The organism is Ochrobactrum sp. PL_is483, assembly GCF_055816855.1.
In genome coordinates this window covers 1-57,671 of the sequence record NZ_JBVPGS010000030.1, presented here as the reverse complement: position 1 = coordinate 57,671, position 57,671 = coordinate 1, and the positions used below count along the sequence as shown (strand labels likewise).

The following is a 57,671-nucleotide window of genomic DNA, read 5'->3' as shown; positions in this document are numbered from 1 at the left end:
AAGGCGAACGTCTTCGCGCCCGCAGGGCTGAGCTGATGAAGCGGCTTGAACAGCTTTCCGCCGACATAGCGCGCGAAGAAGAAATGATGCGCGAGAATGCCGATATTCTGGCGCGGCTCGATGAGGAGGAGCAGGAGCTGATCGCTTCTGCCGAAGAATCCGGCGAACGCGATCAGGAATTGCATGCGCTGTTCCAGGAAGCGGAAATGCGCTTGCAGGACAGCGAGAATGCACTGTCCCGCGTAACGGCTGAACGTGCGGAAGCTGCTGCTGAGCGTGCGCAGATCGAGCGGGCTTTGAAGGAAGCCCGTGACCGCCGCGACCGCTTGGCTGTCCAGATGGAAGCAATCGAGCGTGATATTGCCGCTGTCGCGGAGCAGATCGGCAGGCTGTTCGATCCAGCGGAAAAACGCATCGTGGTGGACCGTTGTGCGGAAGCCTTGGCCTCAGCCGAGGAAATGGTTGCCAGCGCGGAAGAGCTTGTTGCAAGCGCGCGCGAGGCGGAAACCGCCAGCCGCCTGCCTTTGAGCGAAGCGCGCACCGAACTGAACCGTATCGAAACGGAAGCGCAAACGCTGGCCCGCATTCTGAATGCCGGTGAAACGGGGCAATTCCCGCCAGTGGTGGAAGAATTGCGCGTCGAGAAGGGTTATGAAGTGGCGCTTGGCGCAGCGCTTGGCGAAGACCTCGATGCAGCCAGTGATGAGCGCGCGCCCGTCTATTGGGCTTACAACCCTGCCGCCAACGCCGATGCAGCCCTGCCGGAAGGCGTGACGCCGCTGGATCGGCTGGTGGAAGGGCCGCAGCAATTGCGTCGCAGGCTGGCGCAGGTCGGCGTCGTTTCGGACGGCGACGGCAAGCGCCTGCAAGCCTTGTTGCAGCCGGGCCAGCGGCTGGTGAGCAAGGCTGGTGCACTCTGGCGCTGGGACGGTTACACGGCGAGCGCCGATGCACCGACGCCAGCGGCCCAGCGGCTGGCCCAAAAAAACCGGCTGGCGGAGCTTGAACAGGAAGCCGTTGCCGCCCGCAAGCGTTCAGAGCAGGCCGAACAGGATGTGCAGCGCACCGAGGCTGGCGTTCGCGAGGCCATCGAGCAGGAGCGTGTCGCCCGCGATCAATGGCGCGCAAACCAGCGCAAGCTCGATGAAGCGCGCGAAGCTTTGGCCGCTGCCGAACGCGCGGCAGGTCAGCTTGCCACGCGCCGTGCTGGTCTTGAAGACAGCAAGGCGCATCTGGAGGAAAATCTCGAAGAAGCCCAGATTCGCGTAACGGAAGCGGAAGACCGGCTTGGCGAAATGCCGGATATCGAGGCGATTGGCGCTCGCCTTGCAGCATTGAACAGCGAAGTCATGTCGGATCGCACTGCTTTGGCAGAAGCGCGCGCCGCCTATGAGGGACTGCGTCGCGAAACCGACGCGCGCAAGCGGCGACTGGAAATGATTGCGCTGGAGCGCCGCAACTGGAAATCCCGCGCGGAAAATGCCGACCGCCATATAGCCGCGCTCAATGATCGTCGCGCGGAAACAGCGGATGAGGCCGAGGCGCTGGCTGAGGCGCCAGACGAGATCGAAAGCCGCCGCCGTGCGCTGCTGAATGAGCTGTCGCAAGCTGATGCCCTTCGCAAGCAGGCGGCTGACGTTCTGGCCGAGGCCGAGGCCGCGCAGGCTGAACTCGACAAGTCGGCGACCCTTGCCATCCAGCAACTGGCGGCAAGCCGCGAACAGCGGGCGCGCGCCGAAGAACGTCTTGCGGCGGCGGAAGAGCGGCGCAAGGATGCGGAAGCCCGTATCGCCGAAGCTTTGAACTGCCCGCCGCATGAGGCTATACGCCAGACAGGTTTGAAGCCGGATGAAGCCCTGCCGGACCCAGATCAGCTGGAGCGCCAGCTGGAGCGGTTGAAGATCGAACGCGAGCGGCTCGGCGCAGTCAACCTGCGCGCCGAGGAGGAGCAGCAGGAACTGTCCGGGCGTCTCGATACCATCGTCTCCGAGCGGGAAGACGTGATCGAGGCGATCAAGAAATTGCGTCAGGCAATCCAGAGCCTCAATCGTGAGGGACGCGAGCGTCTGCTGGCTGCATTCGACGTAGTGAATGTGCAGTTCCAGCGCCTGTTCACACATCTCTTCGGTGGCGGCACGGCGGAACTGCAACTGATCGAAAGTGACGATCCGCTGGAAGCCGGGCTGGAAATTCTCGCTCGTCCGCCGGGCAAGAAGCCGCAGACCATGACGCTGCTTTCCGGTGGCGAACAGGCTCTGACGGCTATGGCGCTCATTTTCGCGGTGTTCCTCACCAATCCGGCGCCGATCTGTGTGCTGGACGAAGTGGATGCGCCGCTTGATGACCATAATGTCGAGCGCTACTGCAATCTGATGGATGAAATGGCGGCTTCGACCGAAACACGCTTTGTGGTCATCACCCATAACCCAATCACCATGGCGCGCATGAACCGTCTGTTCGGTGTCACCATGGGCGAGCAGGGCGTAAGCCAGCTTGTGTCGGTAGATTTGCAGACAGCGGAACGCCTGCGTGAAGCAGGCTGATACATAACCTGTATGGAGGGCGGCATGAGCGGCGATCACGATCATGGAGACGTCAGCAACACGCCGCTTCCCAGGCTTTGGATCGCCTTCGCCCTGACCAGCTTTTACATGATCGCCGAGATCGTCGGCAGTTTCATCACCGGCAGCCTCGCGCTATTATCCGATGCCATGCATATGGCGACTGACAGCTTTGCGCTTCTTCTTGCCTTGATCGCCATTTATCTGGGCCGGCGGCCAGCTGATATTCTTCGCACCTATGGCTATGCCCGCTTTGAAATTCTTGCGGCGTCAGTCAATGCGCTGCTGTTGTTGGGTGTGGCTTTCTTTATTCTTTATGAAGCCTATGAGCGTCTCTGGCGTCCCGCAGAAGTACAGTCCGTCGGTATGATGATCGTTGCCGTGATCGGCCTTATCGTCAACCTGATTTCGATGCGTGTCTTGACGGGGCATAAGGATGAAAGCCTGAACGTCAAAGGCGCTTATCTTGAAGTCTGGGCGGATATGCTGGGTTCAGTCGGCGTGATTGTCGGGGCCGTGATCATTTATCTGACTGGATGGGAGTTGGTGGATTCACTGATCGCGATCGGCATCGGCTTCATGGTATTTCCACGCACATGGGTTTTGCTCAAGGAATGCATCAATATTCTGCTGGAAGGGGTTCCGGCCGGACTGGACCTAGATGATCTGCAGAAAGCCGTTCTGGCTGTGCCCGGCGTGGCGACGCTCCACGACCTGCATATCTGGTCGCTGACCAAGAACCAGAAATCCCTGACCGCGCATATCGTATTGACGCGCGGCGCAGACGGCGAAACCGTACGTCGCGCGGTGGAACATCTCTTGCAGGAACAATACGATCTTCATCACACCACTCTGCAGACAGAAGCGGTGGACCGCGTGGCCGTTGAAGAGGTGCATAAAATTATGACTACTCAGAGAATATAGTTGTTATAATTGATATAAATAAGATTTTAACATATTTTTGCGCGATTTATAACTATATATTTCACTAATAATTTGTAAATATACTACCAAAGCGACTATTTTCATGCATCAATGTAAATATTTGATGTCGAATGTGGTGCAAATTTGCACGTGATCACCGTTTGATAAGCCTGTTACAAAGATGCTTTTCGTCAGGTGACTTATCCTGGTTCAAAGCGCGAGTCAGTAACGTTGGCGATTGCCTATTTGCGAGTCAGTTTTATTAGTCGTGGTAAGGGACAAAGTGCGCTGATTGCTGCAGCCTATCGCCACCGGACAATTATGTATTTCGAACGTGAAGGAACAACGGTTGATTTTTCAAAGAAGGAAGGCCTCATCCACGAGGAGCTTATGTTGCCGGCAGCTTCTCCTGAATGGGTCCGTGCAATAGCTCAGGGCTCGGTTGGGCAAGCTTCGGAGAGCTTCTGGAACTTCGTCGAGGCTTCAGAGAGGCAGGTGCATGCGCAACTGGCGCGCGAGGCCATAATCGCTTTACCTAACCAGTTGCTTCCAAGTCAGAACATTGCACTCGTGCGAGAATTTATCGAAACGCATGTTTTGTCTAGAGGCATGGTGGCCGACTGGGTTTATCATGACGAGCCTGGCAATCCTCATATACACTTGATGATGAGTCTTCGGCCTCTCACGAACGAAGGTTTCGGTGCCAAAACGATAGTAATTTGCGATGAAACCGGGTCTCCAAAACGACGCGCTAACGGACAGCTGGTGCGGACGCAATGGGGTGGAAATAGAACTGATTTTTTACGGTTCCGTAATGGATGGTTTGAGTGCCTGAATCGGCATCTTGCTCTCGCTGGCTTTGACCTGCATATCGACGGACGGTCCTACTCAGAACAAAACCTTGACATCGTGAGTATGGTCCATGTCGGCCCTGCAGCGTCAGGTATTGTTCGAAAAGCCAAAGACGCGAGTAAAACCGACCATGTCCGTCGTGCTGAGTTAAACCAATACCGCAAAGACGAAAATCTGCAGCGAATCATCAGGCGGCCAAGTATCGTCCTTGATATCGTAAGTTCGGAAAGGAGTGTTTTCGAAAGAAAAGATTTGGAGAACATTATTCGCAGATATTCGAACGATAATGCCCTTTGTTCGCATCTTTCTGTGAAGATTCTAAAAAGTCCAGAAGTGCTAAGAATCGATGGGGCGCCGTTTCAACTCAACAAAAAAAATCAGGTTCTGGAAAAGTTCACCACGAAAAGATTGATCAGGATGGAAGCCCGAATGGCTATGACTTCGATCCGTCTTTCGAAGCTTAAAAGCCATCCAGTTCAGGCTAGCCGAATGGATGAGATCTGTGATCGTCACAGCTGGCTCAACAAGGAGCAACGAACAGCGATCCGTTATCTGGTCGACGGGCAGAGCATAGCTGTTGTCGTGGGAAGGGCTGGGACAGGAAAAACTTCCATGCTGAAAGTAGCCGCTGCGATATGGAGGGACGCAGGCTATACTGTGCTTGGGGGCGCTCTGGCTGGAAAAGCAGCCGAAGGGTTGCAAAACGGTGCGCATATACAAAGTCGCACGCTGGCATCGTGGCAACACCGTTGGGATGTCGGAAAAGACCGGATTGATTCTCGAACGGTGTTCATTGTTGACGAAGCGGGTTTGGTTGCGTCAAGGCAGATGGCTGCTTTCCTGCAAGTTGTTAAAGACGCCGGTGCCAAAATTGTGCTGGTTGGTGATGCAGCGCAGCTACAGCCTATTGAAGCGGGTGCTGCGTTCAGAGCAATCGCGGACAAGGTAGGCTACGTAGAGCTTGAGACAATTTTCCGTCAGCGAGAGGCCTGGATGCGTAAAGCGTCGGCTTGCCTGGCGACCAATAAAACCAAGTTGGCGTTGGACGAATACGATGTCCACGGGAAAATCCATTCCTGCAGAAACAAAGACGAGGCACTTGCACGGCTGATTGCAAATTGGGACGAAGCCAAGTCGAAAGGTGTAAATTCGCTTATCCTTGCGCATTTGCGACGTGACGTGCAGCAGCTCAACCTGCTTGCTCGGCAGAAACTCATAGACAGAGAACTAATCGGACGGGAATTTTCATTCGAGTCCATTAACGGTCCCAGAAAAATGGGAAAAGGCGAACAGCTGATTTTCTTGCGAAACGACAGCTCATTGGGCGTTAAAAACGGGACCGTTGGCCAGGTGGTATCTGCCGCTCGAAACGCAATTGTCGTTCGGATTGCAGAAGGCGGAAAGTATCGTGAAGTCAATGTAAATAGTGAAAATTATAATGAAATTGATTACGGATATGCAACGACAATACATAAATCGCAGGGTGTAACTGCTGATAGTGTTAATGTTCTTGTTTCTTCAACAATGGATCGGAATTTGACTTACGTTGCGATGACGCGCCACAGGAGCGATCTGAATATATACTATAGCAAAGACATATTCAAAAACAAAAATGCACTTGAAGCGGTGCTTTCGCGCAATAATACCAAGGAAACCACTCTCGATTATGATAACGGTCCCATCTACATGCAAGCATTGAGGTTTGCTCAATACCGAGGACTAAATCTGCTTAGGGTTGCGCGGACACTTTATTATGACCGTCTCTCCTGGATCGCCGACCAGGCGAAACGTTTGCGGGAAATGGGGTTACGTCTTCAAATATTTGCACGCTCCCTACCAGAGATCCAAAGAGAAGTGGCCATTACCGGCGAGGCTTTGGTGCCCGGTGTTTCAGAGTATACGAAATCGGTTTCCCAAGTCGTGGCGGCGCAATTGGCAGACCACCGTGCGCTTCAGCGTGATATCGAAATGATAAACTCGAGCCTAGGGAAGATCTTTAAGGATCCCGAGAGCGTCTTTAAGAAGCTGGAGGTTTCATCGTGGTGGGTCGAGGAAGACAGCTGTCGAGCAAAGCTCAAACTGCTGAGGGATAAACCGGAGACCTTAGGAACCCTTCGAGGCCAAGCCGGCCTTTTTGCTGGCAGGCGAGCAAGACAGGAAAGAGAAGCCGTGCTCGACGCTGCGGGATATCTTGCGACTCAGATAAGTCTGCATCTTGATTATCGGAAAAAGTTGAAGGCGTCGTTGGAGCGAGATGAAATCGAGCGGCGCCAACGGATGAGCGTGGAAATTCCATATCCGTGCGAGGCTGCCCGGAATTATCTTGTAAATGCAGGAAGATTGGGTGACGAACAGTATGCTCAACGTCATGAAGCTTACCGCGCTTTGGATCAAGGAGTGAAAGCGGAGCTCGAAGCTTTTGCAACGGCGATTGATCGCCGATTTGGAAATGGAGCATTTGTGGGGGCATGTGACAAGGTTTCAAGGGAACAAAAGGTCGTAAAGCTAATGGCGTATTGTACCGAAGAACAGCGTCAATACGTTAACAACGCATGGAGCCTGTTACGAGCTGCTCAAAAAATTGAATCCGATAAGCTGCGGGTTAAAATTACCGAAATGTACAGCATAAAAAAATCAATTTCGTTGTCAATTTAAAGGAGACAAGCGTTTGCCATGCACGATATAGGACTAGAAACAGCCGAACCTTTCAATAAAATTGTTTTCTATATTATTTTTCTTTTTTTATCTCTTCTTCTCTTCTCACAAGTTCGTTTTCTATTGCTTCTCGGATAAACGCCGAAATTTTATAATTGCCGACCAAGTCCGTAATGCGCTTCTTAGTTTCCAGAGAGATTCGAATTTTTGTCTCGTGCAAATTTAATGGTGGACGTCCCATGATGGCGGAAGTTCACTCCTTGTTAGATTTCTCAAATCGGTCAGTTAAATAAACATCCCCGTTTATTGACATCCTAAACATCCCCGTTTATTGTGCGCTGACATCGGCTGAATGACGTTTTGCCCACGCCACTCAGCCTGACCATAACCCAAGTGTATAGGACTCGGATCATGGCTGATTCTGAGAATAGCACAACTATGCCTCAGTTTACCCCAGAAAACCTGCTTAAATCTATCGAACCAGTTAGGGGGGCTGTTTTACGTGATGCCGCCGAGAGGTTAACTGCGTCAAACGCCGACCTCTGCGACAGAAGTGGCGTTGATCCTGTCGTCTCATATTGGCGACGGTGGAGCGTAACACACGCGAGAAGCAATGAACTGTGCCGTCTTCAGCAAGGATTAGAGACCAAACTTCTGAAGAAAATTAGCTCTTTGCCTCAAGCCGAGCAAGAACGTGTATCATCTCGCATTTTTCATTCCTTCGACCAAATCAGAGGTCATCGTGCTGGCTCGGAGGCGGCTGGCGTACAAGAATACGCAATAACAGAGCTGCAAAAAGCAAACAACAAACGGCGCGAGGTTAACGATGAATTGGACTACCGGAATGCCTACAGGGATCATCTACAAATTCTAGATATAGAGTTTGACCTTGCTGAGGCTCTCTTTAATGCTCCGGCTAAGACAATCGTAGGGATTGTTGCAAAGCTTCATTGTGTTCTCGAGATGCGAGATCCTCTCGGAGTTGAAGATGGCGAACCATGGCCGCTGTTAAGGTCTATTCTGTTCGATTTGCTCCGGGTCGAAGAAGATAGCAGCTTGTAATTGAGCGAGCTTTAGGTGGCCTAGCAGTTCTTCCGTTCAGATCGCTATCAGGTGCTAAATCTAAGACCGTTTCTGATTCGACGTGCTGCGAATCTTCATTGATCGCTCCAGATTGCCAATTCATTTCCGGCCGGATCTGTGAAATGAAAACGCCTGCCGCCGGGAAAGGAAAAGATGGGTTTCACAATGATTCCGCCCGCGTCAGTAACTGCCGCTAATGCGTCTTCCAGCCGCGTAGCATAGAGTACAGGCAGAGGCTTTGCCATTGCCTGTTGGTCGGCGTCAAAACCGCCGTCCAGTCCCTCCGAAAAGGCGGAGTAGGTTGGGCCATAATCAATGAAAGACCAACCGAAGGCGCGCGCATAGAAGTTCTTCGTCGCATCGAGCGAACCGTTTCCCGCTGGCATTTCCAGATAGTCGAGCTTACCTGTGATCCGCATTGTCAAACTCCATGTTCATCATTTGTTCTTAATTTGCTGTATCTGGTACACAGAGTCAATCAGTAGCGGGGTCGTTGGCCCACCTCTAATCGATTCTATTGTCGCGGCCTCTCTTTTTTGGTTGGCAGCAGTGTTGCTGATCGCATAAGCAACGAGGGCAGGTTCAGGGAGTGCTTGCAACTGTTGCGAGTCTTTCAAGAGCCATCCTGCATCAAGGGAGGCCATGATGGCGAAGTGGGTGTACACGTTCGGCGACGGCAAGGCAGAAGGCGCGGCAAGCGACCGTAATCTTCTCGGCGGCAAGGGAGCGAACCTGGCTGAAATGAGCAGCCTTGGTCTTCCAGTGCCTCCGGGCTTTACCATCACGACCGAAGTCTGCACCTATTATTACGATCATGAGCGTTCCTATCCGACCGAACTGAATGATCAGGTTCGGGCGGCTTTAAGCCATATCGCGAAAGTGACGGGGCGCAATTTCGGCGATGCCGAAAAGCCGCTTCTGGTGTCGGTGCGCTCCGGCGCCCGGGCTTCCATGCCGGGAATGATGGATACGGTGCTCAATCTCGGTCTCAACGATGAGACCGTGCAGGCCATTGCCCGCGAGGCGGGGGATGAGCGCTTTGCCTATGACAGCTATCGCCGCTTCATCCAGATGTATTCCGATGTCGTGCTGGGTGTCGACCATGGTTTCTTCGAAGAAATTCTCGAAGACAAGAAGGCCGATCTCGGCGTCGAGGTCGATACGGCGCTGACGGCGGAAGACTGGAAGGATGTCATCGGCTCCTACAAGGCTAGGGTCGAGGAAGAACTTGGCCAGCCTTTCCCGCAAGATCCGCGCGAACAGCTTTGGGGCGCGATCGGTGCTGTCTTCTCAAGCTGGATGAACGCGCGCGCCATCACCTATCGTCGCCTGCACAATATTCCGGCTGCATGGGGCACGGCGGTCAATGTGCAGGCCATGGTGTTCGGCAATATGGGCGAGACGTCAGCGACCGGCGTTGCCTTCACACGTAATCCGTCGACCGGCGAGAAGAAACTTTACGGCGAATTCCTCGTCAATGCGCAGGGTGAAGACGTCGTCGCCGGTATCCGCACGCCGCAGAACATCACCGAGGAAGCGCGTATCGCAGCCGGTTCCGACAAGCCGTCGCTTGAAAAGGTAATGCCGGAAGCCTTTGCTGAATTCCTCAAGGTTGCCGACCGGCTGGAACAGCATTATCGCGATATGCAGGATCTCGAATTCACCATTGAGCGCGGCAAGCTGTGGATGCTCCAGACCCGTTCGGGCAAGCGCACCGCAAAGGCAGCGCTGAAGATGGCCGTTGAAATGGCGGGCGAGGGCCTGATCACGCAGGAAGAAGCGGTTCTGCGCGTCGATCCCGCAGCGCTGGATCAGCTGCTGCACCCGACCATCGACCCACGCGCCGAGCGTCAGGTGATCGGTCAGGGGCTGCCCGCATCGCCGGGCGCTGCAACGGGCGAAATTGTCTTCTCTTCCGAAGATGCCGAACAGGCAAAATCGGAAGGCCGGAAGGTCATCCTCGTTCGCATTGAAACCAGCCCGGAAGATATTCACGGCATGCATGCGGCGGAAGGCATTCTGACGACACGCGGCGGCATGACCAGTCACGCGGCGGTCGTTGCCCGCGGCATGGGCAAGCCCTGTGTTTCCGGCGCGGGATCGCTTCGCGTCGATTATCGCAACGGTGTCATGCTTGCGGCTGGCCAAACCTTCAAGAAGGGCGATGTCGTCACCGTTGATGGCGGCACCGGGCAGGTTCTCAAAGGCGCGGTTGCCATGTTGCAGCCGGAGCTTTCCGGTGATTTCGGCAAGCTGATGGAATGGGCCGACCGTACCCGCCGGATGAAGGTTCGCGCCAATGCTGAAACGCCTGCCGATGCCCGCACGGCACGTTCGTTCGGTGCGGAAGGCATCGGCCTTTGCCGTACCGAACATATGTTCTTCGACGGAAGCCGCATCGTCGCCATGCGCGAGATGATCCTTTCTGACAATGAAGAAGGCCGACGCGCGGCGCTGGCAAAGCTTTTGCCCATGCAGCGTTCGGATTTTGTCGAGCTTTTCGAGATCATGAAGGGACTTCCCGTCACGATCCGCCTGCTTGATCCGCCATTGCATGAGTTCCTGCCGCATACGGATGAGGAAGTTGGAGAAGTTGCCCGGTCGATGGGTGTCGATGCGGCAAAGCTGCGTGAACGCGCAGATAGCCTGCATGAGTTCAACCCGATGCTGGGCCATCGCGGTTGCCGTCTGGCTGTATCCTATCCAGAAATCGCGGAAATGCAGGCACGGGCGATCTTTGAAGCTGCCGTCGAGGCTGGCAAGAAGACCGGCGAACATGTGGTGCCGGAAGTGATGGTGCCACTGGTCGGCCTCAAGGCCGAGCTGGATTTCGTCAAGGCGCGCATCGATGCTGTTGCCAAGGATGTCATGGCTGAGGCAGGCATCAAGATCGACTATATGGTCGGCACGATGATCGAACTGCCACGCGCCGCCTTGCGCGCTGCCGAAATTGCCGAAACCGCCGAGTTCTTCTCGTTTGGCACCAACGATTTGACGCAGACGACCTTCGGCATTTCGCGCGATGACGCATCGTCCTTCCTGACTTCGTATCAGCAGCGAGGCGTGATCGAACAGGACCCGTTCGTGTCGCTCGATCTCGAAGGTGTCGGTGAACTGGTGGAAATCGCCGCTGAACGCGGACGAAAGACCCGCGAAAAACTCAAGCTCGGCATTTGCGGCGAGCATGGCGGTGATCCGGCGTCGATCGCCTTCTGTGAGAAGACCGGTCTCGACTATGTTTCCTGTTCGCCGTTCCGCGTGCCGATTGCCCGTCTCGCAGCGGCACAGTCGGCTGTGCGCAAGGTTTGACAGTACGCCATAATTTGGCTTAGCTGCCGGGGTAGTTCGCCGGTGGTTAAGCCATTTTCAGAAAACGCAATCATGTTTCGTTGTATCGCCGCGGCTGGAGCCGCCATTCTCATCGCGACCAGCATGGCCAGCGCCTATGATATCTCGCCGCAGGAGCGGGCGGAAAACAAGGCCAGCCAAGACACGATCAGGATCGTCGAACCGCAATTGCGCATAGCACGCGGCGGCGCTGCATCGCCGCAGGTGGCGTTGACGCTCGATGCATGCATGGGCAAGACCGATCACCGGATACTCGACATGCTGGTGCAGAACCGTATTCCGGCGACCATCTTCGTGACGGGTCGATGGATAAAACAGAACCCCGCCGCCGTGGCGGTTCTGAAAGCCAATGCCGATCTGTTCGATGTTGAAAACCATGGCGCGATGCACATTCCGGCCATCACCAATGAGCCCAAAATGTACGGCATCAAGACGGCTGGTTCGCTTGAGGCGGTCCATTTGGAAATCGATGCGGGTGCTGCGGCGATCACCGATGCCGGAATCTCGAAGCCTGCCTGGTATCGCGATGCGACGGCCCGTTATTCGACCGATGCCATCAAGCTGGCGACAAGCATGGGTTACAAGATCGGCGGCTATTCACTGAATGGCGATCAGGGAGCATCGTTGCTTGCGCCGACCGTCGAGCGCCGCATTGCCGCCGCGCGTGACGGCGATGTCATCATCTCGCATATCAACCAGCCGACGCGCTCGGCGGGCGAGGGGGTGGTCAAAGGCGTTCTGGCCCTGAAAGCCAAGGGAATGAAATTCGTGCGCCTCAAGGAGGTTGAGACGACCATGACGCTCAACCCGGTCGCACCACACAATCTTCATGCGGGCGTTCCAAAGCCTGCCGCGTCGAAATAATCCCGTTTGACAGTTCAGACGCCGTTGGCCTTTTCCTTCGGGGAAAGGCTTTTCATGACCGCAGCGTAGTTGCGGCCAAGGCTTTCAAAAACTGCATTTTCGCCCGTCGGTGGCTCGACCGACAAAGTCGTGCCGTCGTTGCGTAAGGTGACGAATATGACCTGATCGTCCGGCTGTCCGGCAATGGCAATTGCACCGATGCGTTGTGCCTCGCTGGTGTCGAGAGCGGGCATGTTGAACAGAACTTCACCGCCGACCCGTTCAGCGGCCTTGGCAAGGGCGGAGTCGAAACCTTCGATCAGCACGTCAATGGCTCCGAGCGCGAACTCCAGTTCGACTGCCTCAAGCGTCATCGTGTCGTCTACGGTTGTGGCGTCCGATGACTGGTTGCCATTTTGAAGGGCGCGATCCATTCCGTCCTCTCCGACGATTGCAATATCTGCCCCCATATGCGCAATCATGCCTTCTGTTAGCGGTTGCTGCAATGCCTTTTTATTTGATTTACCTAGCTTTTTCTCACTTATTCTTAAAGCTGGTGATCTTTGCAGGCTAAGAACGCATCCCGAAAAGTGCGAAACAGCCTCCGGGTATGATGCGCGTTGAACAAACAATTAGAGCGCGGATCAGCCGTAATCTGATTGAACCGCACCCCGGGAGGGGCTGCCCCTAATGCGATTTGCATGAACTATCAAGCACGTCAAAGCTGTATTAGCTATTGCTTTTATAGATGGCTAAACATTGTAGGTGCCAGGTTTTGATCGGGGTCAATGCTCTTTCATCCCGAATCTTCGACGTTCTCCCCATCACAAGGGAATTGGTGTCGGAGGGCACATGAGACTGATATGGAAAGCGGCGGTCGGCGGCGCGGGTGCGCTAGCCGCAGCCTGGCTCTTTGCGCTTTCAACACCCCATTGGCTGACGGCGAGGCACGAAAGCACCGTCGATGTCTCCTACAAGGCTTTGATCGAAAAGGGCGAATATATTGCTCATGCGGGCGATTGCGCCGCCTGTCACACCGCGCCGGGCGGCAAGGCTTTTGCGGGCGGGCTCGGCATGCAGACGCCGCTTGGCACGATTTATTCCACAAACATCACACCGGATCGTGAGACCGGCATCGGTAGCTACAGCTATGCCGATTTCGAGCGGGCGGTGCGGCAGGGCGTGCGCCGGGACAATGTCCATCTTTATCCGGCAATGCCGTTTGTTTCCTATACGGTCGTCAATGATGAGGACATGAAGGCGCTTTATGCGTTCTTCATGTCGAAGGTGGAGCCGGTAAAGCAGGACAACCAGCCCAGCACCTTGCCATGGCCGACCAATATGCGCTGGCCGCTCGCCTACTGGCAGCTTTTCTTTGGGAATTCGCGTTCGTTCGAGATTGCAGCCGATACCGATCCGGTGATCGCCCGCGGCGCTTATCTGGTCGAGGGGCTTGGTCATTGCGGCGCGTGCCACACCCCACGCGGCCTCGCCTATGAGGAAAAAGCGGTCAAGAACGATCCGAAAGGAAAGTTCCTGTCCGGGTCGGTTCTGGAAGGCTGGTATGCGAAAAACCTGCGCGATCAGGATACGGGGCTTTCGACCTGGGCTGAGGACGAGATCGTCACCTTCCTCAAGACCGGGCGGACCGATCGCACGGCGGCATTCGGCTCGATGGCCGATGTCGTGCAGCACTCGACCCAATATTTGGCGGAAGATGATCTGCGTGCGATTGCCCGCTATCTGAAGTCGCTGCCGCCCAGCGAAGGGCGTGAGCGCGAATGGCGGCCCAAGGAAGATGTGACGACTGCCGCCCTCAAGGCTGGAGATTTCACTGCGCCGGGCGCCCTGTCTTATGTCGAGCAATGTTCGGTTTGCCACCGGATGGACGGCAAGGGTGCGCCGCGCATCTATCCCGCACTTGCAGGCAATTCGATTGTCTTTGCCGATGACCCAAGCTCGCTTATTCAGGTCACGCTGACCGGGGGCAGAACGCCTGAAACGCCAGCGGACAAGATGGCTTTCACCATGCCGGGCTTCGCGAATCTTCCCAATTGGCAGGTCGCCGAAATCCTCAACTTCATTCGCAACGGCTGGGGCAATCACGGCACTCCCATAACGGAGCAGGATATCGCACGCATGCGGCGTGAAATCGCTCACAAGCCTGTCCATTACGTTCCGGAGAACAAGCAATGAAAACCAGTACGATTGTCGTTCTTGGTGCCGGTTTTGCCGTGGCGGTAACGGGCGGCGCTTTCCTCTTCAATCACCTGCGGCCCTCGCTGGATGCCCCGGCTCCCCAAGCCTATGCGGTTCTGGACAAGGACAAGAAGCAGGTCGGATCTTATGTCATCCCGCCGGATCGCGACATTCTCAAACAGCCGAACGCGCCCGAGATCATGCATGGCAAGCGGCTGCTCAACGAAACGGCGCGGCTTTTGCCCGATTATGTCGGCAACGGTCTGAATTGCAATTCCTGCCACATAGGGCAGGGCAAGGTGGATAATGTTGCATCCTATATCAACACCAGCAACTTCTATCCCGCCGTCATGCCTCGCGCGGGCAAGGAAGTTGATCTGGTGATGCGCATCAACGGCTGCTTCCAGCGTTCGATGAACGGCAAGCCCTTGCCACCTGATGGCGCTGATATGAAGGCGATGGTCGCCTATATGGACTGGCTGCGGCAGGATGTGGAAAAGGGGACCAAAGTGGCGATTCGCAATGCCGGTCCCATTGACGAAAGCCTCGTTCCCGATCCGGTCAACGGTGCAAAAATCTATGCGGCCCAATGTTCGACCTGTCATGGCGCCGACGGTGAAGGCATGAAGGATCAGGCAGGCGATTATATCTTCCCGCCGCTCTGGGGCGATGAAAGCTTCAATATCGGGGCCGGACTGGCTCGCACCTACAAGGCGGCGCAGTTCGTCAAATATGCGATGCCGCCTGCTCAGAACCATACTCTGCCCATCGGGCAGGGCGGTGTTCTGACCGATCAGGAAGCCATCGACGTGTCGGAATATTTCACCCATATGCCGCGTCCTGATTTCGCCGGCAAGGTGAAGGACTGGCCGAACACGAAGAAGCCGAAAGACGCGCGTTACTGAATGGTATCGCGAGGGACGTGCTCCGTCCTGACAGACGGGGCACTTGAATTTCCATGTTGAGGTTTTGCCGAGCGAAAATCTCTCTGCTATTCATATTGTGTGAAAACAGAGAGACTCTCTCGGAGACTGCATGAGAAAACTTCGCTACCAGCGGCGTCAGTCGCGCTCTGCGGTCTGGGCGCTCCGGCTTGGCATTTTTGCAGCCCTGCTGCTCGCGCTGGCGTTTCTTCTGCATCGCTTCTGGAGCTTGGAGACGCCTGATCTGGTACTGGTTGCCGGATTGAGTACCGCTCTCGCAGTTCTCGCTCTTCTGTGTGCGGTAAAGGGCTTTCGCAATCTGTGGGTCAATGGCGACAAGGGCGGCGCACGTTCTTTCTGGGGCGGCATATTTGCCTTTGTCGTATTGCTTCCGGTTGGGCTGGTAACGACGCTATGGTATCTCTCGCCGCCCCTTTATGACCTCTCCACGGATTTCGAAGCGCCGCCCCAGTTCCCGTCCAATATGCCGCCGCGCCTGCAATGGATGAACCCTTTGACGGTGGCAGTCAGCGGGGATGCGCTGACCCAGCTGACCGCCTATCCGGATGTGGTTGGACGACGCTATGAAGCCGCGCCCGACCGTGTCGCTCAAGGGGTTGAAACTGTTCTCAAGACATTCGGTTGGCAGGAAATCGCGCGAAATGCTCCTTCGCCCGAGCAGAATGCATCGCGGTTCGCCGTGACGGCGCATAGTTTCATCCTGGGCTTGAAAAGCGACATCGTCATACGGCTGCTCGATGAAGGCGAGACTACCTATGTCGATGTGCGCTCGCTGTCGCGCTACGGCAAGCGCGATATGGGGCAGAATGCCAGCTTTATCACCGAATTTCTGGGGGCGCTTGAAGGTGAGGTCAACAAGGCTCCGGCCGACGTGGAATAATCAGCCCGCAAAATAGATGCTGTCGAGCGACGGATGGCCATCGGTCCTGACCTCGCCCCGTCCGACCAGATCTTCCAGATGCGCCAGCACCGACAGCGCTGCCGCACCATGCAGTCGCGGATCGGTATCGCGATAGATCGCCTTCACCATGTCGCCGATCGTCCGGTCTCCCTGTAGAACACGTTCGAGAATGGCACGTTCGCGCATCTTGCGATGGGCACGCAGGCCCCGAACAAATGCGGCTGGTTTGGTAACAGCGCCGCCATGGCCCGGCAGATAGACCTTGTCGTCGCGTGCCAGCAGTTTTTCCAGCGAGACCATATAATCGCTCATGGAGCCGTCGGGCGGGGCAACAATGGATGTCGCCCACGCCATGACATGATCGGCAGAAAAAAGGATGCCAGTATTCCTCAGGCCGAAAGCCATGTGATTGGCGGCATGGCCGGCCGTATGAATGCCTTCCAGAACCCAGCCGTCGCCTTCGATTGATTGGCCATCGGCGAGCTCGATATCCGGGATGAAGTCGGTATCGGCGCTGGCTTCGAGCATGTTCACTTCACCCGCATAATAGGGGCGGGCAGGGCGATGCGGTCCCTCGGCGACGGTTCGGGCGCCGAGGGTTTCCTTCAGGCGCCGCGCCAGCGGCGAGTGGTCGCGGTGGGTGTGGCTGACGAAAATATGGCTGACCGGGCGACCGGCAATGGCTGCTATCAGGGCGTTATAATGCGCCTCGTCCTCTGGGCCGGGATCGATGATAGCCAGCGTATCCGTGCCGATAATATAGCTGTTGGTGCCGTGAAAGGTAAAAGCGCTCGGATTATTGACGGTGAGGCGCAAAATGCCTTTACTCAGTTCAACCGGCTTCCCATATTGGGGCGTGAAACTGCTGTCGAAAACAAGCGCCATTGAAGCGGCTTCCAATTCTTCTTTGGTTTGATTGATGAAACGGCATAGGCCTTATATAGTCGGGTTGCAAACGTGAACAGTCGCGCGCGCTGACAATCGCGTCAGGAGTCAGATTCCGGTATCTGTCGCCGCGTCAAAAGTGGAGTTGGATATGCCTCATAGAGCAAAGTCTCGTATCGCCGTCGCCTCTCTGGCTACGGAGTATCTGCCCACCGGACAACTGGCCCGTGCTTTCTGGTTTGTGGGGCTTGCACTGATCGGAACGGCTGTTCTTGCCATCTCCGCCAAGATCAAGGTTGACCTGGTCTACGTCAATGTGACGATGCAGACCTTCGCTCTCTTTGCCATTTCTGCGCTTTACGGCTCGCGGCTCGCTGTGGCGACCGTCGCCCTTTATCTGCTTGAAGGCGCGCTTGGCATGCCGGTCTTTACCGGAACGCCGGAAAAGGGCATTGGCCTTGCCTATATGGTTGGCCCGACGGGCGGCTACCTTCTTTCCTACCTTGCTGCAGCCTGGATCGTCGGACGTGCTGCCGACAAGGGAATGGCGCGCAATCCCCTCGCTCTCGGCGGCGCAATGCTGCTTGCTGAGGCCGTCATTCTATTGATGGGCGCTGGCTGGATGGCCTATCTCTTCGGTCTGGAAAAGGCCATTGCCTTCGGCTTCGGCGCATTCATCGTTGGTGATCTGGTGAAGCTCGCACTCGCCGCCTGCGGCGTGCCTGCCATGATGTCGCTTTTGAAACGCTGAATTTTTATCAGTTCCGCACGATAAACGCCGGGCCTTGCGCCCGGCTTTTTTGTTTCGGTTGAAACTGCTTCGCGATTGACAGATGCGTTCTAGCGCAGCTTTGTCGCTATAACGCATCTGTTTTTACGGGGAGGATGATTTGCACGTCGAAACTCTGGTGATCGAACCGCTGACAAAAGAGGCTTTTGCGCCCTTTGGCGATGTCATCGAGACGGAAGGGGCCGAACTTCGGCTCATCAACAATGGCACCACGGAGCGCTATCACGACCTTGCGCGTGTTGAAGCCGCTGGCACCGAGGCACGGGTTCTTGTCAACATTTTCCGGGGACAATCGTTCGAGGCGCCAATCGATATCGTCATGATGGAACGCCATCCTTTCGGTTCGCAGGCATTCATTCCGTTGAACGGCAGGCCGTTTCTCGTGGTGGTTGCCGAGGATGACGGCGGCAAGCCTGCCCGCCCACGGGTTTTCCTTGCGCGGGGTGATCAGGGGATCAATTATCTGCGCAATGCATGGCACCACCCGCTGTTGGCGCTCGAGCAGAAATCCGATTTTCTGGTTGTCGACAGGGCAGGCAAGGAAGACAATCTGGAGGAATTTTTCTTCTCCGATACTGCCTATCGCATCGAAACAACGAAGCCCGCTTGAGTTTGATCGGGGAATATTATGGGTAAACTTTCCACGCATGTTCTTGATACGGCCCATGGCAGCCCTGCCGCGGCTATGCGGATCGAGCTTTATCGCATTGGCGCAAATGGTACGCCCGATCTCCTCAAGCGCACGGTGACCAATCTGGACGGACGCACGGATGCGCCTCTTTTGTCGGGCGACGAAATGCAGATCGGCACCTATGAATTGCACTTCCATGTTGCCGAATATTTTGAGGGGCGCGGTGCGGAACAGGCCAATCCGCCCTTCCTCGATCTTATTCCGATCCGTTTCGCAATTGCCGATTCCGATGGCAATTACCATGTGCCATTGCTTGTCAGCCCCTGGTCCTATTCGACCTATCGCGGAAGCTGAACCGGACTTATCCTCTTTCCGAACGGACGAACTAGACTCCTCGCATTATCCATTGCGAGGAGTTCTTCATGGACCAAACCCCAAATCTCAAATTGCCCTATATCCTGCCCAGCCAGGCGCAGAAGCACGTTACCCATAATGAGGCCCTGCGGTTGCTGGATGCCGTCGTGCCTCTAAGCATCAAATCGCGAACCCGAACAGACGCGCCGGAAACCCCTGCCAGCGGAGACCGCTATCTGGTGGCCGCGCCCGCTTTGGGAAGCTGGACCGGCAAAGACGGAACGATTGCCTCCTTTATCGATGGCGGATGGCTGTTCGTTGCGCCTGCTGTCGGCTGGCAGGCCTATGTCGAGGATGAAGCGCAACTGCTCGTTTTCGACGGCAATCTCTGGAAGGGTGTTTCATCGGTCCCCGACAATCTGTCCCTCTCAATGCTGGGCGTGCAGGCGACGGCCGATGCGGTCAACCGGCTCGCGGTTTCGTCCGATGCCAGCCTGTTCAACAATGCCGGGGCAGGGCACCAGATCAAGGTAAACAAGCAGGCGGTCACTGATACCGCAAGCCTTCTATACCAGACCAACTGGACCGGTTTTGCCAAATGGGGCTGAATGGCAGCAACGATTTCAGTGTGAAGGTGAGCAGCGATGCAGGACAATGGCGGGAGGCGATCAAGATCGATCACGCGACCGGCAATGTCGCCATTGGTTCGGTCTGGCCGCAGGCCCGGCTTCATGTCGATGGTCCAATTCGCCCCGCGTCCTATGTAGTTGCGGCGCTGCCTTCCGCCGGGAGCAATGGCGCAGGCGCGATCGCTTTCGTCACCGATGGTCCGTCCGGTGCGGAGATGCTCTATTCGGATGGCGTAAATTGGCGAAGCATTCGCAACGGTGCCGTCATTGCTTGAGGCTTGATCCCCGAAAGTGAGAACGTGTTTCGGGATAGACATGCGTAAATCCACAAAACGACAGGCGCGGCGGGTTTGCCGCATGGCTGCCATGGCGTTGCTTCGAAGCCAAAAGATGTTTGTTAAGCGCCTGAAATGGCAATTGATATAGTCCTGTCGGGTGACTCGTGGTAACGGTGGCGAGAAATTCGAATGCTTCGCAGCTACGACGTGCGGCAAGCCGCGAGGGGATTGACTAAGCTTTAGTCCCAAATAGTAGTATAAATAGCCTTATGGCGCTGGAATCGTTCAGGTATTTCTCTCCGTGGGAGAGCGGGATTACACGCGTATGAGTTTGAAATATCCATGGCAGAGACTGGCGCTTTTACCCCGCGCCAGCAAACAGATCATCCTGATGCTGAGCGATTGTGCTCTGCTGTTGCTGAGTGCCTATATCGCATTCGTCATACGTCTCGGCTTCGTTTTCGTACCGAACGAGGGACAAACGTTCCTCATTTTCATCGCGCCCGTTCTGGCAATTCCGGTTTTCATTCGCTTCGGACTTTACCGCGCCATTATCCGCTATCTGGCAGAACGTGCGATCTGGCCGATTTTTCAGGCCACGGCCATCGCCTCGCTGTTCTGGGTTGCACTGGTGTTCCTGATGGAACTCTACGGCAGCGCCGGCCTGCCGCGCTCGGTCCCGCTGCTCTATTGGCTTTTGAGTACCGTTTTCATCTCAGCCAGCCGTTTCGGTGCGAAGTGGCTTTTGCGAAGTGCCGAATCGGACAAACGTTATACAAGTTCCGCATTGATCATTGGGGTAGGCGAACCTGCCCGCCAGCTCGCAACCGCGCTTCGCAGCCACAGCGACACATTGGTTGTCGGCTTTGTCGATCCTGATGGCCAGCTCAAGGGCATGGATATCGTGGGATTGCGTGTCTACGGTGTGGAAGACATTCCCGCCCTGATAGAAAATTACGGCATCAAGCAGGTGGTCGTTTCGGAACCGGCGCTGGAACAGAAACAGCGTCAGGATTTTGCGCGGCTTCTTGGGCGCCTTCCGGTCAATACGCGCATTCTTCCGCCGATTGCCGATCTGACGGCAGGCAAATATCTGGTCAGCTCGCTTCGCAATGTGGAGATCGACGATCTGCTCGGTCGTTCTCCAGTGCCGCCGGATGCGGACCTGTTGCGGGAAGTGGTCGAAGGCCGACGCATTATGGTGACGGGGGCAGGCGGATCGATCGGCAGCCAGCTTTGCTGCACCATTTCGCAATGGAATCCCGCCTGTATCGTCCTGTTCGAATCGAGCGAATTCGCGCTGTACAATATAGACCGGCAGTTGAGGCAGATAGCCAGTTGCGAAGTCATCCCGATTTTAGGGACGGTCAGCAGCCGCAACTGTGTGGAGAAAGCAATTCGCGATCACAACGTCGATACGGTCTATCACTGCGCAGCCTACAAGCACGTGCCCCTTGTCGAGAAGAACCCATTGGTTGGTATCTACAACAATGTCTTCGGCACGCTCGAAGTGGCAGAGGCTGCCCTCAACACCGATGTCGAGCGCATGGTGCTCATCTCGTCCGACAAGGCGGTACGGCCAACGAATGTGATGGGTGCTACCAAGCGCTGGGCAGAATTGGTCGTCTATTATTGCGGTGCGCGCGCCGAGCAGTCGGGCGAGAAGAAGGCGTTCTATTCAGTCCGATTCGGCAATGTGCTGGGCTCCAACGGTTCGGTTGTTCCGCTTTTTCGTGAGCAGATTGCCGGTGGCGGTCCCATTACCCTGACCCATGACGACATGACCCGCTACTTCATGTCGATTAAGGAAGCTGCCGAGCTTATCGTGCAGTCTGGCGGCATCGCCGCATCCGGCGACACGGTGCTGCTGGAGATGGGCGAACCGGTCAGGATTCGCGATCTGGCAGAAAATATGATCCTGCTGGCAGGGCTGACCGTTCGCAATGAAGAGAATCCGCATGGCGATATTGCCATCGAGGTTACTGGAATCCGCGAGGGCGAGAAGATGTATGAAGAACTCTTCTACGATCCTTCGCTGGCACAGCCGACGCGCCATCCCAAGATCATGCGCGCGCCGAAAGGCAACAAGGCAGCTGTTGATGTTCCCGCGAGCCTTGCCGCATTGCGCATTGCCATGGAAAGCGGCGATGTCGATGCGGTCCGCAAGGTTCTGTTCAACGTTATAGCTTCCTGAACCGTCCGCGGAAATCCAGCAGCAGAACCAGCGTCGCGACAACTGCCACGAGCAGGAAGGCGACCTGTGTGATTGTGTGGTCCAAAGCAAGCAACGCAAGGGCGCAGGCAATGAGAATCAGGTTCAGAAGTGCGACGTGGCTGACGACCTTGAGTACGCTCCAGCCCGAGCGCTTCGCTGTCTGATAGGCATGCTTGGAATGCGCTTTCAGGATATTCTCGCCCTGGCTCAGCCGCATCACAATGGTCGTCCCTGCATCGAGAATGTAATAGAGCGGCAGGATCAGCGCGACGATGATGTGCGTTTCGCGCGCAAGCAGGATCAGCGCTGTCCCTGTGATCAACCCAAGCGGCAGGCTTCCTGAATCCCCCAGAAAAATCGTTGCCGGAGGGCGGTTGAACAGGGCAAAACCCAAAATGCCGCCCGCCGCAATAGTTCCGAGGCCGCCGCTTTCCAAGCCAGCGAGGCCAAGAGCGGCAAGAAGCCCGATACCCGCCAAAGGAATCCCGATGCCCGCTGCTGTCATCAGGTCGAGGCCGTCCATGAAGTTGGTGACGTTGATCGCGACCACCAACGCAATGACTATGAGCGCTGCCTCCAGCCAGTGCGGCAAAAGCTCGGGCAATAGCCGGAAATCCGGTCCCAGACCGTAAACAACGAGCCCGGCCGCAATGAACTGCGACCCCAGTCGGATAATTTCCGAAAGCTCATAGCGGTCATCCAGACCTCCGACGATCCAGAGCAATACCGAGGCTCCCGAAAGACAGAGCGCCAGATGCGCATTGACTTCCAGATCCGGCGCAAAAATCAGCATAGTCACGACAATTGCGGGAATAAGCGCCAACCCGCCGATCTGCCGGGCCACTGTCGTATGGTTGGAGCGCGAACTCATGCGGGCCGCAAGAAAGCGTTCGGGCAAAAGCCGGTCCAGCAGGTAGAGCCCGATGCCGCACAAGGCAGCGCTGACAAGAAATGAAATCAACAGAAACAGCATGATGAATACCGAAAAATCATTTGTCCCCTGGAAGTAGCAGCTTTGAGGCTGGACGCAAATCGGCGGTTTTGTTTTGGGTGACTGGTCGTGGCGATAAGCGGTTGAAAACGTTCTTCGTGGGCACTGTAAGGTTCGGCGGGATTTCGTTATTAGGCGATTGCGCTTGGTTGTCGAAGCGGTTATAAGGCCGCGCAACCGATTGCTTCGGTTTGATTTGTTGGGGCGTAGCCAAGCGGTAAGGCAGCGGTTTTTGGTACCGCCATTCCCTGGTTCGAATCCAGGCGCCCCAGCCATTTTTCAATTTTACTTTGCGAGATACGAGTTTCCAGTATTTTGGTTATGAAGTAGCCATTGCAACGTAGCACTGCCCAACCTTGGAGATGTAGTCCCAAGGCTCCCGGCAGCTCATTGATTGTGTCTGCGTCACGATATCGCTTTTGTCTTATATGCATTCAGTGTCCCAACTTGGACATATATCGTTACTAATAAGAACTAGATGGGATGCTCTGGTTGCGATCAGGGGTGACGTTATGAATTCGACAAAAATTCCCGGATAGGACTAGTGAACGAAATTGTTATCCAGCTCGGTTAAGGTTGTAAAATTGTTTCATTCATATAGAAATCACCGTGATTCAAGCTATCCTTAAATGACGAGGCGGCAGCAACTCTAAAATGACGCAGTACCAAGAAACAGCCATTGGCATGCAAGCCAAGCCGAAGCGATCGGTTCCGCGGACGGGTTTTTCTGCCGCGTTGAGCGATGTATCAGGGGCATTCAGAAAAATCAGGCTCGCCACAACGTTCGGCTGGCAGGATGTCGCGCAAAGATATAGGCGATCCAGGGTTGGTGCATTTTGGCTCACTCTCAATATGGCTATTTTGATAGCGGCATTGGGGCTTATTTTTGGGACGTTGTTTCAAACTCCGATGGCTGAGTTTCTTCCGCATTTATGTGCGGGGCTTATCGTCTGGGGATACATTTCTTCTTGCTTGTCAGAGGGGTGTACAAGCTTCATTTCGTCGTCGGGCATTATTCTTCAAGTGAAAATGCCGTTGTTCACGCACATTCTTAGGGTGCTTTGGCGAAATGCGGTAATTTTGGCTCATAATGTTCTGATTTTCCCGTTCCTGCTAGTAGTGGTTGGTGGAACGTTTAGCTGGCATGTAATATTGACTATCCCTGGGTTGATGCTGATCAGTATAAATCTTGCTTGGATAATGCTATTATTGGCGACAATCTGTGCTCGTTTTCGCGATATGACGCAGGTGGTGCAGAATATATTGCAGGTGTTGTTCTATCTTACGCCAATCATGTGGATGCCAAAAACGCTTCCGTCAACTGTCTCTGGACTGATTATGACGCTCAATCCATTCTATCATATGGTAGAGGTCGTGAGGGCGCCGTTGCAGGGCGGTCTCCCAACTGCATTGAACTGGGAAGTACTAGTAGCGACGGCCGTTCTTGGCTGGGTAGCTGCGCTCGCATTCTTTGGAAAATATCGTTGGCGGGTAGCTTACTGGCTTTAATATGACGACAAACATCATCTTGAAAAATGCAACTGTTCAGTTTCCGGTTTATAATTCATCGAGCCGGTCATTAAAGAATCGTGTTCTTAACATCGCGACCGGTGGACGTATCGAGCGGGGTTCGGACAATCTGATCCAGGTGAGAGGGTTGGATGGGGTTAGTTTCGAGTTCAATGAAGGTGAACGCATCGGTCTGATTGGGCATAACGGATCGGGCAAAACCACACTTCTACGAGTACTGTCCGGAATTTATATTCCGACAGAGGGCGAAGCGCACATAAACGGCAGATGCATTTCTTTGATTGATATAAGCTTGGGGATTGATCCTGATGCGACGGGCCGAGAAAATATCAAGTTACGGTCCGTTATGATGGGCATGTCCAAAACGGAGTTGGCCATCAAGATCGAAGAGATATCCGAATTCTCCGGCTTGGGGGATTTCTTGGATATGCCATTTAGAACTTATTCTTCAGGTATGCAGTTGCGACTTGCCTTCGCAACATCTACAGCCATAAATCCCGAGATACTTATAATGGATGAATGGCTATCAACAGGAGACGAGGATTTCAAGGAGCGTGCCAATGCTCGTATGAAAACTTTGGTAGATTCTACAAAAATTCTCATCCTTGCAAGTCATTCACGGGAGCTTCTCGAGAAAAATTGCAATCGAGTTATCTGGATGGAGCATGGCCAGCTTAAAATGGATGGAGCACCGTCAGAGGTTCTTGATCAATATTTTGGCCCCAAGTGAATGAGCATCGTCCAAGAGGGGCGAGATTATGCTCGATGTTTCCCGTTCCTGATTTAGTGAGTTCCAGAGAGGGCCTTAGATGAATTATTTGCTCGTTACCTTTGAGGCGGTCCATTCCAGTGGAGGAGGGCTGTCAACATATATGAGGAATATTATTAAGGCTCATAATGTTGCCCATAAACGTGCGGTTGTTCTTGCAATTAACCACAACGTTAATAATGAAAAAAAATACACTGAAGGATCAGTTCAAATTATAGAATGGAACCCTTCAGCGGATGATGCTTTTAAGTGGATGGGGTATTGGCCTTCAGTTAGCTACGCGATATCTAATAAGATAAAAAATATTATCGATAATGGATTGAGGCCAGAATGGGTCGAGTTCCCGGACGGATATGGACTCGGGTATTTTACAATTCAAAGAAAGCTAACTCTAGAGGATAGGTTTAAGGACTTAAAAATCCTAATAACCAGCCATTGCCCTGTTTCGCACATCGAAGAGCTGGAGGGGAAAAATCCTTTCCAAATCCAGAGATATTTCATGAAGGAGATGGAAAAATTCTGCTTATTGGGCGCGAATGCGATTATTTGTCCAAGTAAGGTTCACGCGGAATTCTTACATAACGAGTGGGGGATAAATGTTGATCGCCTCAGTGTTATTTACAATCCTTATGAACCGTCTTCCAAACCTAATGAAGGCAAGCAGATAGAGACGCGTAAAGATTATGCAGTCGCTTCTAGGATATCTACGCAAAAGGGTATACCGGAGTTACTAGCGGGATTTGATGTGTATTGGCGAAGTGGGGGTGAGTCGACGCTGTATCTTTTCGGCGCTGACGTGGTTGACGGGCAAGGCAAATCGAATGTTGATGTTCTAAAGGCGAAATATAACGATTGGGTGCGGAACGGTAAGCTTGTCTTCAGGGGCAATCTTGACCAAGAACATTTGCGCAAAGAGCTCTCGTCAATACGTGCGCTTTTCCATCCGTCAAAATATGAAACATTCGCTTATGCGGTCGCCGAGCGCATGGCAGAGGGCGGGTTGGTTGTAGCATCTAATACCGGCGGCCATACCGAACTTTTGGAGAACGGGATAAATGGTTTTGTAGTCGACGTTAATGACGCAAAATCAGTTGCGAGCCTTATTCAACAGATAGACAGTCTGCCTGAAGAAGAAGTATCTCGGATGGGGCAAAAAGCTGCCGCAAAAGTTCAAGAGCTTTGTGGGTATCAAGCTTATATGAGCAACAGAGAAAGGGTTCTTTCCTTATCGCAGGATTTTCCCGCCACTTTCCCGTTTGTAACAGGTGAACAGAAGCTGTTTGAAAAAGTGGCTAGAAAAAGCGATGGACCGATACTGAGTATCGTTATCCCACATTATAATCTTGGCCAGTTAGTGGAAGAAACCGTCAGATCGGCTGTGAACTCTACTTTGCAGGACATTGAAATTATCGTTGTTGATGATGGATCAACCGATGAGTACAGTAGAGAAGTGGTCGAGAGCCTTCCTTTGATAGATTCTCGTATTAAGCTTGTAAAAAAGAAGAATTCGGGTGTCGCCGATACCAGAAATGTCGGAGCTTCCCATGCAAAAGGGTTGTATCTTGCCCTTCTTGATGCTGATGATACTGTTGATCCTACCTATTATGAGAAGTGTGTTGGAATATTAGACAAATACGATAATGTCGGCTTTGTAGGGTGCTGGAATAATGATTTTGATGATACTGGAACTCTTAAAATATGGACTACCTTTAATCCCGAAATGCCACGCCAATTAATTTTTAACACGACAAATTGCGCTGGCATTGTAGTGCGTCGCGATACTTTTCTTGAGCATGCGAAGCATGACCCGAAGCTCCGGATGTTTTTGGATGACTGGGATGGCACAATCGCTCTCATGTGTGCTGGTGTGCGCGGCGTAATGATACCCCACGCCCTGTTCAACTATCGAATCCGGCCTGGGTCTCTTTTCCAAGACAAGCGGCATTTATGGGAAAAGAATTATAGTTATATTGTCGCTAAACATAGTGAAACATACGCAAAATATTCTTCTGAAATTATATCTTTTCTAAACGTCAATGGCCCGAATACAGAGTACAGTAACCCTACGTTTCCGTCGCACTATGAGTATTTGCAACATTCATCAAGTCCTGGTTATCTCGGATCTGGAGGTCGGCTGGATCGTATAGTGCGAGGGTACTATAAGTTTGTTTTAGAGCACCCCGTTGGTTCAAAGATTAGGCGACGGGGGAATATTTTGCTAGAACCAATAGCTCGAGGCGTGTTCTCCGCCGCGCAAATGGTTAGAAGGACGCTGAGCTAGATGGCCCGGTATCTACTGGTTGGCGCACTGGGAGGGCCAAACTTTGGAGATGAAATTATTCTAGTCTCTTGGATTAATGCTATCCGACAGAATGACCCACAGGCTCGGATTTTCTGCGATGGTTACAATCTCAATAACCTGGCAGGCTTTTTGGACGGTTTGGCGGAAGTTGTCGAACCGAGCGAGAGTTTGTGGAATGCTCGACTAGTTGCAGAGCATGGCCAATCGGAAGGGATATGGGACTATCTCCATGAGCATTCAAGGTTACTTGACAACCAGAAGGGTCTATCAGATTGCCTGTCGGCATTACGGTTACGCAATTTTGACCAAGTTCACATTGTCGGCGGCGGATACTTCAATAGTCTCTGGCCATCAAACTATCTAATTCTATTATTGGCAAGATTGCTAGCTTGGCAGACCGGCGCCCAATTGGTTGCAACTGGATTGGGATTGATGCCCACTGAAACAGGCAACTTAGCTGGACTTTTAGCTGTCCTTAGAACGTTTGACCTAGTGGATGTCCGTGACAAGGAATCTTACGAGCAGTTACAAGAAATAGAGTTTGATCGATTATTCTTCACTGGAGATGACGCTTTATTATTATTGAGCGATAGCAACGTGAGGTATCCCCTGCAGAAGATTGGCGATAACTCCTTTATTGTCTGTATCCAAAATGATCTTGTTGATGGGGACTCCATTGCGGAAGCAATATTTACGTCCCAGGTGATGACTTCTCTGAAGCTGCACGGTATTTGGAATATCGTATTCGCTATGGCTATGCCTGGAGATGTCTCAGGTGACGCCGCTGGGTTGGTGGAAAAACTGAAGCGAACTGGCTTCACCGTACAATCGATTGATCCAGACCATCTGCTGAAAAATGGATTCCCGGTCAGCGCGGGTGGCTTTACAGTAACGAGTCGATATCATCCCCATCTTTTGGGTTCTTTGTCAGGAGGCAGAGGAATTGCAATCAGTGCCCTTTCATACTACGACACAAAACATGCAGCCGTCCGAGCAATGGGTAGCAATTGGCCCATATTAAGTGACGTTGAGGTATCAGATGCTTTTGGGGAGGCATTGGAAACTGAGCTCTCTGGAAAATCGGAACCATGCAGGTTACAGGATCGAGCAGAATTCATTCGACGGAAGAAAGAACTTGCAGACCGGCTTCTTAAGCCAAAGGCTTCTATTTATGAGTTTCCTTTTGATTTTTTGAACATCTGGGCGCAGTTGCTTTGGAGGATTCAGCAGCAGGAATTACAGAAGATTGAGTTGAAAGCGGACTTAGACGGACTAGTTAGGCAGAACTCGATTATCGTATCAGAGCGTGATGAACTTGAGGCTCATTTTAAGTCCGGTATAGAACAGATTTCGCAACTTAAACGGGAATATGTTGAACTTTTAGAGCAGAATAGATTGGCGTCCTTATCTCTAATAGATTTGAGTAAAGAAATTGAAGCGGCTAAAAGGCTCAATGCTAATATTATCAATAGCCGGTCATGGAAAATAACCGCTCCGCTGCGATATCTCTCTTCTAAGTTAAGAGTAATACGGCATTAAATGGTTGAGAACGATAAATAACACCGTACAAAGATGGACACGCTAATGAGCGGAGTACGAGGACGAATTCCCTATCTTGACGGATTGCGAGGCGTATTCTCGTTGTCGGTAGCTGCTTCTCATATCGGAGGGAGTGTTTTTGGCTGGAGTAACGATCGCCCATTGGTAGGGGCTTTCTTGGCAGTCGATTATTTTTTCATGCTTTCTGGATTCGTTCTCTACAGTGTAGCGTCGACCGGTGGTGATAGCTATCTACTGCTTTTTCTTAAGCGGTTTCTTCGTCTCTGGCCACTTCATGTAACGACTACGTGTTGCGCGTTTGTTGTAATTTTATTGAACAAGACCAACTCTCTGTATGTTCCCTCGGGGGCGCAGTTATCGTTATCTGAATTTCTGCAGAATGTTACATTTCTAGTCGCAACGGGATTTAGCGATGCGAAGGTATTGAACGAGCCGGCCTGGAGCATATCCGTCGAATTTTGGCTCTCTGCCTGTATTTTATTTCTGATGTTTAGGTTTCCGACATTGATTGTGCTCTTTATTGTTGCAGTATCTTATATTATAGTATTTTCTTTTGATCGCGGAACGATGATTGCGCATAATAGTGATTTTGTTTTAAGTGTCGGGATGTATCGCGGAATCGGAGGGATGGCTATCGGTGGACTTATGTATCGCCACCAGAATGAGATTTCTAAGTTAGTATCGTATATGATGAACTGGTTTTGTGAGCTATCATCAATAATTCTGCTTGTTGTTATGATGTATGGCGTTTTATTTGATGTTGGTACTATTTTTGATGCATTTTATCTAATGGCGTTTGTTCCATTTCTCTCTGTTGATGTTATTGAGAAGTCAAAATTAACTGGTAAGCTGCTTTCATCGAAAATATTCCTTTGGCTGGGAAATATCAGTGTTTCTCTTTATTTGTTTCATACGCCAATAATATTGTTTGTATTTCCACGAGCAATCGCAGCTGGCTATTCTCTGGTTTGGACAGGATTGTTTGTCATGATGATCGCCCTGATCCTATCGACGCTTTCTTTTCGTTATTTTGAGTTGCCAATGCAGGCTCTTGCCAAGAGGTTTTTGGCGTGGATTGCATTGAAAAAGTCGGTATATAGAACCGCCTGATGAGGTGACAGTATTTTATTGACGGCTAAAGGCGGTTGGGCAGTTTTGGCTGCGGGTAATGCTGGTAAGGCGGATCGATTGAAGCTGCTTTATCGGGACGGTACCGTACTGGTGATGGCTTACAAGCGACGTGAAGATACGAGCTTCATCTGGCCTGCTGTCAGCGACGGGATAATGGCGCTGAACCACGCGCAGTTTAAGGCTCTTTTTTCCGGGCTCGACTGGCGCAAGGTCGAGGCGTTGGAAGCCCCGGGCGGCAGCTGGCAGAATGAATCAAGTATCTGGATTCGCGTGTTTTTGCTGGCGTCTGGTGATAGCTTTGTTTGATGCAGACTGCTCCCGTCCTTGATCTGGATCTGTTGCATATGTGGAACGGCCCGTTTAGCAAGGTCTTTTCTGCGTGAACTACCATCGGACGGTTCGGTCATATGTCCGGCCTGTCAGCGCGGTCATTGACCGCTGGCCACGATGAGATCCGCGATGCCGATCGCCTAATCAAATTTGCGCGCTCAAATGCGCATTGCAACAGACGGTCTGGTCGGCGTCGAGGAGAGCTGGTTCGGGAAATTTGAACAGGGGGACAAGTGGAATTTCTGCCTGACTTCGGCTTAGATGCCGGGAACAGGAGATACCACGACGAGACGACCGCGCCGGAACCATAGCCCGGCTTTCAAGGCAAAAGTGGCGCTCGCCGCCATTCGAGGCAAGCAGACGCTGGTGGAACTGTCCTAACAGTTCGACGTGCACGCCAACCAGATCAAGCAATGGAAAGACCGGCTCCTTGAGGGGGCGACAGGCGTGTTCGGCGATGAAGCGAAGGCGGAACCGATGGGTCCAACCGTCGATGTCAAAACGCTGCACGCCTAGATCGGGGAGCTGACGCTGGAGAATGATTTTTTAGCCGGAGCGCTCGACAAGGCGGGATTGCTGAGCGGAAAGAAATGATCGACCGCGAGCACAAGCTGTCCGTCGTGCGTCAGGCGAAGCTTCTCGGCATCAGTCGTGGCAGTGTCTATTATTCGCCGCGTCCGGTGTCTGACGGCGATCTGGCTTTGATGCGCCGGATCGACGAGTTGCATCTCGAATACCCGTTTGCCGGAAGCAGGATGTTGCAAGGGCTCTTGAGGGGAGAAGGGTTACAAACCGGTCGACTGCACGTCGCCACGCTGATGAAGAAGATGGGCATTGAGGCGATCTACCGTCGCCCGAACACGTCGAAACCGGCACCTGGGCACAAAATCTATCCCTACCTCCTGCGCAAGCTGGCGGTTACCAGACCCAATCAGGTCTGGGCGATGGACCTGACCTATGTTCCGATGGCTCCCGGATTTGTCTATCTCTGCGCCGTTGTGGACTGGTTCAGCCGGAAGGTCCTATCGTGGCGACTGTCGATCACGATGGAGGCAGCCTTCTGCATCGAAGCAGTCGAGGAAGCGCTGGCCCGTTATGGCAGACCCGACATATTCAATACCGACCAGGGCTCGCAGTTCACCTCGATGGACTTCACGACGGTGCTGAAGAAGGCGGAAATCGCCATCTCGATGGACGGCAAGGGTGCGTGGCGGGACAACGTCTTCGTCGAGCGGCTCTGGCGTTCGATCAAATACGAGGAAGTCTACCTCCACGCCTATAAAACAGTGTCCGAGGCCCGCGCTGGCATCGGCCGCTATCTGACCTTTTACAATAGCCGACGCCCACATTCATCCCTTGACCGGCAAACACCGGATCAGGCCTACTTCAACGCGCTGGCACCAATGATGGGTGGCGGCATAATCGAGGCGGAAATCCACTTAGCGAAACGCCCGAAACTGTTCAGACAAACCAAGCCACCTCTGAGCACCGCACTTCAGAAGGTGCACAGAAATTCGCGCTTACCCTTTGAAATCGATCGCCATCCCGTTCACCTCACTAATTATGCGCGCTGAAGGGACAATAGGGCAACAGAAGTGAATATTTCGCGACACAACCAACAAACCCTCCAATTGGTATGAACGTGACAACGCCATGCCTCGCGCAGGCCATCAATACCCTTTCGCCAAGCGCGCAATAGTCAGGAGGCCTAGCAACGGCAGATTTAGGCTCGGTGCCTGAGATTGTCATTGCGAAGTGGCACTGTCCATCAGCGCTGTCGGTCACCGCGTGCATGACAATCACAATCGGTCATGGATTGAGCTTCTGCGCTCGCCGCTCGTTTTGGATGGTGTCGATCAAGGCTCGCAAGGCTGACGAAACATGTCGATGGCCCGGATAATAAAGGCACAGGCCGGGGAAAGGCGAACACCAATTGTCCAGCAATCGTTCGAGGCGCCCTGTGCGAAGGGAGTCGGCTACTAGGAAGTCGGGCACAAAGGCAATTCCGATACCATCGATCGCCGCCTCCACCATGAGTGCCTGATCGTTCAGTGTCAACGGGCCATTCACATTGATGGTTTCGGCAATGCCGTGCCGTTCGAATTCCCAGCGGTAAATCGCTCCGCTTTCGAAGCGAAAACGGATGCAATCGTGTTGGTAGAGGTCTTGCGGTGCGACTGGTCTGCCGCGAGCGGCGAGATAATCTGGCGATGCAACGGCGGCAAACCGTGCGGTTTCGGTGAGGCGTACCGCGATCATGTCCTGCGGTACCGCCTCCTCCAGACGAATCCCAGCATCAAAGCCTTCGGCAACGATATCGCCAAGCTTGCCGTCCGCAACAATGTCGAGATGGACACGCGGATAGTCGTGCCGGAAACGGGTCAATATTGGCCGCAGGATCAAGCGGATAGCCGCGTCGCTGGCATTGATCCGCACCGTGCCGGTCGGAACGCCGCGAAAGTCATTTACTTCCCGCAATGCCTCCGTGACTGACGACATGGCCGGTCGCAGTTTTGCGGCAAGTCGTTCACCCGCCTCGGTCGGGGAAACGCTGCGTGTCGTTCGATTGAACAGGCGAACTCCAAGGTGTTGCTCAAGGCTCCTGATGGAGTGGCTGATGGCGGAGGGCGTCACATCGAATTCAGTCGCAGTGGCCCGAAAACTCCGATGATTGGCGACTGCCAGGAATACGTTCAGGGCAAACAGATCGCCGCTTGTCGATTGGTGAATATCTTTCATCTCAGCATCAAGAATTGATGACATTGTCGTTGCAGTCAAGATTGCATAGCTTTCAATCTCGGTCGAGGAGCATTTGCGGCCGAAAAGCTCTACGTCGGGATCTTCGCCCAATACCGGGATCCAACCTGCGCCGCGAAGTCCGAACGAACATCAGACATAGAGAGAAAGAAGGATGACAATGACAAAGAAAATCCTGATTACCGGCGCCAGTTCCGGTTTTGGCCGTGGCGCGGCGATCGAGCTTGCCCGCCGTGGACACCAGGTTGTTGCAACCGCCGAAGCCTGGCCTCTGGTGCGGAGCCTGCGTTCCGATGCGGCGGAAGCGGGCGTCAAGCTTGAAGTCATCAAACTGAATCTGCTGGACGACATCGACATCGCCCATGCGGCAACCTACGATCCCGACGTGCTCGTGCTCAATGCCGGTGTCATGGAAAGCGGCTCCGTCGTCGACATCCCGATGGAACGGGTGCGCGAATCCTTCGAGATCAATGTTTTCGGCCATCTCAAGCTGGCGCAGGGCATCGTTCCCAAGATGGTGGCGTGCAAGTCCGGCAAGGTAGTGTGGACCTCGTCGATGGGCGGCATCCTCGTCATTCCGTTCGTGGGCATCTATTGCGCCACCAAACATGCCATAGAGGCCATTGCCGGTTCGATGAGGGCTGAGCTGGCGCCATATGGCGTCAAGGTCGCCACCGTGAACCCTGGCGTGTTCGGTACCGGCTTCAACGATACCGGCGCGGAGAGCCACGTGCAGTGGTACGATGAAAAAACCGCTGTCGTCCCGATGCCGGATTTCGGCAGTGCGCTCGCTGATCAAGCCGACCCGAAGGATATGATCGACGCAATGGTCGAGATCATCCCGGCAGAAGATCATCTCTACCGCACGATGCGCCCGCTCGGAACTATCGACGCCGCAAAGCAGTGGCAGGAAACGGAGTGGACACAAAATGCCTGACATTACGCTCGAATACGCGCAAAGGCTTGTTGCAAAGGGGTGGGTAGCCGCCGAGGAAGCCGGCATGAAGGCGGTGTTTGCGGTTCTAGACAAAGGCGCAAACATGGTGACGTTCTCCCGTATGGATGGGGCCTGGCTGGCCTCGAATGAACTGGCGATTGCCAAAGCACGCACGTCGGTGATGTTCCAGGCCCCGACCGACGCGCTGAACGCGCCGTTGGAGCTTGGCAAACCGGTCCTGCATTTCGATCATGTCCACCATGGCGGACTGCTCCTTGTCGGTGGTGGCGTGCCGCTGTTCGACACCGGCGGGGTCCTGATCGGCGCTCTTGGAGTATCGGGCGGTACGCCAGAGCAGGATGCGGCTATCGCCCACGCGACCACCGCCGGATAGAATATGTTCTAATTTAGCAGAACAGATATCGCATGTTTTGGGCAGACCATTCCAAAACCCTTCGGGCGGGGCGCTTGTGATCTTGATCAGTGACCGTTTCGGGAGATTTTCCGACATAGGTGCTTGGGGCGGCCCGTGACCTCAACAGGGTGCTTCCAAGCAGCTTTGGGCTCTAAGCGTGCGGATGTCCATCTTAGCCATGAGCTTGCTCGTGAGACCGTATACGTTGACGCAGACTGATCAGAACACCGTAAAATCCTCTTGCAAAGGGGCGGGCCATAAGTTTTTTGCGCGTCATGCCCCCCGCCGCGCGAAGAAGCGGTGTAGCTCGGCAATAGAGACGTGCAAGCCGATTTCGATCAGCGCCAGGCGCAGTTCCTCAAGCGAGATGTCCTTCCGCGCTTCCCAAATTGCGAGGATATCCGCCCCACGCTCCTCGATCCGACGTGAACGCATATCGCCACCCTGTGGCTTGGGAGAAAAGTCGCCAGTTTCCCGGCGCTGCCCCTGCCAGCGGATTGCCGTCGATGGCGCAACGCCAAAGCGAGCAGCTGCCGCACGGCAGCTCATTCCATCATCAACCGCCGCCAGAAGTCGCGAACGTAAATCCATCGAACGAGGTTGGCCCTCCATCACCAGCACGGATTCTGAAACAGAAATTGCGCTTCACGGGAAGCCCATTCGATTCAGAACGGTCGAAAGACGCTCTAATTGACGTGTAACGTCGCCCATTGTTTGGTTACTTCCCGCGTACGCTCAAAAGTCTTTTGAAGATGAGCCAATTGGAGCTAAATCATCTTTGTCACGGCGTGCGTGCCCAGCCCGGTCGCCTCGGGCCTTAACGCCAGATCATCACTGAAATTTGGAAATAATAAATGCCAAAGTTGAAACCGTTTCTGAGATCAAACCGCGTGACATTTATATATATAGTCTGTGCATTTGGGCTGGCAATTGACCTCGCAGAATACGCGTTGGGAAACGCACTCGCTACATATTTCTATGCAAGTGATGATCCGAATGATAGGGGAATCTTGCCGTGGCTCCTGGCGAGCGTCTATTTAGGTGCCGTTGCAGGTGCAGGCATCTCCGGGTTTCTCGCCGACAAAATGGGGCGTCGGTCGGTCATCAATATCTGCATGATTATGATCATGCTGACATCCGTTGGAGCGTTTGCGTCAGATACTCCCCAGACCTTGGCGGCGATGCGGTTCACATCAGGGATTTTTTTGGGTGCCTATCCACCTGTGATGTTAGCCTATCTAGCCGAAGTAATACCTCCTGAACGGCGCGGGAGAACGATGATGAATATAATAGCTCTCGGAGCAACCGGCCCTATCATTATCTTGTATGTGCTCAGATATCTTTCACAATGGGATGCGACGAGCATTCCTGCATGGAAATGGAGTTTTCTTGTATGTAGCGTATTGGCGCTCGGTTGCTGGCTTCTGCACCTCAAAGTGCCAGAATCTCCCAAATGGCTGAGGGTCGTCGGGCGATCTAAAGAAGCAGAGAAGATTGAAACTGATTTCGGTTTGAGTCCAATACTTATCGCGACTACGCCGAATTCCGAAGTTAAGTATTCCGAATCAAGAATAGTCTTTCCCTTCTTTCTATCGGCAGCCTTTATAGTATCATTCTCGACGATTGGCTTTCCTGTGATTATAGGATCCGTCCTAATTGAAAAAGGACTTACACTACAGTCTGCTTTATTTTATCTGGGCACAAGTGGCCTCGGAACAATAACAGGTGTATTCCTTGCAGGCGCAATAATCGATAATTTTGAGCGTAGAACCGGGCTTTTGTTGGGTGCTGGGTGTCTAATTTTTATCATCGTTTCCTTCGCAGTGGCTTCGAGCCATACTTGGCTTCTAACACTCGCTATTTTTTATACAATTGTAGTCGCAATGACGCTGCCGATCTTAACCATTTACGCAGCGGAATCGGTTCCTACATTGTTGAGGGGGCGTTTGACTGCTTGGACATGGGCTGTGCGCGGCGTTGGCGCTGCACTAGCACCGTTCGTCCTGGTTCCCGCGCTGGATCGTTTTGGAACAATTGGCCCGGCAGCTGTTAGCGTGGCGACCCTGTTCATCTTCTTGCTTATTTTGTTATGTTACGCACCGCCCAGCATAACGAATACACCCCTCAATTAGGCCACAACGCAAATGAAGGCAACGAAGCCAATTCCTTCATTTTAGGTGTTCTTTCGTCGGTGCTCTGCGGGCGTTGTTCCCCACTGTTTTCTCATCACAGATGTCATATGAGACTGACTCGAAAATCCAGTATTCATAGCAATGATATGGAGAGGGGTGTCGGTTTTCTTGATCAACTCTCCCGCTCTAATAATTCTGGAAGATAGAACGTATTGGTGAGATGTTTGACCGGTTGTTTTTTTGAATGCACGCGCAAAATGACTAGGAGACAGTTTACAGACATCCGCTAATTTTTCGAGAGTTAACGTATCGGCGATATTCGCCTGAATATAATCGTTCACCCTCTTCCACAGCAAAGGAGGCAATCCCCCGTTTAGTGCCAGTGAAGGACATCGAGCCAAAGGTGAATAGCTTCGAAGCACGTGTGTGAAGAAAACGGTGGCAAGGGCATCTAAGGACTCCTTAAACACGAACGGTGACTTAACGAGTTCATGTCGCATCGCATCGGCGAGAAACAGTGTGAAACGATCTATTTTCCCTAATAGTGGTGGCAACAATTCGATAACTCCACGATCGAATTCCTTTCCAGCCAAACGGGCGAGACGTTCTGTGTCCATAGTAACGAAAACACTCTGTTGCCATTGCCGCCATCGCGCAAAAACCTCAGCATTTTTCGGAAATATTTCGAGTGAACCCGCTGGAGCTATGCCATTCCGGCGACGATCGCTTCCAATGAGTACTTCACGTTGAGCTTGTGGTGTAATGAGAACAAGGGCTGAATGAAAAGCGGGAGTATACTTAATTTCATTCGGGCCGGTAAGCGTATAGGCAATACCCACGCCCGATGCCTCGTATTTTGGGCCCCAAGCGTCTGGAATATCACGCAAAAGCTCTTGTTCCTGCAATCGCGATAGAGAACTTCTGATTAACATACACAATCTCAAGCATCCCCAAGAAAACGTCGTCGTCAAAGAACAGTTATCGCCGAAAAAACTTCTTGCACCATTCATCATTGTTCAGGCGCGTTTTAATGTCAGACGATGTTGTTCTTGTCCAAGTTGATCTTAGCTCGTGTATCAGAAAGAATTTTTTTTTTCACGATCCTGCTTCAATCACGATGAACCCTTTTTGCATGAGATTTTATCATTTTATCACTTCAACGCTCGACGCGTTTAATGCTGCTCCGGATCCCGAACCGATGGTGAACTTGCCTCGTTGAGTAATATCATTTTGTCCCTTGTGAGCGGCATTGTGACTCATGGACTTACCTCAGAAGAATGGAGAGGTTTTCATGAGCTGAAAGGAAACCTTTATGACGAAGCGAGTGCCCTTCACGAAAGAAATTGAACGTGAGGCTGTTCGTCTGGCCGAGACGAGTGGTCGGGCCCAGCGTGAAGTTGCTGAGGACCTTGGCGTGGGACTGCCGGCGCTAACATGGTGGATTTCCCGCAATCGGGATGCAGCTTTGATGACCCTGAATTGGTTGCTGCGAACGAAGATATGGCGGCTGAGCTTAAACGCATTCGTCGCGAGAATGAGATATTGCGACAGGAACGCGAGATACTAGAGTGCTTCCCTATCTGAACGAATCGGAGGCCTTGCAAATCAGCTCGTTTCTGATTCAAACTGTCTGCCGATGGAGGTCGGCAGATATTTCAAAGGCCCTTTCTGTTGATCTTCGTATAGAGGTGGCTTGGTTTGTCTGAACAGTTTCGGGCGTTTCGCTAAGTGGATTTCCGCCTCGATTATGCCGCCACCACCATTGGTGCCAGCTCGTTGAAGTAGGCCTGATCCGGTGTCTGCCGGTCAAGGGATGAATGTGGGCGTCGGCGAATTGCCCACCTGATGTGGGAGAACGCAACGCATGCACGCCGGAAGCGCGGTTTCAAAAAGACATCGGTCAGCCATCATGCTTTTCCGGTCGCACCCATCATAATTGCGCTGGATTTCGCCGCAACAAGCTCCAATCAGACACAGGTGCTGACAGCACAAGGGAGATATTGTACGAGTTTCGAAGAGAAGTAGCCATCAAATTCGGTAGAATTAAGCGCTACCAATTTCGATTGTGCTTGTTCATCGATTATTGGGCTTCTCCGTTGACACAATAGCGAGCCGTGCCGTATCCGGTTCAATAACTCAAGTGTCAAGGCAATCTTCGTGCCGTGATAGAAAAGCCGGTGATATTAACTCATGGCAACTAGTTTAGAACTCGATATCCGTGACCTAATGACTGCACTGAGAACAACCCCCTACATAGAAGGGCGCGGGGTATGGGATCAAAAGCAGTCTACACTTGTTGGCGATTCCTATCTGCTGGTTGACGACGCTTTCGCTCTTTGCAATCTGAGTGTGCGTCTGTTCCAACCTTTTGTGAGTACAATCGTGAGACGCGATTTCATCACTCTTGAGTATCGTCAAAGGAGTGGCACCTACTTTCATCACATGAACGGTCGTGCGCACAAGATTACTTCTGGTTCAGCAACCATGACGGTTGCGGAAACTTCCGTGACCGAAATCAGAAGTCTTCGTACCGACGCGGCTTTGCAATCTTCGCGAGCCGTAAGCATACATATAGCAAGAGACCACTTGGTAGAGTCTTTCGGGTTGCGACCGGAATTATGGCGGAAAGATTATCAAACAGCTTTTTTTAACGGTCGGGATACGACGCTCTCTATGAGCGTGCAGTTGACCCCCGAGATGTGGGGGATACTGGATTCGCTGATTGACTGCGATCTGGGCGAACCCATTCGAACCGCCTACCTACGTATAAAAGCCATGGAACTTTTGCTGCTAACAGTTGTGGAGCTGAATAAATATGATCGTTCGAAAGGACGCTTCTCTCTCGTTCCAGACGAGAGGGACAAAAGGCTGATCGACGTAGCCGCTCTTATCTATCGTAAGGAAGTGGCGAGTCCTCCCTCCGTTGAAGAGCTTGCACATCGTACAGGGCTAAATAGAAATAAGCTCACAGCTGGATTTCGGGAGGCATTTGGCGTTACGCCAGCTGAATATTCACGCAGTATTCGACTACAGTGGGCCGAGGAAAAATTACGTCAAGGAGCATCAGTTGCACAAGCGGCTGTAGAAGCTGGATATGATAGTGTACCTGCTTTTGGGAGAGCATACCGACAACAGTTTGGCCGGACACCTTCAAAAAAAATCTTCCGCGAATAACGATACTCTGTTTTTCTTCACTCACTGGTGGGTGAACGTGGGGTCGTTTGCGGGAGAGGGCGAAATTCTACGTTAGAGCGTTTCATCTTTTTACAGAACCATATCCGGCATTTTCGAGATAGTTTTGGCATTCGGCGGGTTGGATGGTTTCGACAAGCCTACCAATATGCCGCCGTGTGTCGTGGACGGTGCGCTTTTGTGCATTTCTCATCCAATGTTTGATCTTGGAGAAAGCCTGTTCGATCGGATTGGTCCGGCGAATAGGGCGGCAGGAACCAGAGCCGCGCACCGGCGGCGTTGATCAATTGACGGATGGTTGCGGACTTGTGGCTGCCGAGATTGTCCAGGACGACGATGTCGCCTGGCTTGAGCACCGTCACCAACTGCTGCTCGACATAGGCGCGGAAGCACTGGCCGTCCAGTACAACCCTATCCGCAAAGGTCGTTTACGGACAGCCCTGGGCTGCCCCCTCTCGCCAAGGAGTCAGCAATACTGTGATTAACTGATCTGAGCTGACCGTGTTTCACGTATTTGCCGCTGTTTAGTCCGGATTGTCCGGATCATCGACCAGGCACCCGATTCCGTGACAACCGATATAGTTACCCTCTGTATCGAAGTTCGGTTCGCCGTTTTTGTCGTACTGCGGACGATCATCTATTTCGTCATCGGGATTATCCACTGTGCATCCAATACCGTGGCAATCATTATAGCCGCCATCATCGCGATAGTTGCTGGCCGTGTGATGACGCTTGTGTTTGTCATCTTCCGCCACGCCGGCGATAATTGCGCCAAGCACGGCTCCCGCGGCAACGGCGCCAACATCATGTCCCCGATGGTCATACATCCGGGCACCCGGATCGAAACCATCCCCTCGACCATGGTGATAACCACTTACGTCTGCAAAGACCCCGGAGCAACCCTGTGCGACCCACACATATCTGCTGTTCGGGTTATAGCCCCAAGTCTTGTTAAGAATGCAGGGCGACCCAGAGATCTGGTGAATGAGTTGCGGCTTGGAAAGCGGGCCTGCGTAACACTCATCATACTGATAATTGCGGGAGCGGCATTCAACTGTGGTCTGGGCCCGTGCGTCCCCCACAAATTGCGGCACAAACATTGTTCCAGAAAGTGCGACACTTGCCGCCACGATGGTTCTGATCATTACCCTTCTCCGATTATTACTATTGGTTTCCGAAATATTTGCGACGGAGAACGCCAAGTTCTCCTGTCTCCTGTTCCGCCAGGATCTGCAGTGTCACCTCATGAGCGATGGGATCATTGTGCCGAAAGCCGAAACCATATTTGTCAGGATGGAAAATCGGGCCGACGACCGACAGTGCACTGTGCGGATTTGAGTGCACGTAATATTCAAGCACTGGCGCATCCCCGACTATCGCCTCAATGTCTCCATTCCGAAGAGCGTCAACAGCGTCTTGGGTATTTTCATAGCTTCGAATATCAAGGCGTAACTCACGACCATAGATCTCTGCCACGCTGCCACCAAGAACACCAACTGTTCGTCCGGGCAGGTTCGCAACCGAGTTGATCTGGTGCGTGAGCGAAAGCGCGGTCATCACACTTGAAACGGACGATGTGACATAGGCAATGACCGCCACACCGCACACCATCCAAAGCCCCCCAGAAATGCGGCCCAGCCAGCCAAGAACATTAGGCCGGGTAATCTTTCCAGAAGTCGCAACTGACATGACTTCATAGAAGCTCTCAGCCAATCCGACATGCCACTGACGGGGAAAGGTTTCGTCGAACCTGCGATAGAAAAATGCGAGAAAAACTGTCGCGATGACGATGAATGACACAAGCCACAGCATGGCGCGCAAATGGCCTGCCTGTTCAAGACCGCTGATCACTTGCCAAAAACCACCGCCGTTCTCTTTGGTGACCATTATTCTCAGGCCAGCATCGTACCAGGGCTGCGAGAACAAGATTCGAGCCGCCCGTTCTTTCGTGATTGTAAGGTTCGATATCGCGACTTGCACCTCGCCGCTTTCGACTGCTGCAATCAGGGCTTCAAAAGAGGGATATTCGCGATACTCATATTGACGGCCAAGGGCCTTGGCCGATTTTTCCCATAGCTCGATAGCCATGCCGGAATAACTCTGGCCGTCCTTGGTTACAAAAGGCGCGCTGACATATACCCCGGCGATCAACGGTCCGGATGGGGTGGCCTGTTGCTGTGCCCGGCTATTGCTCACCGCGCTAAAAAAAAATGGCAAAATCAAAAACGCAGCAAACAGGGTTTTCGGTTTAAATAATCTCATTGTCTCATGGGGAGTTTATTCATTTCAGTGAGATCGGCGTGCACGATGTACACGCCGGTCTGCTACAACCTCTTGATAAGACGCTCTTCTGTCTGGCGATCTAGGGAGCGCTGAATATTCTCATTGTCCATCTGCTGTTGCTGCAACATGCATTGGGAATATTCGGATGTGCCGCGTGGAATTTCGAGATTATCACAAGCGCGTTGATAAGCTTCCCGGTCCAAATCATCGAGCGTCTGGCAACCCGACAGAACACTCGCTACAACAAAAGCCGAAGGTAGTATCAAGCGAAACATATGCAACATCCTTTCAGTTTTTCAAGTAGAGGTTATTGAAAGCTGGCTTATCCGGAAGGGGCAGGCCAGGCATTGCGGCCCAAAGAAAATCACAATGGACGGCAGCCAGACCAATTGGATTGCAATCATGCAATGTGCTGCTGAGAACTGATTGCGATAAGGTGGCAAGCTCATCATCATCCGTCAAGGAAATACACGAACAACACCATCGAGGAGATTTTCGCCGTGTCCAACGACGGATACGATCCATGCTCGACATCAATGCTGAAGTCGCTGTCAGCATCACACTCCCCGGTAGAGAGCTGATAGTTGCGTCCAGCATTTCACCACGCTTTGTTCGGCTGAAATTACGCAACAAATCCCTTGGTTCTTCGTGTGTTAACATCTTGGTAAATCATTTCGGTGCGGTCGAACATCATCAGTCAACTTCCATCAGTTTTCAGGTAATGATGTGATTCTATTCCCAGACATGCGCGAATTAATCCTATGGAACTTCCGATATGATAAACGCATCTCAAAAGCGCCCGCTTGGGGCGGAACGGAAGCATAAAGAGCGCTATAATGGTCTTATAAATTCTGACGAATATTGATCCAAACAGCCGAAGTAAGGACATAAAAGGATCCTTTCGATACCGTTCAATAAAGACCATACAGGCGTGATCTCGGTCCCTGCGGTAATAATATGCCAGCGACAAGCGCGCGGCAGGCAGAGTCTCATATGCAATAGCATGAGGAGTCCAACCGGTTCTGGCCCCCAATTTTTTCGCATCCTCATAAAGACGCCAATCTTCTCCTCCTGCCAACCCAAGGGCGGTGTTGAATCTTAGCCCGGTCTTGCGGAAGAAATGAAGGTTTCCCATCCAACTGCCTGTCGCAATTTTCAGAGCATCGGCTCGCCCTTCATTACGCCGCTTGATACAGCGTTTTTCCACGCGCTGATTGTTGTCATTGACAGCGGCCCAGACCATTCGCTGCCACCAGGAGTAGGACGGCTTCAGCGGCGCCAATCGGACCGGCGAGCCTACAATGTCGAGATCATGCAAATCACGTTCTTTTAGCAATTCGACCAGCCAATGCTCGTCCACTTCCTCGTCGTCATCCGCAAATGTCAGAATATCAAAGCTGTTCTCGGTAGCAAAACGGAGAACGTGATCTCTGGCGCTTGCGATCCCCAGCACGGGCTCAATAAGATACGTAACGTTATGGTTTGTTACTTGATCGGCAAACTTCCGAATTATCTCGGTCAAAGTTGTAACCGAATTGTTTTCAACGATGACAAAATCGATGCAGGCGTTTTCTGGCAGCTTCAAATTGCTATAGCTCAACAAAAGCCTTTCGAGCATTTGCGGTCGGTTGCGTGTCACCGTACCCACGGCGATCCTTCGTTTTTGTGAAGTATGACAATCCGCGTGCTCCATAGACTTCATCCGAACGCCGCTTTCCGGAGCGTTGTTATCCATCCATTACAATGCCGAATGTTACGTCGAGGAAGAAGGAGAGGATCGTCTGAAGCAGACGCTCTTGCCTTGCGTGTTGTTGTCGCGAGCCGAAAATCCGCTTTGGCGACCATATCTCGGATGTTGCGCGAGACATTACCATAAGGATAGCAAAAGGATCGCACCTGCTGGCCCGTCAAATCCTCCAGTTGTAGCTTTGAACGCTTTATTTGCCTGAAAGATTCTGACGGGTCGACGTCGGTGAGAGAAACATGGTCAACAGTATGTGCCCCAACTTCATTTCCCGCTCGCGCCCATTCCAGAACCTGCGTTGTCGACATGCAAGGTGTGTGCGGGATTCCTATAGCCTCATCCCATCGGTTATAGCCCCCAATCTCGCCACTTACGAAAAAGCAGGTGGCGGTAAAGCCGAGTTCACTGAGAATAGGAAGCGCGTGTTTGTGGACATTTTCGAAGCCATCATCGAACGTTATACCGACGACACGACCTTGCTTTTCGCCATTTATATACGGGGCGAGTTCCCTAAGCGACAATCCCTGGTAACCAAGCCGGGCTAACCACATCATCTGGGATTTGAAATTTTCAGGTGCGACGTTGAGCCCGCGAAAGGGTGCGCCAATTTCCGGAACGCTGGCGATTTGATGGTACATAAGGACAGTTTTCGCCATTTTCTATAAGTACGCCTTGTTGTGGGAGTAGAGGCTGAGGAGTGCCTCATAAGTCGACGAAATGAGAGCAGGACTCTCTTCTCTCGTTATTGAATTTCCGGAAATAAAGGCGGAAACACGTTCTGATGTGCGCTTCAGACGAAGAGCACTGTCGATGTCGGCCCTATAATTCCGGTTTGAAGAATGTGTCATTATTTTATCTAGGCCAATTTGACTTTTGCTATAATCTTGACCTTACCTTGCTTTGACATCATTTAGTTTTGGGTTCTCTTGAACAACTCCCAGGATTCTTGCATCGCAAAGCGACCAATGCCAGGTATTGGGACGTGTCCATAGTAAGGAGATAATTGAAGCTCTGCTAACCAGCTTCCAAAGCCAGTCAACTTCACAAAAATTGCTGACACTAGGCCAGTGCGATTTGCACCGTGCTCACAATGCACAAGCATCGGTTTGGGCGCGCCATTTAATATGGCAATCAATTTTTCCAGATCCGTTTTTGATAGTGTGTGACCAGAGCTGATAGGAAAATCTATCAGTTGGACATTTGCGCGCTGTGCTGCAGCTGCCTCTTCACGGTACCAATCCCCCTTAGCTTCATCGCGAAGATTTAGAATGCTTTTTACGCCAAAATTTTCCACTATATACTTGATTTCAGCGGCATCAGGCTGCGCCGAGCGATAAATGATACCTGGAATAACTTCATCAAAATTGCCGTTCGCAATCACGTGTACAGCACGGATTCCAGATGCGACCAGCATAACAAGAATACAAACCTTCGATATACTACTAAATCGCAGGAAAAATGAACGGCGCAATTCCCGTTGCTGAATGCGTTCAAGACCAGCCATCCACCAAGCTCCGTTCGTCGGCCAGGATCTTACGCGCATATAGAGTTGAGCGAAGTTGCTTTTCGAGCTCAAGAATGTTTCGCTTCGCCGCAAATCTGATGGTTCGTCGTCGACTGGCTGCATCTAACAGATGGCGTTCGTCTTCAAGCAACGAACCACCTAGTTCGTGACTTACCTCGGACAGAAGGTTCTTAGAGGCGGACCAGACCCGGAGACCTAGTTCCCAGGGGTGAGATAGGTCTTCATCTATGGGCCGGAATACTCGCTTCCTACAGAGCAGCCGTTTTGCTGCTTGCGGATTAATAAGATAGCCTACGGCACCATTGGCCGGTCGTTTATGGCATACAAGTTTGGAATTTCCAGCGTGTCTGGTTGAGATGACATTCTTGGCCGTGAAGTTGAAAAGTTTGATGATATCCCAGCTTCTATAATCTAGCTGCAATAGCACATCGGTTAGGAATGTCTTCAAGTGCTCATTGTCGATGATCATGGCGTCGTCTTCAAGAACTAAGCCAACGTAAACCCCATCCTCGACAATTCGCTGCCAGACTTTACGGTGTCCTTTATAAACGGCAATTTCACCGGTTGTCAGAGGACGCTTATAACGGAAGAAATTGGTCAGCCCATTATAGTCGGACGACGAAACTTCTTCCGTAGTGTAGCCTTGAATAAACTGATGGGAAATTCCAGTCGCCGCCCATGTCTGCATCGAACTCTTGCGCCGCGCTCCATCGTCGGCGTCGACCGTAAGTATATAAGCTTGTAAAGCTCTGCTATTGCTGACAACCGATTGCACGAAGTATCCCCAATTTCCGCGTTAATGTCATCTCGCGAAATTATCCGGCAATCGCAATCATGTTTTCTGCAATCAGATATAATCTGGTCAGAATCTAATATTTTGATCGTTATCTGACATCAGATAAATGCTCTGATAAGATTGATTAATACTCGTCATATATAATAATCGCTAGAATATAGACAGGTCGATTTTGTTCATGATTCCAGTTCAGACGATCCCAATCTGCCAGATGGTTGCCTTTTCTCTCCATGAATTGTAGCAAAAATTGCGAATGACGCGCAGGAAATGGCAGCAAGGATTGCCAGTCCATGCAAGGAATATTCCATCGCGAGGCCACCAAGCAACGGACCAAAGAGTGCTCCTGTACCCCATGCTACGGAAAGCAACGCATAGATGCTGACGAGTTCTCCACCGTTGTAACGATCACCCAGCGCTGCGATCACCATTGTGTAGATGCCCGCAAATGCCCCGCCCCAGACAAAAAGGAGCGGATAGGCAAACCAGGAGTGCGCGAGCGCGATCGGCCAGATCATTGCGCTACATGCAGAAAACGAAGCGAGGAATATGATGAGCATGGGACGGCTCATGCGATCCCCAAGCCAGCCAATGGGTAGTTGCAAAACAATGGAACCGGTCAGAAGAATAGTGAGGAGAATCGTTGCTGATTTTTCGGGCCAGCCAAGATTGACGGCATAAACGGGCAGGAGGCTCAGTCCTGCCGTTTCCAGACCGGCATTCAATGCCGCTGCTGCAACTGCAACTGGGACTACTTTCAGATAACGGAAGGGATTACCACTGTCATCTGGTTCGGGCATGACGTCGCGAGGGTGGCCCAGAACTAGAGCGAGGCAGGCTATCAGGGCAAGGCCCGCTCCGATGAGAAAGGCAAGGGATTGTTGACGGCCAACGAGTGCTAGTATTGCCGGGCCCAGTGCCATGCCCGTTGATAGTGCAGCGACATAAATCGCAATTGTGCGACCCCGTTTGGCCTCGCTTGCGATCTGGTTGAGCCAAGTTTCAGAAACCACCAGCAGGGTTTCCGAAGCGGCACCTAGAGCCACGCGTAATGGAAACCACAGCAAAAATACCGGCACGACAGGGAAAAGAGTAAAAAGAACGCCAGCGAGAAGAATCGCCCCTTTGGCCAATTTACGAAAACCAAGTCGTAACGACAGTCCAGGCAAAAAGGGAGCTATCAGCAAAACGCCGATAGCATGCATGGCGCTGTTTGCTCCGACGATGGTTTCCGAATATCCTGCGTCCACCAGTTCAAGTGCGATCAATGGTGCGCTCAGACCATAGGTAAGGCCAAAGATGGCGGCGGTCAGAATAACAACGAATGTGGTCATATCTGGTCTGGTCACATTTCGCTCCGTTCGCCTTGTGGCAGAACGTGTTGTCCTGCCACTCGGCTTCGGTCGCGGAATGCTTCCTTCAGCTTCCTGCGCCAGCGGCGGTTGCTGCGTTCAACCACCTGAAAGAGTAGACGCGTGTAGTCAAGGACCATTCCTGGTGTCCAGGTCATGGCTTCTGCCCGTCCGCGTATGATACGCATCATCCAGAAATGTGGATCACTTACAATGCGAAGAAAATCACGCAAGGGCCTTCCGGTAAAGGATGAACCTTCGAGTGCTGCATCCAGTGCCTGGATAACCGTCGTCGAGCAGTTGCGCGCGGTCAGATTATAGGTTCTGTCCTGAGAATAGGCATTCCAGAACACGCCAAGCGCTTCAGGATTGAAGCGTGTAAAGGTAATTTTCTGATCCGGCATGCACCATGCAGCAGCTTCCGCTGCCAGGGATTCATTGAATCGTCCCGCCACATCATTTTGATGGCCAGCATTGAGAAGGGCGCGAAAATCGTCCGGCCTGTGGTCAATGTCGTCAAGAGGGTAGTGACTTATATAAAGATCAGGAGGCATCTCCAGTGCACTATGGCCAGTCGAGATCACGCCCTTTTTGTCGACGGCGGCAACGTACCGATCAATCAATATTCGTCTTTCGGGATCGGTTACCGAGCCGATTGCTGTCCAGACATAGACATTGAGAATGCCATTGTTATCGAAATTATTCTGGCCCCGTTCTATCAATGTGGACCGAGAATTTCCACCCTGCCAGTTACGAGCCATGTAAAGCGGCAGGGCTGTGACGGAGGCTCCGTCGGGAAGTGCACGTAACTGAACCGCCATGCGCAGCAATGCATAACCGGATGTAAGGAGGAGGAGAGCAAAACAAAAAGGAACGGTGAGACGATGAGGAAGGGGTTTTGATGCGAGGATCATAACGGCAAGGCCGACCTCGATCAGACCTGCTGTGATACCTACACGCCACCGCTTGCTATGGACGACAAAGGCCGATGCCATCCGGAACAGGCCATCGGTAAGAAATGCCAGACCAAACAGAATTGATGCGGCGATGTTATTGTCCCAGGGCACATCGAACACAACAAATGCGGCAAACAAGAATGCCATGCCGCGGAGGATGTCAATCCAGTGGACCCCAGCGCCACGTGCGCAGGCGGCCGTAATTTCAACCACGCCTTCGATGATCAGGAATATCGCCAGCGTGTCGAGCACAACTGAAAGTCTACCATCGCCGAGATCATAGAGAATACCAAAACCAAACAGTATCCAGATGCCACCGGCAGTTGCCAGGATCCACCACATTGGCTTGAGGGCTTGTGCGCCTAGTAATAGGAAAACGAGCCTGATCATGATATCACCTCGGCACAGCGAGCGAAGACAAAATTAGTATACGGCTTCTGCAGGATACGCTCTTCAGTCGAACGGTCTAGGAGCCGCTCAATGTCATCGTTGTCCATGCGTTGCTGCTTTAGTCTGCACACGTCATACGTCGGTGTTCCACTCTTGATGCCGAGTTTGTCGCAGGCTCGCTGATAGCTTTCCCGTTCCATTTTCTCTAGTGTCTGGCAGCCGGATACGGCGGTCGCGGCAACCGCGCCGCAAACAAAGGCAGCTAGTCGTAAAAAACGCGAAATCTCCTTGCTCGCGAAGGGCATTGGTCGGAAGAGTTCAGGGAAAAAGCTTCGTCTCGACGTTTTCAGAGATAAGCGAGCAGTGCAGCGTAATGGGCCTCTTTCGCACTTGCGAAAGAGCGCCGTCAATGAAGTCGCAACTCAGAATATTGTCCGGTCCAGACTTGCGACCTGACGCGACGTTCAGATTGACTTTAACTGGTCCATTCACCCAATCGATACGCTTTACTTCCACTTTATCGCCCGAAATGTGCACCTTTTGTCCCGTGCCGACAATCTCGACTGTTTCATCACTTGGAGAAAGACTGATCAGCCCGATTTCATTGACATGATTTGCGGCACTCTTCTTCGGATCACCATAGTAGCTGGCAAAGGCAATGATCGTTTCATGGTCAGCGGCCAACTTTGCTGCCGCTTTATCGGACAGCGCGATGGTGACATCGAATCCCATGTCGGGTCCAGCTGCCATGGCGGCGGTATTCAGACCCATGACTGCGAACAGCAAACCAGCAAATTGAATTCTCCAGCTCCGCATCCCTATAGTCTCCATCGAACCGTTATCGTGTTGCAAGTCGTGATCGCCATGATGGCTCTATTCAGAGTTTACTAATCAGCCCTATATAAAAAAGCGCCGGGATAGCTAATTGAATACTGTGAGCTACGTTGGGAATAGGGTGATTTTATTATAAAGATCAAGATCCTGATATTGCCCCGTTAAAGATTGCCAGTACTTTTATCTGCATGGATGGCGTCTCTGCGAAGACGCATCAAGAAGCGACATGCATGTGTGCGAATGGCGGTATTTGGAGGAGACTCCGATATAGGTTAGGGTATTTAAGCATGAAGCCAATGGTTTGGCGTGGTCTTTTCCTGTCCGGGATAATAATGACTGCCTATATGTTCAGCGTCGGTGCCGTGACGGAAGCGCGTGCCGACAACTGCGATACACTTCAGACACAAAGTGAAATCACCGCCTGTTTTGGTGATGACGAAAAAGCAGCGGATTCCACATTAAACAAGCTTTACCAATCGCTCATACACGAGCTATCCGATGCTGACAAGCAACGCCTTCGCGATGCCCAGAGAGCGTGGATCAGCTTTCGAGACAAGGAATGCACATTTCGTGTGGCGCCTTATGCTGATGGATCGGTCGCGCCTTCGCTGACGGCAAGTTGCGTAGCGGCTCTTACTGCACAACGTGTTGTTGACTTGCGCCAGCAGATGGACTGCGAGGAAGGCGATCTTTCCTGCGTTCCCCGTACGAATGGGGCAAAAAGCACAGTTCCGCTCAGATCCGCGCAGAAACAGACGTCGTCGCACGGAAGTATGGATCAAGGGGCATGCAGTCAGGCAATTGGCCTCCAGAAGGCCAAAGAAATCGTAGATCGCTGTCTCGACATGTCGGGTTCCAGTCATCCCCCATGCAATGTTGAAAATAGTTGCAACATGATGATTGAGGAGATCCGGCAAGGATGTGCTGCGAGCGGTGTGGATGCGCCAAAATATTGCGCAAACTATCGTTAGTCAGATAAGTCACTGCGATTTACCTTGTCGGGTTTAGTCGATTGTAACTCGTATTATAGTGAGGATTAGAAATGACAGCTTCTCGTCGCGTTAAGTTGATCGCTGTCGCATCGCTGACAACGGTGGCATTGGGCGCAATGCATTCGATCGCACTTGCAGGTAGTGCGCGAATTAGTGCGATAAACGATGGAGGGCGAAGTGTTTTGCTTCCGTTTTCGGTCACTTGCGAGTATGCAGATGGAAACGAAAGCAATCCGGTAAATTACTCTGTTTGGACAGGGAGTTCAACGGTGGTGAGCGGATGCGATAAATTCGTTATCTATTACACTTCATCGCGCGGTGTAAAGTATGACTATGAAGTGTATCCCGGGCGTTCATATTATTTCGAATGGGCGGGAAACCACTGGGGGTTTTACGAAAACTAAGCCTTTCCAACTCGCAGTTGGCCGGCGAAAATCCTGCCAATGCACAGCCACTAGTTTCAGTATGAACTTCACTCCAAACTTCGTCGTTTGCTGATCAAACTTAAAGTGACCGATTTATTCGAGCGAGTACAAATAAAGAAAGCCCTACCAATGTTCCGACCCCTTCACGCAGCCTTGGCCACACTGCTAGTAACAGCGCTTCCGTTGACGTCTTACGCAGCTGATCCTTGTGCGACGGTCGATCAGCGTCTTACGCTTGACCTAAAAATACAATTTGCTCCACTCATTGCGAAAAGCGTCGAAGGTAACGTGAAGTCTTCAAGAATCGATATCGATTCCATTATGCGTTCAGGCACTTGGACTATTGTCCATGCTTTTACTCCTGTCTCTGATCCCGGCTATTTCTTCTTCGACTCATCAACTGGTGATAACGTATTCAAGGATGTCTGGGGCGGTATCGCCGAGAAGGGAGAAGCGCCTCAAATAGCAAGATGGGCTAGAAGTCTCGGTGCCAACAAGGCTATCTCGGCATGTTTTGCCAGCACAGTTGCCGTGGTTGAGTGACAGTAAGAACAGATTTACTGGCATAAGCGATCAGTATCATGTCCGCTGGGACCGTGTTCTTCACTGGCTCGAAAACAGTCTGATGCTCGCGAATCAAAGGAGACTAAGCGTAAAAAGCTATGGACGGAGCTGCTTAGGAGTTACTCCCCAATATTTTCTCATAAGAGATGTCATATGGCTCTGGCTGGCGAAACCACAAAGTGCCGCGATAGTGCGTAGTTCAAGTTGATTGTCTTTGATCATTTGTCTCGCGTGCGCCAAACGCCGCTGCAATATAAATTGATGCGGGGGTATACCTTTTGTTTTCCGAAACGTTCGCACGAGGTGGCTCGGCGAGCAACCGGCAATAACTGCGAGCGTGTCTATGGCCAGAGAGCTACTGATATTGGTGTCGATGAACTCCTCAATTCTGCGCACAACTAGCGGGGGGAGACCACCCTGGTGGCGCATCGATCTTTGCTGCACAGTAATGGAGGAGCGGGCGCGCAACATCTGCAGCCAGAATAAGACGTTCAGGGGCTCCATCGCATTCGCACTCGGTCCTTCAGGACGGATAAACTCCTGATGCATAAGCTTAGCGATTGCTGACGAAACGGGATCTGTAGTTCCTGGCTGTGTTGGAATCAAGTCAATATCGTCGCAGCCAAACTCCAAACCTGCCAATTGCTTGAGTCTGCATGGAGTTATCGTAGTTAGAATGCACTCTTTTTGTGCGTGCCAGCGCGCAAACATGTCGGTACTAGCTGGAATGAGTTCGATCCCACCGGCAGGTGCATCGAAAACGGTCGTGCGGTTAGTGCCTACGGCTACCTCGCGTCGTGGCTGTGGTGTTGTGAGAATAAGTGCGAATGGTTCGGGTGTTGTGAATTTGATTTGGTTCGCGCCTGTCAAAGCACGCATAATCCCGCCATCTTCGACTTCATGTACTTCGCCCCAGCTAGGCAGTGTCTGCAACCAAGACATGTAGCCCCACACTTCAACTCTATTAGCGAGCTTCACGCATACGTGTCATTCCAGTCAGAATTGATTATAACGATCAATATTTTTTGAAAAAGGGAAAGGCACGGGTTATACACAGTTTGTGCCACTTGATTGCCCATGCGGCTGGCATGCTTCGACCACGGAAAGCGGCGGAATACGAGGTTTTGATGCGGGGAAGAAGATCAACGGTCGTAAGCGTCATGTTGTAGTTGATACTTTCGGCCTGATGGTTGGTCTCGTGATCCATTCTGCGGGCATTCAGGACAGAGACGGCGCGCCGGATGTCTTGAAAACCATTCTCAAACGATAGCCGTGGCAACGACATATCTTTGCTGACGGCGGATACGCAGGACCAAAGCTCAAAGGCAAGCTGGAAAAGGTCGGGAAGTTTACGCTGGAAATCGTTAAGCGGTCCGATCGCGCTGAAGGTTTCGAACTACTCCCGCGCCGATGGGTTGTCGAGCGCACATTTGCATGGCTGGGACGGTGTCGCAGACTGGCCAAAGACTTTGAGAAAACCATCGCTTCCTCTGAAGCGTGGATCTACATCGCAAATATCCGCTTCCTCACGCGAAGGATCGCAAAAGCCTGATATCGTTGCGTTCATTATGATTCAGGCTCTAAAGACTTGGCTCGATGGCATCAGGCCGAAGGTCGTACCGGATACCAAGCTCGGCGATGCTGTGTCCAACACCCTGAACCAATGGGATTACCTGACGCGTTACACAAGCGACGGCAGATGCCGATCGATAACAATATTCTGGAACGTGGCATCAGAGTTTTTGCGACCAGAAGAAATCATGGCTGTTCAGCGACACTGCTGACGGAGCCAGGGCCAGCGCAGTGATCTATAGTTTGATACTGACAGGCTATGCCTGTGACGTCGACCCTCTGATCTGGCTGCGGCACGTGCTCACAGCCCGTGCTCCGATAAGCCCTCAATAAATGTAACGAAATCCTCAATTATTAAAAAACAATCACAATCGAATGGTCATCAAATATCATCCCTTTCTGTCTGGCAATGACGAGTATAACACGCTCGATTAATCACCGCATCTGTATCGAAAATGGGGCTTGACCGTAGATGCAAATACCTTCGTTGTCTGTGATAATACCTGCATTTAACGTCAGCAAGACGATCATCGAAACGCTTAACTCGCTATATAGGAACATAAACTCTTCATTCGAAGTAATCATAGTTGACGATCAGTCTGAAGACGGCACAGTACAGAAAATCGAGAAATTCATAAAACAAAAATCCAAGAATAATATTCGAATACTTGTAAATGAAAATAATAGCGGCCCGGGGGTAAGTCGGGATAGAGGTCTCTCGCAGGCGCGTGGGAGCTTCATTCTTTTTTTTGACGGCGATGACATACTGAGACCAAATGCTGTTGATACAACAATTAGATTGCTCATTGATAGAAACGTCGATGTGGCAATTTTACCATACAATATAATCTATGGATCTCAGAAAACCGGAATTGGAATGTGGGATTCAGATAAAGCAATATTTGACGCGCTAGTTTTGGCACCTAAGGGTGAAGTGCGCCCGGTCGACTTTCCAAAGCTTCTAAGCCTCACTAACTATCCTTGGAACAAAATAACTCGTAAGTCTTTTCTAGAACAAATAAGTCTTTCCTTCGGTAACCTTCGCCTTCACGAGGATATAATTGCTCATTGGAAAATATTATTGAATGCAGATAACGTTCTGATAAATAAGATTCCTATCTGTGATTATTATTCTAATCCGGATGGAAGTAGCGCTACAAATAATAAAACTACCTTACGTTTCCAGTCAATCGACGCACTGAGGGGGCTTTACATTTATATTTGTTCAAATCCCAACTATCATTTCGCGATTCCTACATATATAGAGTTTTCATTGAATCTCATATCTTGGGCCTACTCCAATATTGTGGCTGAGCACAAAGATGAGTTCAAACGAAAGGCGAGGGAGTTATTGATACAATATGATCTTCGTTATCTTCAGGTAATATTTCATCGAGATCGTCACCTGTATAGCAAAGTATACTCATTAATCGTAAGAAATGAGGTTAACTAGAATGAATCCACTGCTTTCCGTTATTGTTACATCATATAACATAAAAGATTACATAGGTGAATGCCTGGATGGTATTATCAATCAAACTCTAAGTGATATAGAGATCATAATAGTCGACGACGGATCCAATGATGGCACAACCGATATTATTAGAAGGTATGCTGCTGCGGACAGCAGAATTAGGCCGGTCTTATTGGATAACAACTCTCCTGGTGGGGTTGCCACGCCAGCGAACATCGGCCTCAAGATGGCCAAAGGTGAGTATATCGGGTTCGCAGATGGCGACGACGTTTATGATCCTACTATGTTTGAGAAACTATACTTATCTGCAAAGCGATATGATTCTGACATAGCCATTTGCAGTTTCATGGAGTTTGACACAGATACGAGAGCCAGAACGTCGGCTCATGACTATTCATGGCAAACTGTTTGTGCTTCTCGATCGATAGAATTGGAGTCTGCACATGACAAGGTTGATATCTTGCGATTGCTTCCTGTACCTTGGCGGAAAATATACCGTAGGCGTCTAATTGAGGACAATAGTATAGCGTTTCATGAATGTGCGCATTTTTTTGAAGATAATTATTTTCATTGGCTTGTCACCATAGCTGCAAGAAGAGTTAGTATTATCGATGAAGTTTTATGCTTCCATAGAAGAAATCGTGTTGGTCAGACTATGCTATCTGGAGGAGAGAAACTCCTTGGTGTCTTCTATCAGCACGAGTTAATAATGGCTTTTATAGCAGATCGCGACGATGGAAATCTATACAGCAAGGAAGCGGCTCGCTGGCTTGTAGGGCACGTCTCGTGGGTGAGTCAGACGTTGTCTAGGCAGTATGCAAGAGAGTTTTATAATTCCGCAAGGGCAGAGTTGTTAAGGCATAAAAAATCCAACATAAGACTGTTTTGTTCAGGGCAGGAATGTGACCGACAGACGGTAGAATTACTCGTATGGATGCTCGGTAGTCGGCCCGATCTATTTGAGGAGGCTCTGAACGGAAAATATGACAGGTCATTTCTTCGAAGAGCATATTTCAACAGTATTCGTCTTGGTTTTTGCGGTTTTTGTAAAGCAAGTCTGAAGTATATATTCAGTTTGCTGCGCAGGTCATTGCTCGAAAAAAAATCCCATCGGGATGAGCAATTAAATGCTATAATTCAACTTATCCAAGAATCTGACAGGAATATTCACAATCTTCATACGCGCTTGAACGATGTTGAGCGAGTAGTCGAGATTGGTCTCATTAATATTGCAGAGAATAACGCTGTCGCGTTAAAGAGGAATCAATAGTTTGATTATATACTTGGTTTCCGCCGCCGGCTATCCAAATTATGGAGATGAGCTCATTCTTAAGAATTGGGTGAATTATCTTCTCGAAAAGTTTCGGGATGCAGAAATCTGGATTGACGTTCCGTTCCCGACTAATGTTGCATTTTATTTTCCGTTAGGAAATATTAGAGTGACAAACGTATTGTGGAGATTAGTAACAGAGAGTAATTTTGATGACATTGAAGGATACGTCTCTAACGTCTGTCAGAAGATAAAGCATCTTGGATCGCCTAGATTTGACGAAGCGCTAATTAAACTACGCGATGTCAACGTAATCCACATTGTAGGTGGCGGGTACATTAATGGAATATGGCGAAGAAATATTGGCATTCTTTGTGCTGCGGGAGCGTTAAAAGAACTCATAAACTGCCGTATATACATGACAGGAGCAGGGTTGTATCCACCAGTAGCGCCGGTAGACTTTATAAACAGTATCGTAGGCAACTTCGATTACGTCGAGGTGAGAGATGAAAAGTCGGCAAACGGACTTAATGTAAATTTGGGCTATGACGACGCATACCTGAGTTTAAACACACCTCACACGGGTTTCGCAGGTCGGGAGATTCCATCTATAATGGTATGCATTCAGCGCGACCAAGTAGATGATGTTTTTTTTTACCGTGCAGTGAAAGCGGTTGAGGAACGCATCAAGCGTTATCGTACCAAGCATGTTTCTGTTGGGTATGTTGAGGCTATTCCGGGGGAAGATCGAGCAGCATATATGATGCTTGCCGATTACATCCCGGACAAGTTCTTTTTTAATGCTATGGATACTATTAATCATGGTCTGCCTTTAAAGCGTACCCAACGGTGGTACACTACTCGTTTTCATCATCACTTAGTTGCATCTATGAATGGTTGCGAAGGGGTAGCTTTAGTGGGCAATGGCGACTATTATGATGTGAAGCACTCGTCATTAATAAGTAACGGGACGGGCTGGTCATTGTGGAATGCGAATTGCGTTACCAAGCTGCCATTTCCCAGCCTGTCGTCAAGTTTCAGCGAATTGGCCAGCGATATTATTTTATCTAAACATTCGATCGCCGAGTCTTTGTACGAGGATGCTCTGTTGGAGTTAACGCTACGATAATTGAGGTGCCCCCAATAAATTAGGCCATTCAGAATTGGAATTTTCTACCTATGATTCCTTTGTTGATAGCCACTGAGAATTGACCCGGCGGGGGTGCGGATAAAAACTTGGACTGGTTTTACGTCACAAAGCCAAGACTGTTTCGATATTCGATTGGGCTTCGAGCGCCAAGCGATATCTTGATCCGTTTCTCGTTGTACCACCGAATGTAGCCATCAACTTCATTGATA

The 57,671-nt window shown here is 51.7% G+C and carries 46 protein-coding genes, 1 tRNA gene and 8 pseudogenes (1 of these 55 running past the window's edge); 35 read left to right on the top strand and 20 right to left on the bottom strand.

Annotation, left to right across the window (positions count from 1 at the left end; genetic code table 11):
* The 4 genes from smc to AC0TNJ_RS06670 form a co-directional block, all read left to right on the top strand.
* Positions 1-2,543: the 3' portion of a chromosome segregation protein SMC gene (smc, locus tag AC0TNJ_RS06685; RefSeq protein ID WP_473770645.1), read on the top strand. It extends 916 nt beyond the left edge of the window; the window shows 2,543 of its 3,459 coding nt (coding positions 917-3,459); its start codon lies beyond the left edge, outside the window; it ends in the stop codon at positions 2,541-2,543.
* Positions 2,544-2,555: 12 nt separating this feature from the next.
* The gene (locus tag AC0TNJ_RS06680; RefSeq protein ID WP_473770644.1) at positions 2,556-3,485 is read left to right on the top strand and encodes a cation diffusion facilitator family transporter; all 930 of its coding nucleotides are present in this window, start codon (positions 2,556-2,558) and stop codon (positions 3,483-3,485) included.
* Positions 3,486-3,716: 231 nt separating this feature from the next.
* The gene (gene traA, locus AC0TNJ_RS06675; RefSeq protein ID WP_473770643.1) at positions 3,717-6,992 is read left to right on the top strand and encodes a Ti-type conjugative transfer relaxase TraA; all 3,276 of its coding nucleotides are present in this window, start codon (positions 3,717-3,719) and stop codon (positions 6,990-6,992) included.
* Between the two features lie 411 nt (positions 6,993-7,403).
* Positions 7,404-8,054 carry a hypothetical protein gene (locus AC0TNJ_RS06670; RefSeq protein ID WP_473770642.1) on the top strand — a complete coding sequence of 217 codons (651 nt, stop codon included), beginning with the start codon at positions 7,404-7,406 and terminating at the stop codon, positions 8,052-8,054.
* A gap of 95 nt (positions 8,055-8,149) precedes the next feature.
* Here AC0TNJ_RS06670 and AC0TNJ_RS06665 read toward each other — a convergent pair whose 3' ends face one another.
* A complete protein-coding gene (locus AC0TNJ_RS06665; protein ID WP_021586088.1) occupies positions 8,150-8,494 on the bottom strand; it encodes a VOC family protein in 345 nt (114 codons plus the stop codon).
* Between the two features lie 226 nt (positions 8,495-8,720).
* Here AC0TNJ_RS06665 and ppdK point away from each other — a divergent pair, with 226 nt between their 5' ends.
* Together ppdK and AC0TNJ_RS06655 are read left to right on the top strand one after the other, a co-directional pair.
* On the top strand, positions 8,721-11,384 hold the full coding sequence (gene ppdK / locus AC0TNJ_RS06660) for a pyruvate, phosphate dikinase (protein ID WP_473770641.1): 2,664 nt from the start codon (positions 8,721-8,723) through the stop codon (positions 11,382-11,384).
* A 123-nt stretch (positions 11,385-11,507) separates the two neighbouring features.
* Entirely contained in the window at positions 11,508-12,287 is a 780-nt protein-coding gene (locus tag AC0TNJ_RS06655; RefSeq protein ID WP_473770731.1) for a polysaccharide deacetylase family protein, read from the top strand.
* A 14-nt stretch (positions 12,288-12,301) separates the two neighbouring features.
* Here the strand turns inward: AC0TNJ_RS06655 and AC0TNJ_RS06650 are convergent, their stop codons facing one another.
* Entirely contained in the window at positions 12,302-12,700 is a 399-nt protein-coding gene (locus AC0TNJ_RS06650; RefSeq protein ID WP_122003245.1) for a hypothetical protein, read from the bottom strand.
* 418 nt (positions 12,701-13,118) lie between these two features.
* Here AC0TNJ_RS06650 and AC0TNJ_RS06645 point away from each other — a divergent pair, with 418 nt between their 5' ends.
* From AC0TNJ_RS06645 to AC0TNJ_RS06635, 3 genes are all read left to right on the top strand, one after another.
* Entirely contained in the window at positions 13,119-14,462 is a 1,344-nt protein-coding gene (locus AC0TNJ_RS06645) for a c-type cytochrome (RefSeq protein ID WP_473770640.1), read from the top strand.
* Positions 14,459-15,370 carry a c-type cytochrome gene (locus tag AC0TNJ_RS06640; RefSeq protein ID WP_473770639.1) on the top strand — a complete coding sequence of 304 codons (912 nt, stop codon included), beginning with the start codon at positions 14,459-14,461 and terminating at the stop codon, positions 15,368-15,370. Before AC0TNJ_RS06645 ends, AC0TNJ_RS06640 begins: the two co-directional genes overlap by 4 nt.
* Before the next feature lie 130 nt (positions 15,371-15,500).
* Positions 15,501-16,289 (top strand): DUF1499 domain-containing protein, encoded by a 789-nt coding sequence (locus AC0TNJ_RS06635; protein ID WP_473770638.1) that lies wholly within the window; start codon positions 15,501-15,503, stop codon positions 16,287-16,289.
* Here the strand turns inward: AC0TNJ_RS06635 and AC0TNJ_RS06630 are convergent, their stop codons facing one another.
* On the bottom strand, positions 16,290-17,195 hold the full coding sequence (locus AC0TNJ_RS06630) for an MBL fold metallo-hydrolase (RefSeq protein ID WP_473770637.1): 906 nt from the start codon (positions 17,193-17,195) through the stop codon (positions 16,290-16,292).
* Between the two features lie 151 nt (positions 17,196-17,346).
* Between AC0TNJ_RS06630 and AC0TNJ_RS06625 the strand changes: the two genes are divergently transcribed.
* From AC0TNJ_RS06625 to AC0TNJ_RS06605, 5 genes and pseudogenes are all read left to right on the top strand, one after another.
* On the top strand, positions 17,347-17,946 hold the full coding sequence (locus tag AC0TNJ_RS06625; protein ID WP_122003250.1) for a biotin transporter BioY: 600 nt from the start codon (positions 17,347-17,349) through the stop codon (positions 17,944-17,946).
* Between the two features lie 139 nt (positions 17,947-18,085).
* Positions 18,086-18,595, top strand: a complete 510-nt coding sequence (locus AC0TNJ_RS06620) for an ureidoglycolate lyase (protein ID WP_473770636.1) — start codon at positions 18,086-18,088, stop codon at positions 18,593-18,595.
* An 18-nt stretch (positions 18,596-18,613) separates the two neighbouring features.
* Complete coding sequence (uraH, locus tag AC0TNJ_RS06615; protein ID WP_122066645.1) at positions 18,614-18,970, top strand: hydroxyisourate hydrolase; 357 nt, start codon at positions 18,614-18,616, stop codon at positions 18,968-18,970.
* 68 nt (positions 18,971-19,038) lie between these two features.
* A pseudogene (locus AC0TNJ_RS06610) lies at positions 19,039-19,874 on the top strand (DUF2793 domain-containing protein).
* 328 nt (positions 19,875-20,202) lie between these two features.
* A complete protein-coding gene (locus AC0TNJ_RS06605; protein WP_473770635.1) occupies positions 20,203-22,071 on the top strand; it encodes a polysaccharide biosynthesis protein in 1,869 nt (622 codons plus the stop codon).
* Here the strand turns inward: AC0TNJ_RS06605 and AC0TNJ_RS06600 are convergent.
* Positions 22,058-23,065, bottom strand: a complete 1,008-nt coding sequence (locus tag AC0TNJ_RS06600) for an MraY family glycosyltransferase (protein WP_473770634.1) — start codon at positions 23,063-23,065, stop codon at positions 22,058-22,060. The genes AC0TNJ_RS06605 and AC0TNJ_RS06600 overlap by 14 nt on opposite strands.
* A 218-nt stretch (positions 23,066-23,283) precedes the next feature.
* Between AC0TNJ_RS06600 and AC0TNJ_RS06595 the strand changes: the two genes are divergently transcribed.
* The 8 genes and pseudogenes from AC0TNJ_RS06595 to AC0TNJ_RS06560 form a co-directional block, all read left to right on the top strand.
* Positions 23,284-23,358 (top strand) — tRNA-Gln (locus AC0TNJ_RS06595).
* A gap of 379 nt (positions 23,359-23,737) precedes the next feature.
* The gene (locus AC0TNJ_RS06590; protein WP_473768651.1) at positions 23,738-24,592 is read left to right on the top strand and encodes an ABC transporter permease; all 855 of its coding nucleotides are present in this window, start codon (positions 23,738-23,740) and stop codon (positions 24,590-24,592) included.
* Position 24,593: 1 nt separating this feature from the next.
* The gene (locus AC0TNJ_RS06585; protein ID WP_473768650.1) at positions 24,594-25,343 is read left to right on the top strand and encodes an ABC transporter ATP-binding protein; all 750 of its coding nucleotides are present in this window, start codon (positions 24,594-24,596) and stop codon (positions 25,341-25,343) included.
* A 79-nt stretch (positions 25,344-25,422) separates the two neighbouring features.
* Positions 25,423-27,663 carry a glycosyltransferase gene (locus tag AC0TNJ_RS06580; RefSeq protein ID WP_473770633.1) on the top strand — a complete coding sequence of 747 codons (2,241 nt, stop codon included), beginning with the start codon at positions 25,423-25,425 and terminating at the stop codon, positions 27,661-27,663.
* Positions 27,664-29,223 carry a polysaccharide pyruvyl transferase family protein gene (locus AC0TNJ_RS06575; RefSeq protein ID WP_473770632.1) on the top strand — a complete coding sequence of 520 codons (1,560 nt, stop codon included), beginning with the start codon at positions 27,664-27,666 and terminating at the stop codon, positions 29,221-29,223.
* Positions 29,224-29,268: 45 nt separating this feature from the next.
* The gene (locus AC0TNJ_RS06570; protein ID WP_473770631.1) at positions 29,269-30,354 is read left to right on the top strand and encodes an acyltransferase family protein; all 1,086 of its coding nucleotides are present in this window, start codon (positions 29,269-29,271) and stop codon (positions 30,352-30,354) included.
* A gap of 78 nt (positions 30,355-30,432) precedes the next feature.
* A complete protein-coding gene (tnpB, locus tag AC0TNJ_RS06565) occupies positions 30,433-30,681 on the top strand; it encodes an IS66 family insertion sequence element accessory protein TnpB (RefSeq protein WP_473770630.1) in 249 nt (82 codons plus the stop codon).
* 285 nt (positions 30,682-30,966) lie between these two features.
* Positions 30,967-32,114, top strand: a pseudogene (locus AC0TNJ_RS06560) (IS3 family transposase); the annotation flags it as partial.
* 400 nt (positions 32,115-32,514) lie between these two features.
* Here AC0TNJ_RS06560 and AC0TNJ_RS06555 read toward each other — a convergent pair.
* Positions 32,515-33,444 (bottom strand): LysR family transcriptional regulator, encoded by a 930-nt coding sequence (locus AC0TNJ_RS06555; RefSeq protein ID WP_473770629.1) that lies wholly within the window; start codon positions 33,442-33,444, stop codon positions 32,515-32,517.
* A gap of 178 nt (positions 33,445-33,622) precedes the next feature.
* On the opposite strand from AC0TNJ_RS06555, the gene AC0TNJ_RS06550 reads away from it, so the two are divergent.
* Both AC0TNJ_RS06550 and AC0TNJ_RS06545 read left to right on the top strand, forming a co-directional pair.
* The gene (locus AC0TNJ_RS06550; protein WP_473770628.1) at positions 33,623-34,399 is read left to right on the top strand and encodes an SDR family oxidoreductase; all 777 of its coding nucleotides are present in this window, start codon (positions 33,623-33,625) and stop codon (positions 34,397-34,399) included.
* Positions 34,392-34,793, top strand: coding sequence for a GlcG/HbpS family heme-binding protein (locus AC0TNJ_RS06545; RefSeq protein ID WP_473770627.1), 402 nt, complete (start codon positions 34,392-34,394; stop codon positions 34,791-34,793). Before AC0TNJ_RS06550 ends, AC0TNJ_RS06545 begins: the two co-directional genes overlap by 8 nt.
* A gap of 283 nt (positions 34,794-35,076) precedes the next feature.
* Here the strand turns inward: AC0TNJ_RS06545 and AC0TNJ_RS06540 are convergent.
* Positions 35,077-35,426, bottom strand: a pseudogene (locus AC0TNJ_RS06540) (helix-turn-helix domain-containing protein); the annotation flags it as partial.
* Between the two features lie 242 nt (positions 35,427-35,668).
* On the opposite strand from AC0TNJ_RS06540, the gene AC0TNJ_RS06535 reads away from it, so the two are divergent.
* Positions 35,669-36,946, top strand: a complete 1,278-nt coding sequence (locus tag AC0TNJ_RS06535; RefSeq protein WP_473770626.1) for an MFS transporter — start codon at positions 35,669-35,671, stop codon at positions 36,944-36,946.
* A gap of 41 nt (positions 36,947-36,987) precedes the next feature.
* Here the strand turns inward: AC0TNJ_RS06535 and AC0TNJ_RS06530 are convergent, their stop codons facing one another.
* A complete protein-coding gene (locus AC0TNJ_RS06530; RefSeq protein WP_473770625.1) occupies positions 36,988-37,833 on the bottom strand; it encodes a helix-turn-helix domain-containing protein in 846 nt (281 codons plus the stop codon).
* Between the two features lie 425 nt (positions 37,834-38,258).
* Between AC0TNJ_RS06530 and AC0TNJ_RS06525 the strand changes: the two are divergent.
* Both AC0TNJ_RS06525 and AC0TNJ_RS06520 read left to right on the top strand, forming a co-directional pair.
* A pseudogene (locus AC0TNJ_RS06525) lies at positions 38,259-38,512 on the top strand (transposase); the annotation flags it as partial.
* A gap of 624 nt (positions 38,513-39,136) precedes the next feature.
* Positions 39,137-40,120 carry a helix-turn-helix transcriptional regulator gene (locus tag AC0TNJ_RS06520; protein WP_473770624.1) on the top strand — a complete coding sequence of 328 codons (984 nt, stop codon included), beginning with the start codon at positions 39,137-39,139 and terminating at the stop codon, positions 40,118-40,120.
* 82 nt (positions 40,121-40,202) lie between these two features.
* Here the strand turns inward: AC0TNJ_RS06520 and AC0TNJ_RS06515 are convergent.
* From AC0TNJ_RS06515 to AC0TNJ_RS06500, 4 genes and pseudogenes are all read right to left on the bottom strand, one after another.
* Positions 40,203-40,542: pseudogene (locus AC0TNJ_RS06515) on the bottom strand (transposase); the annotation flags it as partial.
* A gap of 120 nt (positions 40,543-40,662) precedes the next feature.
* Positions 40,663-41,283: a DUF3011 domain-containing protein gene (locus AC0TNJ_RS06510; protein WP_473768644.1), complete on the bottom strand. Its 621-nt coding sequence runs from the start codon at positions 41,281-41,283 to the stop codon at positions 40,663-40,665.
* Positions 41,284-41,302: 19 nt separating this feature from the next.
* A complete protein-coding gene (locus AC0TNJ_RS06505; RefSeq protein WP_473770623.1) occupies positions 41,303-42,400 on the bottom strand; it encodes a transporter substrate-binding domain-containing protein in 1,098 nt (365 codons plus the stop codon).
* 62 nt (positions 42,401-42,462) lie between these two features.
* A complete protein-coding gene (locus tag AC0TNJ_RS06500; RefSeq protein ID WP_473770622.1) occupies positions 42,463-42,696 on the bottom strand; it encodes a hypothetical protein in 234 nt (77 codons plus the stop codon).
* A 49-nt stretch (positions 42,697-42,745) separates the two neighbouring features.
* On the opposite strand from AC0TNJ_RS06500, the pseudogene AC0TNJ_RS06495 reads away from it, so the two are divergent.
* A pseudogene (locus AC0TNJ_RS06495) lies at positions 42,746-43,004 on the top strand (IS6 family transposase); the annotation flags it as partial.
* Between the two features lie 114 nt (positions 43,005-43,118).
* Here the strand turns inward: AC0TNJ_RS06495 and AC0TNJ_RS06490 are convergent.
* The 7 genes from AC0TNJ_RS06490 to AC0TNJ_RS06460 form a co-directional block, all read right to left on the bottom strand.
* On the bottom strand, positions 43,119-44,156 hold the full coding sequence (locus AC0TNJ_RS06490; protein ID WP_473770621.1) for a glycosyltransferase family 2 protein: 1,038 nt from the start codon (positions 44,154-44,156) through the stop codon (positions 43,119-43,121).
* Positions 44,120-44,821, bottom strand: coding sequence for a polysaccharide deacetylase family protein (locus tag AC0TNJ_RS06485; RefSeq protein ID WP_473770620.1), 702 nt, complete (start codon positions 44,819-44,821; stop codon positions 44,120-44,122). The genes AC0TNJ_RS06490 and AC0TNJ_RS06485 overlap by 37 nt, the downstream gene beginning before the upstream one ends.
* 254 nt (positions 44,822-45,075) lie before the next feature.
* Positions 45,076-45,669 (bottom strand): fused DSP-PTPase phosphatase/NAD kinase-like protein, encoded by a 594-nt coding sequence (locus tag AC0TNJ_RS06480; protein ID WP_473768639.1) that lies wholly within the window; start codon positions 45,667-45,669, stop codon positions 45,076-45,078.
* Positions 45,656-46,465, bottom strand: a complete 810-nt coding sequence (locus tag AC0TNJ_RS06475) for a glycosyltransferase family 25 protein (protein WP_473768638.1) — start codon at positions 46,463-46,465, stop codon at positions 45,656-45,658. Before AC0TNJ_RS06475 ends, AC0TNJ_RS06480 begins: the two co-directional genes overlap by 14 nt.
* Positions 46,466-46,662: 197 nt before the next feature.
* On the bottom strand, positions 46,663-47,832 hold the full coding sequence (locus AC0TNJ_RS06470) for an MFS transporter (protein WP_473770619.1): 1,170 nt from the start codon (positions 47,830-47,832) through the stop codon (positions 46,663-46,665).
* Positions 47,829-49,181 (bottom strand): HdeD family acid-resistance protein, encoded by a 1,353-nt coding sequence (locus tag AC0TNJ_RS06465; protein ID WP_473768636.1) that lies wholly within the window; start codon positions 49,179-49,181, stop codon positions 47,829-47,831. Before AC0TNJ_RS06465 ends, AC0TNJ_RS06470 begins: the two co-directional genes overlap by 4 nt.
* Positions 49,182-49,499: 318 nt before the next feature.
* Positions 49,500-49,997 carry a hypothetical protein gene (locus AC0TNJ_RS06460; RefSeq protein WP_473770618.1) on the bottom strand — a complete coding sequence of 166 codons (498 nt, stop codon included), beginning with the start codon at positions 49,995-49,997 and terminating at the stop codon, positions 49,500-49,502.
* A gap of 305 nt (positions 49,998-50,302) precedes the next feature.
* On the opposite strand from AC0TNJ_RS06460, the gene AC0TNJ_RS06455 reads away from it, so the two are divergent.
* Both AC0TNJ_RS06455 and AC0TNJ_RS06450 read left to right on the top strand, forming a co-directional pair.
* Positions 50,303-50,986 (top strand): lysozyme inhibitor LprI family protein, encoded by a 684-nt coding sequence (locus tag AC0TNJ_RS06455; protein WP_473770617.1) that lies wholly within the window; start codon positions 50,303-50,305, stop codon positions 50,984-50,986.
* Positions 50,987-51,498: 512 nt separating this feature from the next.
* Positions 51,499-51,975: a hypothetical protein gene (locus AC0TNJ_RS06450; protein ID WP_473768633.1), complete on the top strand. Its 477-nt coding sequence runs from the start codon at positions 51,499-51,501 to the stop codon at positions 51,973-51,975.
* Positions 51,976-52,092: 117 nt separating this feature from the next.
* Here AC0TNJ_RS06450 and AC0TNJ_RS06445 read toward each other — a convergent pair whose 3' ends face one another.
* Positions 52,093-52,974, bottom strand: coding sequence for a helix-turn-helix transcriptional regulator (locus AC0TNJ_RS06445; RefSeq protein WP_473768632.1), 882 nt, complete (start codon positions 52,972-52,974; stop codon positions 52,093-52,095).
* 118 nt (positions 52,975-53,092) lie between these two features.
* On the opposite strand from AC0TNJ_RS06445, the pseudogene AC0TNJ_RS06440 reads away from it, so the two are divergent.
* The 5 genes and pseudogenes from AC0TNJ_RS06440 to AC0TNJ_RS06420 all read left to right on the top strand — a co-directional run.
* Positions 53,093-53,548 (top strand): annotated as a pseudogene (locus AC0TNJ_RS06440) (IS5 family transposase); the annotation flags it as partial.
* Positions 53,549-53,564: 16 nt separating this feature from the next.
* Positions 53,565-53,901 (top strand): annotated as a pseudogene (locus AC0TNJ_RS06435) (IS66 family transposase); the annotation flags it as partial.
* A 139-nt stretch (positions 53,902-54,040) separates the two neighbouring features.
* Positions 54,041-55,021, top strand: a complete 981-nt coding sequence (locus AC0TNJ_RS06430) for a glycosyltransferase family 2 protein (protein WP_473770616.1) — start codon at positions 54,041-54,043, stop codon at positions 55,019-55,021.
* Between the two features lies 1 nt (position 55,022).
* Positions 55,023-56,312 carry a glycosyltransferase family 2 protein gene (locus AC0TNJ_RS06425; RefSeq protein WP_473770615.1) on the top strand — a complete coding sequence of 430 codons (1,290 nt, stop codon included), beginning with the start codon at positions 55,023-55,025 and terminating at the stop codon, positions 56,310-56,312.
* 1 nt (position 56,313) lies between these two features.
* Positions 56,314-57,441: a polysaccharide pyruvyl transferase family protein gene (locus AC0TNJ_RS06420; protein ID WP_473770614.1), complete on the top strand. Its 1,128-nt coding sequence runs from the start codon at positions 56,314-56,316 to the stop codon at positions 57,439-57,441.
* A 118-nt stretch (positions 57,442-57,559) separates the two neighbouring features.
* On the opposite strand, the gene AC0TNJ_RS06415 is transcribed toward AC0TNJ_RS06420, so the two are convergent.
* A partial coding sequence (locus AC0TNJ_RS06415; protein ID WP_473770730.1) for an IS3 family transposase occupies positions 57,560-57,671 on the bottom strand: 112 nt, incomplete at its 5' end.

What these genes read in the sequence shown, in the direction of transcription:
- AC0TNJ_RS06490 (WP_473770621.1), bottom strand. Translation starts at nt 44,156, where the DNA reads ATGGATAACAACGCTCCGGAAAGCGGCGTTCGGATGAAGTCTATGGAG.
- AC0TNJ_RS06640 (WP_473770639.1), top strand. Translation starts at nt 14,459, where the DNA reads ATGAAAACCAGTACGATTGTCGTTCTTGGTGCCGGTTTTGCCGTGGCG.
- AC0TNJ_RS06520 (WP_473770624.1), top strand. Translation starts at nt 39,137, where the DNA reads ATGGCAACTAGTTTAGAACTCGATATCCGTGACCTAATGACTGCACTG.
- AC0TNJ_RS06590 (WP_473768651.1), top strand. Translation starts at nt 23,738, where the DNA reads ATGACGCAGTACCAAGAAACAGCCATTGGCATGCAAGCCAAGCCGAAG.
- AC0TNJ_RS06680 (WP_473770644.1), top strand. Translation starts at nt 2,556, where the DNA reads ATGGAGGGCGGCATGAGCGGCGATCACGATCATGGAGACGTCAGCAAC.
- AC0TNJ_RS06455 (WP_473770617.1), top strand. Translation starts at nt 50,303, where the DNA reads ATGAAGCCAATGGTTTGGCGTGGTCTTTTCCTGTCCGGGATAATAATG.
- AC0TNJ_RS06625 (WP_122003250.1), top strand. Translation starts at nt 17,347, where the DNA reads ATGCCTCATAGAGCAAAGTCTCGTATCGCCGTCGCCTCTCTGGCTACG.
- AC0TNJ_RS06510 (WP_473768644.1), bottom strand. Translation starts at nt 41,283, where the DNA reads ATGATCAGAACCATCGTGGCGGCAAGTGTCGCACTTTCTGGAACAATG.
- AC0TNJ_RS06570 (WP_473770631.1), top strand. Translation starts at nt 29,269, where the DNA reads ATGAGCGGAGTACGAGGACGAATTCCCTATCTTGACGGATTGCGAGGC.
- AC0TNJ_RS06545 (WP_473770627.1), top strand. Translation starts at nt 34,392, where the DNA reads ATGCCTGACATTACGCTCGAATACGCGCAAAGGCTTGTTGCAAAGGGG.
- AC0TNJ_RS06460 (WP_473770618.1), bottom strand. Translation starts at nt 49,997, where the DNA reads ATGCGGAGCTGGAGAATTCAATTTGCTGGTTTGCTGTTCGCAGTCATG.
- AC0TNJ_RS06425 (WP_473770615.1), top strand. Translation starts at nt 55,023, where the DNA reads ATGAATCCACTGCTTTCCGTTATTGTTACATCATATAACATAAAAGAT.
- ppdK (WP_473770641.1), top strand. Translation starts at nt 8,721, where the DNA reads ATGGCGAAGTGGGTGTACACGTTCGGCGACGGCAAGGCAGAAGGCGCG.
- AC0TNJ_RS06430 (WP_473770616.1), top strand. Translation starts at nt 54,041, where the DNA reads ATGCAAATACCTTCGTTGTCTGTGATAATACCTGCATTTAACGTCAGC.
- AC0TNJ_RS06465 (WP_473768636.1), bottom strand. Translation starts at nt 49,181, where the DNA reads ATGATCAGGCTCGTTTTCCTATTACTAGGCGCACAAGCCCTCAAGCCA.
- AC0TNJ_RS06600 (WP_473770634.1), bottom strand. Translation starts at nt 23,065, where the DNA reads ATGCTGTTTCTGTTGATTTCATTTCTTGTCAGCGCTGCCTTGTGCGGC.
- AC0TNJ_RS06485 (WP_473770620.1), bottom strand. Translation starts at nt 44,821, where the DNA reads ATGGCGAAAACTGTCCTTATGTACCATCAAATCGCCAGCGTTCCGGAA.
- AC0TNJ_RS06505 (WP_473770623.1), bottom strand. Translation starts at nt 42,400, where the DNA reads ATGAGATTATTTAAACCGAAAACCCTGTTTGCTGCGTTTTTGATTTTG.
- AC0TNJ_RS06550 (WP_473770628.1), top strand. Translation starts at nt 33,623, where the DNA reads ATGACAAAGAAAATCCTGATTACCGGCGCCAGTTCCGGTTTTGGCCGT.
- AC0TNJ_RS06630 (WP_473770637.1), bottom strand. Translation starts at nt 17,195, where the DNA reads ATGGCGCTTGTTTTCGACAGCAGTTTCACGCCCCAATATGGGAAGCCG.
- AC0TNJ_RS06480 (WP_473768639.1), bottom strand. Translation starts at nt 45,669, where the DNA reads ATGGCTGGTCTTGAACGCATTCAGCAACGGGAATTGCGCCGTTCATTT.
- AC0TNJ_RS06605 (WP_473770635.1), top strand. Translation starts at nt 20,203, where the DNA reads ATGAGTTTGAAATATCCATGGCAGAGACTGGCGCTTTTACCCCGCGCC.
- AC0TNJ_RS06575 (WP_473770632.1), top strand. Translation starts at nt 27,664, where the DNA reads ATGGCCCGGTATCTACTGGTTGGCGCACTGGGAGGGCCAAACTTTGGA.
- AC0TNJ_RS06500 (WP_473770622.1), bottom strand. Translation starts at nt 42,696, where the DNA reads ATGTTTCGCTTGATACTACCTTCGGCTTTTGTTGTAGCGAGTGTTCTG.
- AC0TNJ_RS06665 (WP_021586088.1), bottom strand. Translation starts at nt 8,494, where the DNA reads ATGCGGATCACAGGTAAGCTCGACTATCTGGAAATGCCAGCGGGAAAC.
- AC0TNJ_RS06635 (WP_473770638.1), top strand. Translation starts at nt 15,501, where the DNA reads ATGAGAAAACTTCGCTACCAGCGGCGTCAGTCGCGCTCTGCGGTCTGG.
- AC0TNJ_RS06535 (WP_473770626.1), top strand. Translation starts at nt 35,669, where the DNA reads ATGCCAAAGTTGAAACCGTTTCTGAGATCAAACCGCGTGACATTTATA.
- AC0TNJ_RS06655 (WP_473770731.1), top strand. Translation starts at nt 11,508, where the DNA reads ATGGCCAGCGCCTATGATATCTCGCCGCAGGAGCGGGCGGAAAACAAG.
- AC0TNJ_RS06555 (WP_473770629.1), bottom strand. Translation starts at nt 33,444, where the DNA reads ATGAAAGATATTCACCAATCGACAAGCGGCGATCTGTTTGCCCTGAAC.
- uraH (WP_122066645.1), top strand. Translation starts at nt 18,614, where the DNA reads ATGGGTAAACTTTCCACGCATGTTCTTGATACGGCCCATGGCAGCCCT.
- AC0TNJ_RS06670 (WP_473770642.1), top strand. Translation starts at nt 7,404, where the DNA reads ATGGCTGATTCTGAGAATAGCACAACTATGCCTCAGTTTACCCCAGAA.
- AC0TNJ_RS06645 (WP_473770640.1), top strand. Translation starts at nt 13,119, where the DNA reads ATGAGACTGATATGGAAAGCGGCGGTCGGCGGCGCGGGTGCGCTAGCC.
- AC0TNJ_RS06585 (WP_473768650.1), top strand. Translation starts at nt 24,594, where the DNA reads ATGACGACAAACATCATCTTGAAAAATGCAACTGTTCAGTTTCCGGTT.
- AC0TNJ_RS06580 (WP_473770633.1), top strand. Translation starts at nt 25,423, where the DNA reads ATGAATTATTTGCTCGTTACCTTTGAGGCGGTCCATTCCAGTGGAGGA.
- AC0TNJ_RS06650 (WP_122003245.1), bottom strand. Translation starts at nt 12,700, where the DNA reads ATGGATCGCGCCCTTCAAAATGGCAACCAGTCATCGGACGCCACAACC.